Source organism: Kitasatospora sp. NPDC032121 (assembly GCF_055580145.1).
This window is the reverse complement of the sequence record NZ_JBVILX010000009.1, coordinates 248,587-290,902: the sequence shown is the minus strand read 5'-3', so window position 1 is coordinate 290,902 and position 42,316 is coordinate 248,587. Positions and strand designations below refer to the sequence as shown.

The 42,316-nt window shown below is 74.1% G+C and carries 36 protein-coding genes (1 of these 36 cut by a window edge); 14 read left to right on the top strand and 22 right to left on the bottom strand.

The genetic code is table 11. The features are described 5' to 3' along the window. Positions 1-367: 367 nt before the first annotated feature. A complete protein-coding gene (locus tag ACZ5OX_RS23520; protein ID WP_465632673.1) occupies positions 368-982 on the bottom strand; it encodes an acyl-CoA-like ligand-binding transcription factor in 615 nt (204 codons plus the stop codon). 204 nt (positions 983-1,186) lie between these two features. On the opposite strand from ACZ5OX_RS23520, the gene ACZ5OX_RS23515 reads away from it, so the two are divergent. After that, positions 1,187-1,588, top strand: coding sequence for a hypothetical protein (locus ACZ5OX_RS23515; protein ID WP_465632671.1), 402 nt, complete (start codon positions 1,187-1,189; stop codon positions 1,586-1,588). Positions 1,589-1,680: 92 nt separating this feature from the next. On the opposite strand, the gene qcrB is transcribed toward ACZ5OX_RS23515, so the two are convergent. Continuing rightward, positions 1,681-3,303, bottom strand: coding sequence for a cytochrome bc1 complex cytochrome b subunit (gene qcrB / locus ACZ5OX_RS23510; protein WP_465632738.1), 1,623 nt, complete (start codon positions 3,301-3,303; stop codon positions 1,681-1,683). 408 nt (positions 3,304-3,711) lie between these two features. On the opposite strand from qcrB, the gene ACZ5OX_RS23505 reads away from it, so the two are divergent. Then, on the top strand, positions 3,712-4,038 hold the full coding sequence (locus ACZ5OX_RS23505) for a hypothetical protein (RefSeq protein ID WP_465632669.1): 327 nt from the start codon (positions 3,712-3,714) through the stop codon (positions 4,036-4,038). Positions 4,039-4,125: 87 nt separating this feature from the next. Here the strand turns inward: ACZ5OX_RS23505 and ACZ5OX_RS23500 are convergent, their stop codons facing one another. Continuing rightward, the gene (locus ACZ5OX_RS23500) at positions 4,126-5,538 is read right to left on the bottom strand and encodes a HAMP domain-containing sensor histidine kinase (protein WP_465632668.1); all 1,413 of its coding nucleotides are present in this window, start codon (positions 5,536-5,538) and stop codon (positions 4,126-4,128) included. Then, the gene (locus ACZ5OX_RS23495; protein ID WP_392883525.1) at positions 5,535-6,215 is read right to left on the bottom strand and encodes a response regulator transcription factor; all 681 of its coding nucleotides are present in this window, start codon (positions 6,213-6,215) and stop codon (positions 5,535-5,537) included. The genes ACZ5OX_RS23500 and ACZ5OX_RS23495 overlap by 4 nt, the downstream gene beginning before the upstream one ends. Before the next feature lie 187 nt (positions 6,216-6,402). Here ACZ5OX_RS23495 and ACZ5OX_RS23490 point away from each other — a divergent pair, with 187 nt between their 5' ends. After that, on the top strand, positions 6,403-7,929 hold the full coding sequence (locus ACZ5OX_RS23490; protein WP_465632665.1) for a glutamate synthase subunit beta: 1,527 nt from the start codon (positions 6,403-6,405) through the stop codon (positions 7,927-7,929). 293 nt (positions 7,930-8,222) lie between these two features. Next, positions 8,223-8,750 carry a hypothetical protein gene (locus ACZ5OX_RS23485; RefSeq protein ID WP_465632663.1) on the top strand — a complete coding sequence of 176 codons (528 nt, stop codon included), beginning with the start codon at positions 8,223-8,225 and terminating at the stop codon, positions 8,748-8,750. 81 nt (positions 8,751-8,831) lie between these two features. Here ACZ5OX_RS23485 and ACZ5OX_RS23480 read toward each other — a convergent pair whose 3' ends face one another. Beyond that, the gene (locus tag ACZ5OX_RS23480; protein WP_465632662.1) at positions 8,832-10,163 is read right to left on the bottom strand and encodes an MFS transporter; all 1,332 of its coding nucleotides are present in this window, start codon (positions 10,161-10,163) and stop codon (positions 8,832-8,834) included. A gap of 126 nt (positions 10,164-10,289) precedes the next feature. Here ACZ5OX_RS23480 and ACZ5OX_RS23475 point away from each other — a divergent pair, with 126 nt between their 5' ends. Then, the gene (locus ACZ5OX_RS23475) at positions 10,290-10,922 is read left to right on the top strand and encodes a TetR/AcrR family transcriptional regulator C-terminal domain-containing protein (RefSeq protein ID WP_392918446.1); all 633 of its coding nucleotides are present in this window, start codon (positions 10,290-10,292) and stop codon (positions 10,920-10,922) included. Positions 10,923-10,947: 25 nt separating this feature from the next. Continuing rightward, positions 10,948-11,460: an isochorismatase family protein gene (locus ACZ5OX_RS23470; protein WP_465632659.1), complete on the top strand. Its 513-nt coding sequence runs from the start codon at positions 10,948-10,950 to the stop codon at positions 11,458-11,460. A gap of 146 nt (positions 11,461-11,606) precedes the next feature. On the opposite strand, the gene murQ is transcribed toward ACZ5OX_RS23470, so the two are convergent. Both murQ and ACZ5OX_RS23460 read right to left on the bottom strand, forming a co-directional pair. Then, positions 11,607-12,512 carry an N-acetylmuramic acid 6-phosphate etherase gene (murQ, locus tag ACZ5OX_RS23465; RefSeq protein WP_465632657.1) on the bottom strand — a complete coding sequence of 302 codons (906 nt, stop codon included), beginning with the start codon at positions 12,510-12,512 and terminating at the stop codon, positions 11,607-11,609. Between the two features lie 69 nt (positions 12,513-12,581). Next, a complete protein-coding gene (locus ACZ5OX_RS23460) occupies positions 12,582-13,262 on the bottom strand; it encodes a DUF6445 family protein (RefSeq protein WP_392883513.1) in 681 nt (226 codons plus the stop codon). Between the two features lie 38 nt (positions 13,263-13,300). Here ACZ5OX_RS23460 and ACZ5OX_RS23455 point away from each other — a divergent pair, with 38 nt between their 5' ends. Beyond that, entirely contained in the window at positions 13,301-14,119 is an 819-nt protein-coding gene (locus ACZ5OX_RS23455) for a hypothetical protein (protein WP_465632655.1), read from the top strand. 55 nt (positions 14,120-14,174) lie between these two features. On the opposite strand, the gene ACZ5OX_RS23450 is transcribed toward ACZ5OX_RS23455, so the two are convergent. Next, positions 14,175-14,822: a TetR/AcrR family transcriptional regulator gene (locus tag ACZ5OX_RS23450; protein WP_465632653.1), complete on the bottom strand. Its 648-nt coding sequence runs from the start codon at positions 14,820-14,822 to the stop codon at positions 14,175-14,177. A 160-nt stretch (positions 14,823-14,982) separates the two neighbouring features. On the opposite strand from ACZ5OX_RS23450, the gene ACZ5OX_RS23445 reads away from it, so the two are divergent. Both ACZ5OX_RS23445 and mca read left to right on the top strand, forming a co-directional pair. After that, positions 14,983-16,428 carry an MDR family MFS transporter gene (locus ACZ5OX_RS23445; RefSeq protein ID WP_465632651.1) on the top strand — a complete coding sequence of 482 codons (1,446 nt, stop codon included), beginning with the start codon at positions 14,983-14,985 and terminating at the stop codon, positions 16,426-16,428. Positions 16,429-16,487: 59 nt separating this feature from the next. Beyond that, positions 16,488-17,408, top strand: a complete 921-nt coding sequence (gene mca, locus ACZ5OX_RS23440; protein WP_465632650.1) for a mycothiol conjugate amidase Mca — start codon at positions 16,488-16,490, stop codon at positions 17,406-17,408. Between the two features lie 68 nt (positions 17,409-17,476). Here the strand turns inward: mca and ACZ5OX_RS23435 are convergent, their stop codons facing one another. Next, positions 17,477-18,967, bottom strand: a complete 1,491-nt coding sequence (locus ACZ5OX_RS23435; RefSeq protein WP_465632648.1) for an extracellular catalytic domain type 1 short-chain-length polyhydroxyalkanoate depolymerase — start codon at positions 18,965-18,967, stop codon at positions 17,477-17,479. A gap of 327 nt (positions 18,968-19,294) precedes the next feature. Here ACZ5OX_RS23435 and ACZ5OX_RS23430 point away from each other — a divergent pair, with 327 nt between their 5' ends. Then, entirely contained in the window at positions 19,295-19,843 is a 549-nt protein-coding gene (locus ACZ5OX_RS23430) for a PaaI family thioesterase (protein WP_465632646.1), read from the top strand. Positions 19,844-20,019: 176 nt separating this feature from the next. On the opposite strand, the gene ACZ5OX_RS23425 is transcribed toward ACZ5OX_RS23430, so the two are convergent. The 3 genes from ACZ5OX_RS23425 to ACZ5OX_RS23415 form a co-directional block, all read right to left on the bottom strand. Beyond that, positions 20,020-21,018, bottom strand: coding sequence for a YdcF family protein (locus ACZ5OX_RS23425; protein ID WP_465632645.1), 999 nt, complete (start codon positions 21,016-21,018; stop codon positions 20,020-20,022). 118 nt (positions 21,019-21,136) lie between these two features. Next, entirely contained in the window at positions 21,137-22,099 is a 963-nt protein-coding gene (gene pip / locus ACZ5OX_RS23420) for a prolyl aminopeptidase (RefSeq protein ID WP_465632643.1), read from the bottom strand. Positions 22,100-22,155: 56 nt separating this feature from the next. Next, complete coding sequence (locus ACZ5OX_RS23415; RefSeq protein ID WP_449790159.1) at positions 22,156-22,854, bottom strand: TetR/AcrR family transcriptional regulator; 699 nt, start codon at positions 22,852-22,854, stop codon at positions 22,156-22,158. A gap of 137 nt (positions 22,855-22,991) precedes the next feature. On the opposite strand from ACZ5OX_RS23415, the gene ACZ5OX_RS23410 reads away from it, so the two are divergent. Further along, positions 22,992-24,557, top strand: coding sequence for an MFS transporter (locus tag ACZ5OX_RS23410; protein ID WP_465632641.1), 1,566 nt, complete (start codon positions 22,992-22,994; stop codon positions 24,555-24,557). Between the two features lie 180 nt (positions 24,558-24,737). Here ACZ5OX_RS23410 and ACZ5OX_RS23405 read toward each other — a convergent pair whose 3' ends face one another. From ACZ5OX_RS23405 to ACZ5OX_RS23365, 9 genes are all read right to left on the bottom strand, one after another. Further along, positions 24,738-25,634 carry a lysophospholipid acyltransferase family protein gene (locus tag ACZ5OX_RS23405; RefSeq protein WP_465632639.1) on the bottom strand — a complete coding sequence of 299 codons (897 nt, stop codon included), beginning with the start codon at positions 25,632-25,634 and terminating at the stop codon, positions 24,738-24,740. Continuing rightward, positions 25,631-26,464: a GNAT family N-acetyltransferase gene (locus tag ACZ5OX_RS23400; protein WP_465632637.1), complete on the bottom strand. Its 834-nt coding sequence runs from the start codon at positions 26,462-26,464 to the stop codon at positions 25,631-25,633. Before ACZ5OX_RS23400 ends, ACZ5OX_RS23405 begins: the two co-directional genes overlap by 4 nt. A gap of 372 nt (positions 26,465-26,836) precedes the next feature. After that, a complete protein-coding gene (locus ACZ5OX_RS23395) occupies positions 26,837-28,216 on the bottom strand; it encodes a serine hydrolase domain-containing protein (RefSeq protein ID WP_465632635.1) in 1,380 nt (459 codons plus the stop codon). A 170-nt stretch (positions 28,217-28,386) separates the two neighbouring features. Next, the gene (locus ACZ5OX_RS23390; RefSeq protein WP_465632633.1) at positions 28,387-29,712 is read right to left on the bottom strand and encodes a M1 family metallopeptidase; all 1,326 of its coding nucleotides are present in this window, start codon (positions 29,710-29,712) and stop codon (positions 28,387-28,389) included. A gap of 46 nt (positions 29,713-29,758) precedes the next feature. Then, positions 29,759-33,781 (bottom strand): Pls/PosA family non-ribosomal peptide synthetase, encoded by a 4,023-nt coding sequence (locus tag ACZ5OX_RS23385; RefSeq protein ID WP_465632631.1) that lies wholly within the window; start codon positions 33,779-33,781, stop codon positions 29,759-29,761. Between the two features lie 390 nt (positions 33,782-34,171). After that, entirely contained in the window at positions 34,172-35,038 is an 867-nt protein-coding gene (locus ACZ5OX_RS23380; RefSeq protein WP_465632629.1) for an NmrA family NAD(P)-binding protein, read from the bottom strand. Continuing rightward, positions 35,035-35,523, bottom strand: a complete 489-nt coding sequence (locus tag ACZ5OX_RS23375; RefSeq protein WP_465632627.1) for a hypothetical protein — start codon at positions 35,521-35,523, stop codon at positions 35,035-35,037. The genes ACZ5OX_RS23380 and ACZ5OX_RS23375 overlap by 4 nt, the downstream gene beginning before the upstream one ends. Positions 35,524-35,694: 171 nt before the next feature. Further along, positions 35,695-36,216, bottom strand: a complete 522-nt coding sequence (locus tag ACZ5OX_RS23370; protein ID WP_465632625.1) for a MarR family winged helix-turn-helix transcriptional regulator — start codon at positions 36,214-36,216, stop codon at positions 35,695-35,697. Between the two features lie 57 nt (positions 36,217-36,273). Continuing rightward, positions 36,274-37,479, bottom strand: a complete 1,206-nt coding sequence (locus ACZ5OX_RS23365) for an FAD-dependent monooxygenase (RefSeq protein ID WP_465632623.1) — start codon at positions 37,477-37,479, stop codon at positions 36,274-36,276. 177 nt (positions 37,480-37,656) lie between these two features. Between ACZ5OX_RS23365 and ACZ5OX_RS23360 the strand changes: the two genes are divergently transcribed. Together ACZ5OX_RS23360 and ACZ5OX_RS23355 are read left to right on the top strand one after the other, a co-directional pair. Beyond that, a complete protein-coding gene (locus tag ACZ5OX_RS23360) occupies positions 37,657-38,262 on the top strand; it encodes a TetR/AcrR family transcriptional regulator (RefSeq protein WP_465632621.1) in 606 nt (201 codons plus the stop codon). Between the two features lie 316 nt (positions 38,263-38,578). After that, complete coding sequence (locus tag ACZ5OX_RS23355) at positions 38,579-40,198, top strand: alpha/beta hydrolase (RefSeq protein ID WP_465632619.1); 1,620 nt, start codon at positions 38,579-38,581, stop codon at positions 40,196-40,198. A 367-nt stretch (positions 40,199-40,565) separates the two neighbouring features. Here ACZ5OX_RS23355 and ACZ5OX_RS23350 read toward each other — a convergent pair whose 3' ends face one another. Continuing rightward, a complete protein-coding gene (locus ACZ5OX_RS23350; protein WP_465632617.1) occupies positions 40,566-41,297 on the bottom strand; it encodes an ABC transporter ATP-binding protein in 732 nt (243 codons plus the stop codon). Positions 41,298-41,714: 417 nt separating this feature from the next. Between ACZ5OX_RS23350 and ACZ5OX_RS23345 the strand changes: the two genes are divergently transcribed. Next, positions 41,715-42,316, top strand: the start of a protein-coding gene (locus ACZ5OX_RS23345) for an ABC transporter permease (protein ID WP_465632615.1). It continues 2,722 nt past the right edge of the window; 602 of the gene's 3,324 nt are visible here — the first part of the coding sequence; it begins with the start codon at positions 41,715-41,717; its stop codon lies beyond the right edge, outside the window.

The following is a 42,316-nucleotide window of genomic DNA, read 5'->3' as shown; positions in this document are numbered from 1 at the left end:
AGGGGGAAGCGGTTTGACCCCCCCCCCCCTTTCCCCCCCCTTCTTTGGCGCCCCCCCCCCCCCCCCCCGACCACCAGACATCCTTCCTTCTTCTCCCCCCCCCCCCCCCCCAGCCCCGTCCGCGCTCGGCGGCGAGGGGCCCGTGCTCAGGGGCCGGTGGCGCCGAACCAGGTGCGCAGCGGTCATGGCGGATGTCGCCGCCGGCCATCAGCGCGGCGATCCGGCCGAGGTTGTCGGGGTGTGCCGGCAGTTCGCCGAAGAGCCGGAGCACCTGGCCGACCAGGCCGTTGGCCTTCTGCTCGCCCGAGCGGTCCCGCGCCGCCGCCGACGACGTCGTCGTCGGTCATATCCTCGGATGCGGTGGGATTCATGCCTGTGACGGGTCCGGCAGTCCGGCCGCCAGTTGCCGCAGCGCCTCGGTGAACAGCGGCTGGAACGGCACCACCGGGTCGGCGGTCAGGTAGTGCTCGTTGGCGACCTGCAGTGCTGAGAGCGCGGCCGAGGCGACCAGCTTCGGGTAGAGGTCCCGGTCGGCGTCGGTCCCGGTCCGGGCGGCCACCGCCGCCGCCAACTCGGTCCGGACGGCCGCGCCGCCGCGGATCAGTTCGGCCTGGAGCGCGGGCTCGCGTAGAAGAAGCCGTACGGCGGCGGTCCACCGCGGGTCGGGCCCCTCCGGCGCGCCGACGTACGGTGCGACGAGCGAGTGGGTCAGCGCCTCCCACAGCGGTTCCTCCGTCGGGCGGCCCCGCAGCGCCTCGGCGGCCCGCAGGACCCGGTCGCGGTGCCGGGAGACGATCGCCTCGGCCTTGCTGGAGAAGTAGTTGTTGTAGGTGCGCGGGGACACCCCGGCCGCCGCTGCGATGTCCTCCACCCGGACGTTCTCCAGCCCCCGCTCCACCGCCAGGCGCAGGGCCGCCGAGCTGAGTGCCTCCCTCGTCGCGGCTTTCTTCCGTTCCCGTAGTCCGGGCTGACCGTTCGTCATGGGCGCCACCGTTCCGCAGAAGGTGCGCGCTGCGCAATAGTGCGCGGCACGCAAGTTTTTCCCGGCCGTACGGCCTGTGGCGAGCCGCCCGCCACCTGCGGTTTGTCGCTGGTAGTAGTTGCGTGGTCGCGGAGCGATCCGCGTCGGGAGCCCGACCCCGCAGGCTTTCCGGCGGGACGACTCGACAGGACTGGAGGAGCGGTCATGGGTGGCAGACAGCGTCCGCCGAGAGCGCGGACCCCTCGTCAGGGCAGGCCCGCCGGGGCCGGTGCCCGGGTGGACTCCCGGGCGGCGTTCGCCCGCATCGAGGGGTTCCTGGCGTGGGAGGCGGAGGTCGCGGCGGCCGAGCGGGACGCCCGCGCGTTCGCCGCGCAGTTCCCCTGGCTGCCGGCGGCGGAGCGGGAGAGCCTCGAACAGGCTTACACCGCCGACCGGTTGCGCTACGCCGAGGAGGTCGTCGACCGCGCGGTCGAGCGCTGCCGCCGGTTGGCCGCCCGGTACCGCGTCGAGTGCCGCCGGATCTGCGCCCGCTGGGCGGCGCTCTGCCTCTCCGTCACCGTGGCGGCGGCGCTGTTCGCCGTGGTCCCGGCCGTGTTGCGGGGCTGAGCGGGCCCTCGGCCCACGGGCCGGGGCGGACGACGAGGGCCCGCTGTGCCGTTGCCGGCGCAGCGGGCCCTTTCCGGTGTCCGGGGGAGGGGTCAGTGGTGGCCGTGGCCGCTGCTGATCTCCTCGCGCTCCTCGACGGTGGGCTTGGCGATCTGGCTGTGCCTGCCGTAGAAGCCGCGGGAGAACTTGACCCGGGTGCGGGTCCACAGCCCGGCCTTGCGGGGCACCCCGTTCTCGTCCACCTCGGGCGGCAGCTCGGACGGCTGCGGCTGGTCGTGCGAGGTGAGGGTGTAGAGCCGGCCGGGCGGCAGCGGGGCGTGCACCTCGACGAATTCGCCGTGCTGGAGCCGGTTGATGACGCCGGTCTCCCGGCCGTGGAGCACCTTCTCCCTGTCCCGCCGTTGCAGGCCCAGGCACCACCGCTTGGTGATCACGAAGACGACCACCGGCACGGTGAAGAAGCCGATCCGCACGGCGTAGGTGATCGCGTTGATCGAGAGGTGGAAGTGGGTGGCCAGCAGGTCGTTGCCGCCGCCGGCCAGCAGGAGCAGGTAGAGGCCGATCCAGGCCGCGCCGAAGGCGGTGCGGACCGGGGCGTTGCGCGGCCGGTCGGCGATGTGGTGCTCGCCCCGGTCCCCGGTGATCCAGGCCTCCAGGAACGGGTAGCACCAGATGACCAGCAGCACGAGCGGGAAGACCATCAGCGGGATGAACACCCCGAGGTTGAGGGTGTGGCCGCCCCAGACGCTGATCTCCCAGCCGGGCATCACGCGGATCAGGCCCTCGGAGAAGCCCATGTACCAGTCCGGCTGGGCGTCGGTGGAGACCTGGTCCGGGCGGTACGGGCCGTAGGCCCAGATCGGGTTGACCGTGGCGATCGCCGACATCACCGCGACCACGCCGAAGACCAGGAAGAAGAAACCGCCCGCCTTGGCCATGTAGACCGGCATCAGCGGCATGCCCACGACGTTCTGGTTGGTCCGGCCGGGCCCGGCGAACTGGGTGTGCTTGTGGTAGAAGACCAGGATCAGGTGCGCCGCGAGCAGGCCCACCATGATCCCGGGGATCAGCAGCACGTGGACGGTGAACAGCCGGGGGATGATGTCGGTGCCCGGGAACTCGCCGCCGAACATGAAGAACTGCAGGTACGACCCGACGATCGGGACGGCCAGGATGGCGCCCTCCATGAAGCGGATGCCCGTCCCGGAGAGCAGGTCGTCCGGCAGCGAGTAGCCCATGAAGCCGTCGAACATGCCGAGGATCAGCAGCAGCGCGCCGAAGATCCAGTTGATCTCGCGCGGCTTGCGGAACGCGCCCGTGAAGAAGACGCGCATCATGTGGGTCAGCATCGAGGCGACGAAGACGATCGCCGCCCAGTGGTGGATCTGGCGCATCAGCAGGCCGCCGCGCACGTCGAAGCTGATCCTCAGGGTCGAGGAGTAGGCCTCGGACATCGGGATGCCCCGGAGCGGGACGTACGTCCCGTCGTAGACGACCTCGCCCATGCTCGGCGTGAAGAACATGGTCAGCCAGACGCCGGTGAGGATGATGATGACGAAGGTGTAGAGCGCGATCTCGCCCAGCATGAAGGACCAGTGGTCGGGAAAGATCTTGCGCAGATTGGACTTGGCCAGGGAGTAGATGCCGAGCCGGCCGTCGGTCCAGTCGGCCAGCGCCTCGGCCCCGTTGGCGGGGTTGGCGCGCGTGGTGGTCACCGGTCCCGGCTGCGACTGCTGGTCGGTTCTCACGACGGGCTCCCCGGCGTCCTCGGCCTGCCGGGCTGGAGACCCGCCGGCGCGAACCCCGGCCGGCGAAGTGTTGTGATCATGGGACCTCTCGATACGGGCCCGCCGGCCGGACCGGCGCGCGGACCAGGTGTTCCGCTGGACTCGTTGCTCAGGGTGATGGAGCGCTTACTCTGTCATGCTGTCGGCAGGGGGCCGACTGTGCACGTCCATCGGCCCGTCCGGCCGCGCGTGTCGGGCCGGACGGGGGGCCCTGACGCCCGATCGGCTGGCCGCCGCTCGGCCCAACGGGTGCCGATGCTGCGGTCGAGTGCCACTGAAGCGTTTCGGCGCGCGCCGCGCCCGGGGGTCGCACGGTCCGGGGCCTACGCTGCGCCAATGGTGGATCACCGTGAACTCTTCGAGGACGTCACCGAGGCCCTGGCCCGCGCCGGGTTCGACCTCGGACCGGGTCCCTCACCGCTGTGGATCGACCGTCACCCCGAGGGTGTGGTGGTCGGCTGGACTCCGGGCGCGGAGCCGGGCGGGCCGCCCTCCCGGGAGGCGCTGGCGGCGCTGAGCGGCGCGGCCGCGGTCGTGCTGCGCGAGTGCGGATATCTCGTCGCCGGGACGGAGGGGGGCGATCTGCTGGTGCGCTACGCCGAACCGGTGACGGTCCCGGAGTCGTCCGAGCCGGAGCCCGTGCCGGAGCAGTGGTGGGGGTGAGCGGCGGCGGGCCCGGTGTCGTACGCACCGGGCCCGGTGATGCGCGTACCGGGGCCGGTGCTTCGGGCGCCCGGCCCGTACGTGCGCTCAGCCGTCGAGGGTGAAGCCGATCACCGCGCCGCCGCCGTCCCGGTTGGCGGCGAAGGCCGTCCCGCCGTGCGAGCGGGCCACCTCGTCGACGATGGCCAGGCCCAGCCCGGAACCGGGCAGACTGCGGGCGGCGGTGGCCCGGTAGAAGCGGTCGAAGACCCGGTCGAGGTCGGCCGCGTCGATGCCCGGGCCGCGGTCGCGCACCTCCACCCGCGGGCCGCGCACCACCACCTCGATCGGGCCGGTCCCGGCCGGGTCGAACTTGGCGGCGTTGTCCAGCAGGTTGCCCACCGCACGGGCCAGGGCGTCCGGCCGGGCGGTGACGACGGTCCCGTCCGCGTCCACCAGGACCTCGCGGCCGCTGCGCCGCCGGGCCTGGGCGGCGGCCTCCCGGACCAGGTCGGCGAGCATCACCTCGGTCGGCTGCTCGTCCGCCCTGCTGTCCGCCGCGAGCGCCACCAGTTCCTCCACCAGCTGGGTCAACTCCCGTGCCTCCTCGGCCAGATCGGCCATCAGGGCGGAGCGTTCGGCGGGCGGCAGCCGGTCCAGGCTGGGCAGCACCGAGAGGTTGGTGCGCAGGCTGGTCAGGGGGGTGCGCAGCTCGTGTCCGGCGTCCTGGGCCAGTCGGCGCTGGTTCTCCCTGGCGGTGGCCAGCCGGACCAGCATCCGGTCGAAGGCCCGGCCGAGGCGGCCCACCTCGTCCGTTCCGGCGGCGGGCACCGGGACGTCCAACCTCCCGCTGGCGGCGACCAGTTCGGCCGCGTCGGTGAGCCGGACCAGCCGGCCGGTGATCCGCCGCGCCAGCAGCCGGCCGGCCCCGCCGGCGAGCACCGTGACGACCGCCACCAGGGCCACCGTGCGGGTCCGCAGGGTGGCCAGCAGCTCCTCGGCGGGCCCGACCTGCTGGATGATCTGGACCGCGCCGCGCCGGCCGCCGAGCGAGACCACACCGACCCGGTAGCCCTCGTCGTGCTGGTGACGCAGCCCGATCGAGGTGCGGCCCGGCTGGTCGGCGTGGGCGAGTTCCTGGTCGGACGGGCTCGGTGGCAGGTCGAGCCGGGCGGTGCCGGGAAGCACCGCGCCGTCGGGGTCGAGCGACTGGGTGGTGACCCGGATCGGGCGGACCAGGTCGGCGCTCAGGCCGCTCGGTCCGGCGAAGTCGCCGGGGAAGAGGGCCTCGCGCTGGACCTGCCGGCCGACGGAGTCGACGGCGGCGCCGAAGTCGGCGGTCTCGTCGTCCCGGATCAGCCGGGCGGCGGCGTGGTAGCCGAGTGCGCCGATCAGCACCGCGACCAGCGCGGCGATCGCGGCGAAGGCCAGTGCGAGGGTGGTGCGCAGGCCGGGGCGCGGCAGGCGCGGCAGGCGTGGTGGGCGTGGTGGGCCGGGGAGGCGGCGGGCCGGGCCGGTCACGGCTCGCGCAGCGTGTAGCCGACGCCGCGGACGGTGTGGATCAGCGGTGCCAGGCCGGGGCGGTCGAGCTTGCGGCGCAGGTAGCCGATGAACACCGCGAGGTTCTTCGAACCGGGGCCGAAGTCGTAGCCCCAGATCCGCTCGTAGAGGGTGGCCTGGTCGAGGACGGCGCCGGCGTGCCGGGCGAGCAGTTCCAGCAGGTCGAACTCGGTGCGGGAGAGTTCGAGCTCCTGGGCGGCGCGCCAGGCGCGTCGGGCGGGCGGCTCGATCCGCAGGTCGGCGACGGTCAGCACCTCGCCGGTGGGCGCGGGCGGGTGGCGGCGCAGCAGGGCGCGCAGGCGGGCGAACAGCTCGTCCACGTCGAAGGGTTTGACCAGGTAGTCGTCGGCGCCGGCGTCGAGGCCGGCGATCCGGTCCGGCACCTCGACCCGGGCGGTGAGCATCAGCACGGGGGTGCGGTCGCCGGCCGCGCGCAGCCGTCTGCAGACCTCCAGGCCGTCCGGCTCGGGCATCATCACGTCGAGCACCAGGACGTCCGGGCGCTGCTCGGCGAGGACGGCCAGGGTCTGGGTGCCGTCGGCGGCGACCCGCACCCGGTAGCCCTCCAGCATCAGGGCCCGGGCGAGCGAGTCGCGGATGGCCCGGTCGTCCTCGGCGATCAGCACGGTGTGCGTCATGGCGGAGATTCTCCCTGGCGTGTCCACGACGGTTCGCGGCGGGGTCGGGGTGTCCGGGCCCGCTCCTGGCCGGTCCGCGACGGCCGCCGCTTTTCCGTGGTGCTTCGCGGGCGTACGGTGGCCGTACGGTGGCGCGCCGCCGGGTGGGTCGCCGGGTCCGAGTCGGCACGCCCTGCCGGAGGCCGCGATGGCAGACCGGATGGCCCCTTTCACCACCCCGCGCGCGGAGCGGGCGCGGCGGGACGCTCGGGAGCGACTGGGGGACTGGCACGAGGTGTACCGGCCGGGGGCTCTGCTGCCGGTGGTGGGCGGACAGGCGGGGCGGTGCATGGACTGCGGGCTGCCGTTCTGCCACAGCGCCTGTCCGCTGGGGAACCTGGTGCCGGAGTGGAACCGGCTGGTGGCGGAGTCGGGGACGGGTGAGGAACCGGGGGCGGGTGAGGAAGCAGGGGCGGGGGCGGCGGGAGCCGACTGGCGGGCGGCCGCGGCGCGGCTGCTGGCGACCAACAACTTCCCGGAGTTCACCGGCCGGCTCTGCCCCGCGCCCTGCGAGAGCGCCTGCGTCCTGGCCATCGACGGTGCCGCGGTGACGATCAAGAACGTGGAGCTGGCGATCGCCGACCGGGCCTGGGAGGCGGGCTGGGACGCGCCCCGGCTGCCCGAGCGGGCCGGTGGGCGGCGAGTCGCGGTGATCGGCTCCGGCCCGGCCGGGCTGGCCGCCGCCCAGCAGCTCACCAGGGCCGGGCACGCCACCACGGTGTACGAACGGGCCGACCGCGCGGGCGGACTGCTGCGGTACGGCATCCCGTCGTTCCGGCTGGAGAAGCACCGGTTGGAGCGCCGGCTGGACCAGCTGCGGGCCGAGGGCACGGCCTTCCGCACCGGGGTGTGGGTCGGCCGGGACGTCCCGGGCGAGGAGCTGCGGGCCGAGTACGACGCGGTGGTGGTCGCGGTGGGCGCGACGGCCTGCCGGGACCTGCCGGTGCCCGGGCGGGACCTGCCCGGGGTGCACCAGGCCATCGAGTACCTGACCTGGGCGAACCGGGTGGACGAGGGCGACTGCCTGGTCTCGCCGCTGTCCGCCGAGGGGCGGCACGTGGTGATCGTCGGCGGTGGGGACACGGCGGCCGACTGCCTGGGGACGGCGCTGCGCCAGCGGGCCGCCTCGGTCACCCAACTGGACATCAACCCGCGGCCGCCGCAGGGCCGGGCCTCCGGGCAGCCCTGGCCGGTGCACCCCAAGGTGTACCGGGAGACCACCTCGCACGAGGAGTCCGGCGCCGCGGCGGCCGGGCCCCGGGTGTTCGCGGCGGCCACCGTGGCCTTCGAACCCGGCCCGGACGGTCGGCTGGCCGCCGTCCGCATCGCCGAGGCCGAGCCCGCCGACCGCAGCCCGCGGGCGGGCACCGAGCGCAGGCTCCCGGCCCAGCTGGTGCTGCTCGCGCTGGGCTTCACCGGGCCGGAGCCGGACGGGCGGCTGTTCGCCCAACTCGGCCTCGCCACCGGTCCGGAGTCCACCCTGGTCAGGGACGACGGCTTCGCGACGGAGGCGGAGGGCGTGTTCGTCGCGGGGGACGCCGGGCGCGGGCAGTCGCTGATCGTCTGGGCGATCGCCGAGGGGCGGGCGGTGGCGGCGGCGGTGGACCGGTACCTGCGGGGGTGGACGGAGTTGCCGGCGCCGATCCGGGCCTCGGCGCGGGCGCTCACGGCGTGAGGCGGGCGGCGGCCCCGGCGGGGTGGTCGTGCGCTGAGGTGGTCGTGCGCCGAGGTGGTTGTGCACCGGTGATCGGTCCGTCGGCGCGGGCAGGGGAGCGGCAGGCGGTGGAGGCCGAACTCCCCGGCGACCGGCTCGAGGTGAGCCGACCGCAGGGCGTGGCGGTCGGTCAGCGGGCGGGTGCGCGACCGTCGGAGGAGCGCGGACGGGTGAGTCGGGTACGTACGGCCTTTGCTACGATCCGGCGACGTGGGTGTCAGGAGTCGGGCGTACGGGGGTCGGAAGACGTGGGCGTGAGTGAGCGCGAGTGGGCGGTGACGTCGGTCGAGGTCCGTTACACCCCGACGGCCGCCGACTTCCGGGAGGCCTTCGCCGTGCTGGCCCGGCACACGGCGCCCGGGCGCCGGTCGCGGAACGCCAGGCGCACGGTGTCCGCCGGTGCGGCGGCGGGTGCCGGGCTGCTCGCCCTGGTCGGCGGGGCGGCGCTGCTGCCGGCCGCGCTGCTGCTGGTGTGCGCACTGTGGGTGCTGTTCGCACCGAGCCGGAGGCACGCGCGCCGGGTGGTGCGGAGGGTGGCGGACAAGGGTGAGTTCCGGGTCCTGCTGGACGAGTGCGGGGTGGTCGTGAGCCACGAGGCTTCGGACACCCTGCTCGGCTGGCCGGAGCAGCGGTACTTCCTGGAGACGCGCGAGCTGTTCCTGCTGCTGGCCGGTGCGGAGGAGCCCGGGGTGGTGACCGTGCTGCCCAAGCGCGGGGTCGAGGACGTCCGGGCGTTGGAGCAGCTGATCGGCCGGCATGCCGAGGCGCTCGTCCTGGACTGAGCTCGTCCTGGACCGAGTTCCTCCGGGACTGAGCTCGTCCTGGACCGAGCGGCTGTTCGCCGGGTGGCGCGTACGGGCTTGTCACGGGGTCGGCTCCGGCAGGGCGGGTTCGGTGCGGTGCGCTCGCCGGTCGTAGCGCCAGAGGGCCGGGAGCGCGGCGGACAGCGCGGCCGAGCTGCCGAGGCAGAGCAGCCCGCCGGTGCGCAGGGCCGCCCGGATTCCCTGCCGGGCGGCGAGCCCGCCGGCCCGCAGGTCGCCCAGGGCCGGCCCGGCGGAGCCGATCAGCATCTCCAACCCGGCCGCACGGCCCCGGAGTTCGTCCGGAATGGACTGGTTCCAGATGGCGCTGCGGAAGGTGTCGCCGATCCAGTGCGCGCCGCCCGCGACGGTCAGGCAGAGCAGGACGGCCCACAGGCTGGGGGTGAACGCCGCCGCGGCCGTTGCCGCTCCGACCAGGGCGGCGGAGAGCAGCACCAGCCGGCCGTGCCGGTGCACCCGCTCCGCCCACCCGCCGGTCGCGGCCGCGATCAGGGCGCCGACCGCGCCGGCCGAGTAGAGCAGCCCGAGCGCCCAGGTGGCGTCCAGCTCCGCGGCCAGGAACGGGAAGAGCGCGGTGGGCAGGGCGAACACGGTGGCGACGAGATCGGCCAGGTACGTGCCGATCAGGTCGGGCCGTCGGGCCGCGTACCGGGCGCCGTCGAGGAACTCGGCGAGCCGCGGCGCCTCGGCGTCCCGCGCCGAGGGGACCGGCCGGACCTGGGCCAGCAGGGCGATCGAGAGCAGGAAGGTGCCGAGGTCGACCAGGTAGGCCGCGGGGACGCCGGCGGTGGCGATCAGCAGGCCGGCCGCCGCCGGGGCGGCCACGCCGCCGATGCTCCAGCGCAGCGAGAGCAGGGCGCCGGCCGCCACCAGCTGGTCCTGGGGCACCAGCCGGGGGACCATCGCCTCGACCGAGGGCTGCTGGACGCCCTGGAGTGCCGCCGCCAGTCCGGCGGCGACGTAGAGCAGCCAGACGGCGGGAGTGCCGAGCAGCGCGTTGACCAGCAGCAGGGCGCTGAGCGCGGCCAGTGCGACCTCGGTGACCAGTGCGACGGTGCGGCGGTCGGCACGGTCGGCGAGGACGCCGCCGTAGAGGCCGAACAGGACGGTGGGCACGAGCTCGACCGCGCCGACCGCGCCCACGGCCAGGGGTGAGCCGGTGAGGTCGGCGATCTGGAGCGGGATCGCCGTCATGGTGAAGATCGAGCCGAGCAGGGTGACCGTGCCGGAGGTCCAGGTCAGCCGGAAGTCCTTGGAGGATCGCCAGGGTGCGGTGTTCGGCAGCACTCGGGACCAGAAGCGGTCCGTTCCTGGGGTCGGGTCCGTTCCTGGGATCGGGTTCGGTCCGGAGGGCGGGTTCGGTCCGGAGGTCATGGGGGGTGGGATCCCTTCGCGGCCGTCGGCGTCGCGACGGTCGTCCTTATCGCTGATAAATTCCAGCTCGGGAACTTATCGGCGATAAGGTGGCCTGGCAAGCGGATAACCCGGGAGGTCGATCGGATGGCGCTGCAGCGCGACGAGGTGGTGCGCACGGCGCTGCGCCTGCTGAACGAGGAGGGCATCGACGGGCTGACCACCCGCCGGCTCGCCCGCGAACTCGGCGTCCAGTCACCGGCGTTGTACTGGCACTTCAAGAGCAAGCGGGAACTGCTCGACCTGATGGCGGAGGCGATGCTCGCCGAGGCCCTCCCGCCCGACCGCGAACCCGACCCGGCGCACTGGCCCGAGTGGATCGCCGCCGACGCCCGCGCCAAGCGGAACGCCCTGCTCGCCTACCGCGACGGCGCCCGGGTGCACGCCGGCACCCTGCCCACCGAGGATGAACTCCCGGCGGTCGAAGCCCAGTTGGGTGCCCTGTGCGGAGCCGGGCTGCGCCCGCGCACGGCGCTGCGGCTGCTGCTGACCGTCGACCGGTACATCATGGGCTGGGTCACGGAGGAGCAGGCCTGGCGGCAGGACGCCGCGGACCGTGAGCGGCCGCCGTTCCCCGACGAGGCGTTGCGCGAACTCCCGTTGCTGCGTGAGGCGGTCGACGTGCTGCGGATGACCGACCATGACGCCGACTTCGAGTACGGGCTGCGGGTGCTGATCGAGGGGTTCCGGGCGGAGATCGCGCGGGAGGCGGGAGCCTGACGTCCGATGGGCTAGCGTGACGCCCATGACCACCGTTGATCCTCGCAGCACGGCCCTGGTCCTGATCGACCTGATGGACCGGATCGTCTCCAATCCGCTCGCGCCGCGCACCGGTTCGGAGGTGGTGGAGGCCTCGCTGGAGCTGGCCCGGCGGTTCCGGGCGGTCGGCGCGCCCGTGGTCGCGGTGCGGGTCGAGCGGCCGAACGTCACCGAGCAGCCGCCCGGGAGCGGGCTGGTCGCGGAGGTCGCGGCGGCGGCCGACGAGGTCGTGGTGAAGCGCACCATCGGGGCCTTCCAGGGCACCGGCCTGGACGGGCTGCTCCGGGCGAGGGGTGTGGAGACCCTGGTGTTCACCGGGATCGCCACCAACCTCGGCGTGGAGTCGAGCGCCCGCGCGGCCGGCGACCACGGGTACCGGCTGGTGTTCGTCGAGGACGCGATGGCCGCGCTCACGGCGGAGGAGCACCGGGCGTCGGTGGAGCTGGACTTTCCGCGCCTCGGCGAGGTCGTCGCGGCGGCGGACGTGCGGGTGGGGTGAGTCGGCGGACGTGCGGGTGGGGTGAGGTCGCGGTCGGGCGTTAGCGGAGGGCGCTGCTACGGCCGGGCGTGGTGGGAGTGGCGCTGCTACGGCCGGGCGTGGCGGCCGGGGCGCTGCTAGGGCTGGGCGTGGCGGGAGGAGCGCTGCTACGGCCGGGCGTGGCGGAGGGCTTCACGCAGCCGTCCGTCCGAGGCCTTGAGCAGGCGGGCGGCGGTGGGGGCGTCCACGTCCGCGAGCAGGGACAGGATCGCGTCCTTGGCCCGGCCGCCGGTCGCGGTCAGGGCGCGGTCGATCGCGGCCTCGTCGGCACCGGTCGCCTCGGCGACGATCCGTCGGGCGCGGTCGCGTAGCTTGTCGTTGGTGGCGCGGAGGTCGACCATCAGATTTCCGTACGTCCGGCCGAGTCGGACCATCACGGCCGTGGACAGCAGGTTGAGCACCAGCTTCTGCGCCGTGCCCGCCTTGAGCCGGGTCGATCCGGCCAACACCTCGGGGCCGACCTCCACTTCGACGCCCAACTCGGCCGCCGCCGCGAGCGCCGACCCCCGGTTGCACGCCAGCCCGACGGTCAGCGCCCCGGCCGCCCGCGCCGCCCGGACGGCGGCCAGCGGGTAGGGCGTACGGCCCGAGGCGGAGATGCCGACCAGGGTGTCGGCGGGGGTGAGGGCGAGCGCGGCCACGTCGGCCTCGGCGAGGTCCGTGCGGTCCTCGGCGCCCTCGGCGGCCGCCGTGACCGCCGAACTCCCGCCCGCGACCAGACCGACGACCAGTGCCGGATCGGTGCCGAAGGTCGGCGGACACTCGACGGCGTCCAACACGCCGAGCCGCCCGGCCGTCCCCGCGCCGGCATAGACCAGCCGACCGCCACGTGCCATCCCGGCGGCCACGGCGTCGACCACGGCGGCGATCCGCTCCAGCTGCCCGGCGACGGCGACGGGCACCGTGCGGTCCTCGGCGTTCATCAGGCGGAGCAGCTCGACCGTGGGCAGCTGGTCGATCGCGGCCCAGTCGGGGCGGATGGTCTCGGTCGCGGGTACGGCGTCACGGCTCATGCCGATGTTCTTCCCCAGCCTCCGGCCGGGCGTACCCCCGTGCTTCGCCCGCTCATGCGGCGTGCGGGGTCAGGCCATCCAGAAAAAGACCGCCGTCATCCGCCGCTCGGCCAGCTCGGTGCCGTAGTAGCCGGTGGCACTGTGGATCAGGTTGGCGTGGTAGAGGAGCAGTTGGTTGTAGCGGTTGGGGACGCGGACGTCCTCGGTGAAGTGGTCGGCCGGCACCCGGCGGGTGCCGAGCGCCTCGACCAGGTTGTTGTGCGGGGCGTCGACCAGGTTGCCGCCGAGGCGCCCGCCGGGGAACTGCTGGCGGTAGAAGCTGGTGCCGGCGTCCTTGGGGGCGCCGGGGCTGAGGTAGAGGACGGCGGCGTAGCGGCAGAGCGCGCGGGAGTCGGTGTGCGGGCGGGACTCGGACTCGCCGGCGCCGACGACCTGGACGCAGTTGTGGTTGAGCGTGCCGCCGCCCGGGGTGCTCTGCACCCAGAGTCGGGAGGCGCCGGTGGCCTTGCGGACCAGCGACTCGACCCGGGCCAGCTCCTCGGGCTCCAGGCCCGGCATGGTGCGCAGTCCGGGCCAGGTCTCGGGGCGGTGGGGGTAGCCCTCCGTCCAGTCCCCGCGGGCCAGGCAGCGCTCGCGGACGGCGTCCGGGTCGGGCAGCACGTTGTCCAGGACCCAGTAGTCCCGGCCCCGGGTGGGCTTGCGGTAGGGCAGGACCGGCAGGGCGGTGGGCCTGATGGGCTGTGAGGGCATGGGCCGACGATAGAGGCGGCGATCGTCAACCTTCTGCCGTGAGCAGGTCAACCTTTCGTCAAGGGTGCGCCGACCTGGGGCGGTTGGCGTGGTGGTGCGTCTGGTACCGTGGCGCCGCCATTGATTTGAACGTGTTCAATGTGGGGGATCTCGTGGGGGTTGTCGTGGAGGCTTCGAGCGTGCGTCGGCCGGTGCCGCGGGCGGCCCGGATTCTGTCGGTGCTGGCGATGCTGTGCGCCGCACCGGTGCTGGTCTGGGTGTTCACGGCCCGCGGGTCGATCGCCGACGGTCCGCTGGTGTTCGGTGCACTGGTGACGACCGCACCCCTTTTCATACGGGGCGCGAAGGACTTCCGGACGGTCTGCCTGGTGGCCGGCTGGGGGGCGCTCGTGTTCGGGGTCCTGGGCTTCCTCTTCGGACTGTTCGTGCTGATGCCGGCCGGTGTGGTCCTCGTCGCGGCGGGAAGCCGGTCACGTCCCGATGCCGGCCGTCTGTCGCTGATGGTCGGTGGCCTGGTGGCGGCGGTGACCCTCGGTTTCGCGGGCTGGGCGTTCGGAGAGTACGTGGTCGCTCCGCACTTCCGGGAGCCGGACGCCTTCCTCGCCACCGTCCACGAGGGAAGTCCGCTCCTCGGGATCGGTCCGCATCCGGTGGACCTGCGGGCCGACGGCTTCGGTCACGGTGCCACGTTCGTCAGTCTGGGAGAGGTCGGCGGAGTACCCGGCGGCACCCTCACCGTCGTCTTCGACATCCGCACTCCCGCCGCCGAACTCGACCTCCTCCGGCAGAGGATCGCCGACCTGCCGGGCGTCGGCGACGTCAGGCTCTGCAGCCCTTCGAGCGGCAACTGCCGCTGACCGGACCGGACCGGACCGGTGCGGCGGCGGAGGTCCCGGCCCGCCGGGGCGAGCTTCAGGCCTCCCGCACGGCGAAGGCCCCGAGGGCGCCCTCCAGTCGGTCGTAGGCCCGGACCGCGGAGGGGCGCACCGCGGCGGCGATCGCCGACTGCTCCTCGCCTGCCAGGGTGCGGCGGAACACCTCGGCGAACACCGCCCGGTCGACGGCGGCGAGCAGCGCGGCGGCGACCCGGCACTCGAAGCCGACGGGTCTCTCGTGCACCGCCTCGCCCAGTGCCTCGGCGAGTGCCGTCTCGCCCTGCTCGTGCAGCTCGCGCAGTCGGGCGGCCAGTGCCGGGCTGTCGAAGACGGTGCGGGCGAAGTCGGGGCCGGAGAAGCCGAGCCGGGCGTCGTGCCGGTCGAGGCCGGCGAGGCAGTCGCGGCGCAGTGCGGCGAGCGCGGACTCGCCCGGCGCGCGCCCGGCGACGGTTCCGGCGAGCCGGGCGACGAGTTCCTCGTGCAGGTCGAAGAAGAGGTCCTCCTTGCGCGGGAAGTGGTTGGTGACGGTCATCTTGGCGACGCCCGCGGCGGCCGCGACCTCGGCGATGGTCGTACGGTCGAAGCCCCGCTCGATGAAGAGTCTGGTCGCGGCGTGCGAGATCGCCTCGCGGGTGCGGCGCTTGTTGAGCTCGCGCAGGTTCGGCGTGGTCCCGGATTCGGTCATGGGGGGAGCGTAGCGCAGTTCGCTGGGTCGAGCACAGAAATTTGATTTGACCCAATCGATGGGTCCGTCCTAAGTTTTCCTCGGGGCGGCCGGAGGGGCTGCCCGAGTGGGCGTCCGCGTTTCGGGGGCGGCTCGCTCGAGGGCGACCAGGGGAGGGCGCATGAGCACATCCGTCACCGCGAAGGGCCGGCCGGGAGGAGTTCGGGGGGAGGCGCCGGAGCCGATTCCGCCGGGCCTGTGGAAGATGGGCGGGGTGCTCGCGCTGGGGCCGGTGCTCGCGCTGTTGGACAGCACGATCGTCAACGTCGGCATCGACTCCGTCGGCCGTGATCTGCACAGCTCGATCGCGGCGGTGCAGTGGGTGGCCACGGGGTACCTGCTGGCGATCTCGCTGACCATGCCGCTCTCGGGCTGGGCCGCCGGTCGCTTCGGTGGCCGGCGGGCGTGGCTCGCCTCGGTCGTCCTGTTCGTGCTCGGATCGGCGCTGTGCGGCCTGGCCTGGTCGACGGGCAGTCTGATCGCCTTCCGGGTGCTGCAGGGGATCGGCGGCGGGATGATTCAACCGCTCGGCCAGGCGATCATCATACAAGCCGCAGGGCCGTCCAGGGTCGGGCGGGTGATGGGCACGCTGATGCTGCCGATCAGCCTGGCTCCGGTCCTGGGGCCGATCCTCGGCGGGCTGGTGCTGGAGCACTCCGACTGGCGGTGGATGTTCCTGCTGAACGTGCCGGTCGGGCTGGTGATCCTGCTGCTCGCCGCCCGCTGGCTGCCGGCTGACGAGGCGTCGGACGCTCCGAAGCCACAGCTGGACGTGACCGGTCTGGTGCTGCTCTCGCCCGGTCTGACCGGGCTGGTCTACGGGCTCGCGACGATCGGTGACGGTGCGACGGCCGGCAGGGTCGCCCTGGTGGCGGGCGTGGTGCTGGTGGCGCTCTACGGCCGGCACGCGCTGCGGGTGGGTCGCGGCGGTGTCCGGACGCCGCTGATCGACCTGCGGCTGTTCGCCCGGCGCGGCTTCGCCGTGGCGACGGCCAACAGCTTCCTCCAGGGCGCCGCGCTCTACAGCTCGATGTTCCTGGTACCGCTCTACTACCAGCAGGTGAAGCACGCCACCGCGGTGGAGGCCGGCCTGCTGCTGGCGCCGCAGGCCCTCGGCACGGCGGTCACGGCGATGCTCGCCGCCCGGATCACCGACCGCTTCGCGCCGCGTCCACTGATCATGATCGGCATCGCCTGCTCCCTGGTCGGCACGGTCGCGTTCACCCAGCTTGGCAGCGGCTCCGAACCGGCCGACTGGCTGATAGCCGGCTCGCTGGCACTGCGCGGCGCGGGCATGGGGATCATCGCGATCCCGGGCCTGGCGGTGGTGTACGGGAGCGTCGAGAAGGATCAGGTGCCCGCGGCGGCGGGTGCGGTCAACGTGCTGAACCGGGTGGGCGGGGCGCTCGGCACCGCCGTGCTGACGCTGGCGCTCCAGCAGGCGCAGGGCGGGCACCCGGGCCACCCGGGTGCGGCCTTCGGCGAGACCTTCTGGTGGGTGCTGGCCCTGTCCGCGCTCGCCATCGCCCCGGCGCTGCTCTACCCGAACACCCGCCGGGCCGACTGACCGTCGGCCGCGTCCCGATCACCGGCCGGTTCCCGGCCACCGAGACCCTGGAGGCACCCGTGTTCACCCGTCACCCCGACGGCCTGCGCCTGCTGAGCGTGCACGCGCACCCCGACGACGAGTCCAGCAAGGGCGCGGCCACCCTGGCCCGGTACGCGGCCGAGGGGGTGGACGTCCTGGTCGCCACCTGCACCGGCGGCGAGCGCGGCTCGGTGCTCAACCCGGTCATGGACCGGCCGGAGGTCCGGGCCGACCTCGCCCGCGTCCGGCGCGAGGAGATGGCGGCCGCCCGGGAGATCCTCGGTGTGCGCCAGCGGTTCCTCGGGTTCGTCGACTCCGGGATGCCCGGGCCGGACGAACCGCTCCCGGAGGGCTGCTTCGCGGCCGAGCCGGTGGAGCTCGCGGCGGCGCCGCTGGTCGCACTGATCCGGGAGTTCCGCCCACAGGTGGTGATCACCTACGACGAGACCGGCGGCTACCCGCACCCGGACCACGTGATGACCCACCGGGTCACCGTGGCGGCCGTCGAGGCCGCCGCCGGCCCGGAGCTCCACCCCGAGCTGGGCGAGCCCTGGCAGGTGTCCAAGCTCTACTACCACCTGGCGCTCTCCCGGGCCTGGTTCCAGGCCCTGCACGAGGGCATGACGGAACGGGGCGTGCCCTCGGAGATGGGGGAGCTGCTCGCCGGCTGGCCCGACACCCCGGCGGCCCTGGCCACCACCACCCGGATCGCGTGCGCCGAGCAGTTCGCCGTACGGGACGCGGCGCTGCTGGCGCACGCCACCCAGGTCCAGCCGGGCGTGGCCTTCATGGCCCACCCGCGGGACATCGAGCGCGAGGTCTGGCCGACCGAGGACTACCACCTGGCCCGGAGCCTGGTGCCGGAGGCCGGCGCGGCGCGCGGGGCGGCCCGGGCGGGCGGGATCGAGACCGACCTGTTCGCCGGGCTCAGGGTGGGGGCGGAAGCAGGAGCGGGATGAGCCTCATGGCGGGCGTGGCGAGGCGGGCCGTCGCGGCGTTGCTCGGTGGCGCGACGGTTGCCGCCCGTTCAGCACTGACCGTCGGCGATCACGTAGTAGCCCGGGCCGGTCTGCTTCAGGGTGTGGGTGACGAAGGTGTTCCAGAGCCCCATGCTCTGGCCCGAGCCGAGCGCGTAGGTCAGTCCACCGCTCTGGGTGGCGCGGCCGGCCAGGACCTGGTCGTAGTTGCTGGCGGTGAAGCACTGGGGCGTGCCGCCGCCCGGGGTGGTCGCCGTCACCGCCGCCGACCGGGCACCCGCCGCGCCGGACGCGTCGACCGCCGCCACGGTGTAGCTGTACGTGGTGCCGGCCGTGAGCCCGGTGTCGGTGAAGGCCGTACCGCTCGCGTTGCCGACCTGGGTGCCGTTGCGGAAGACCTGGTACGAGGCCGCGCCGCTGACGGCCTGCCAGCCGAGGGCGACCGACCCGGCGCCCGCGGTCGCGGTCAGGCCGGTCGGGGCCGGCAGCCCCGGGTCGGTGGGGCCGGAGCCGCCGTCCAGCCCCCAGAACCGCGCGGTGTGGTAGGAGGAGCAGATCGTGTCGAGGAAGTAGGCGCCGGTCGCCCCGCACTGGTCGGCCCCGGCCCCCGGGTGGACGGCCAGGCCGTGGCCCATCCCGCCGATCGTGAACAGGGCCACGGCGGGCATTCCGCTCGCGTCGGCGTAGAGCTCCTGGGTGGTGCCGCCGGGGAGGCTCCGGGTGCTGCTCGGCTGACGGCCGATGCCCTGGACGTTCGTCCACTGGTCCCGCAGCTCGGTCGCGTTCACCGGCCTGACCACGGTGTCGGCGGTGCCCTGCCAGATCGCCACCCGGGGCCACGGCCCGGTGTAACCCGGGTACGCGGACCGGGCCTTGTCGCCCCACTGGGCCGGGGTGAGCCCCTGGTCGGAGTTCTGGCAGCCGGAGGCGGCGGCCTGGCTGGTGGCGCAGTGGGCGGGCAGTCCGGAATCGATCGCGCCGCCGGCGAACACGTCGGGGTAGTCGGCCAACAGGTCGGCGGCCATCCCGCCGCCGGCCGAGAGCCCGGTGACGAACACCCGGTGGGCGTCCGAGCCGTACAGGGACTCGGCCTTGGTGACCATCTCGACCACCGACCTGGCCTCGCCGGCGCCCCGGGCGGCTTTGCTCGCGTCGAACCAACTGAAGCAGGAGAGGCTGTTGTTGGCGCTGCCGGTCTGCGGGAACACCACCGCGAAGCCGTACTGGTCGGCGAACTTGGTCCAGCCGGAGTTGCGGTAGTAGTCGGTGGCGCTCTGGACGCAGCCGTGCAGCGCGACCACCAGGGGCGCGCCGCTGGGCAGTCCGGCGGGCGTGTAGGTGTACATCGCGAGGTTTCCCGGGTTGGTGCCGAACCCGGTGACCTGCTGGAAGCTGCCGCTCGCGGCGGCGGGCGCGGGAGACGCGGCGGAGGCCGTCACGGGGGCCACGGCGGGGGAGGCCTCGGCCACGCCGGGGGCGGCGGTGCCGAGGGCGAGGGTGGCGGCGGTGAGCAGTGCCGCGGCGGTGGGGCGCAGTGGCATGGGGGCTCCTGGGTGGGGGAGGAGTGGGGGTCGGTCCCGTGCAGAGTGGCGTGCCCGGTGCCCAGGTGCCATGTGACGGTCATCCGGGGTCCGCCGCGCGGGCATGGGGCGGACCGCCATGGTCGCGCCGTCGTGCCGTCCCACCGTCCCACCGGCCCACCGGCCCACCGGCCCGCCGTCGCGCCGCCCTGCCGTCCCGCCGTCGTGCCGTCTCGCCGTCCCGCTGTCCACCGGTCCGGCGCGAGCCCTGGCAGCCGCCCGGGGTCCGTACCGGCCCCACGGCGGACGGCACTTGAAGCGAACGGTCGAAGCGGGCAGGTTGATCCCATGACCACCGATCAGACCGCCCACGAAGGCCCGCGGCCCGCGAACGGCCCGGAGCAGCGCACCCGGACGCACACCTGGACGCCCGGCCTGGCGATCACCGAGTACGCCCACCTGACCGGAGAGGAGATCCTGCTGGAGTGGATCGCCGGACGGATCCCGGAGCCTTCGATCTGCAGCACCATGGACTTCCACCTGACCGAGGTGAAGCCAGGGACGGCGGTGTTCCAGGGCGAGCCCGGAGACCACCTCTACAACCCGATGAACACCGTGCACGGCGGCTACCTCGCCACCCTGCTCGACTCGGCGCTCGGTTGCGCGGTGATGAGCAGGCTGCCGGCCGGGGTGGGCTACACCACCACCCAGCTCAACGTCCACATGCTGCGCCCGCTGTTCGCCGACTCGGGGCCGCTGCGCTGCGAGGGCGTGGTGCTGCACCTGGGCCGGACGATGGCCACGGCCGAGGCCAGGGTGGTGGGCGCGGAGAACGGCAAGCTCTACGCCCACGCCACCACCACCTGCGCGATCCTGACTCCCCGTCCGACCGCCTGACCGGGCCTCGTTCTCTCCGGGTCAGGCCTCGTCCCCACCGGAGCGGCCTCGTCCCCGGAGCGGCCTCGTCCCCGGAGCGGCCTCGTCCCCGGAGCGGGTGGGCCCCGGTCGCCTCGTCCCCGGGGCCCACCCGGCGGGACTCCGCAGGCGTGCCGAGCCAGGGGTCCCGTGGTGGTTCAGAGGGCCGCGAGCACCCCGCAGAGGGCGATGAAGCCGCAGATCCCGAAGTTGACCAGCTTGTGTGAGAGGAAGATCGCGGCGAACTCGCGGATGGTCGCGCTCGGCCAGTAGTACCGGGCGGTGGGTGAGCCGAAGACATGGCCGTTGACGCCGGTCTGACGGGCGAGCAGGGCGGCCCGGAAGGCGTGGAAGTTGTTGGTGACGACGACGCAGTGGTAGCCGGGCTTGGCCTGCTCCATGATGGCCTTGCTGAACAGCAGGTTCTCCTCGGTGGTGCGCGAGCGGTCCTCCCGCTCGATGTGCTCCTCGGGGAAGCCGCGCTCGACCAGGTAGTCGGCCATCGCGTGGGACTCCGGGAGCTTCTCGTCCGGCCCCTGGCCGCCCGAGGTGATCAGCACCGGCGGGTTGCCGCGGGCTGCCTGCTTCTCGTACACCTCACGGCCCCGGTTCAGCCGGCTGGCCAGCAGCGGTGGGACGCGCTCGCCGCCGATCAGCCCGGAGCCGAGCACGACCACGAAGTCCACGTCCCGGCGCGGTCGGTGGCGGCTGTACAGGAAGGCGTAGCCGACGAAGCAGGTGAACAGGAAGGAGACGTAGCCGACCACCAGGACGGCGGTGCCGGCCAGGGCGGCCAGCTGCCGGGAGTGGAAGACGAGGGCCGCGACCAGCAGTCCGATGACCGCGAGGATGCCCAGCCCGGCGAGCAGTGACAGCAGGTTGGCCGGCCGCCTGCCCTCCTTGCGGATCATGGTCAGGCCGTTGGCGAGCAGGAACCAGACCAGGGCCGCCGCGCCGAGGGCGGGGAGGAGGACGATGACCGCCGCCGCGAGCGTGATCACCATGCTGGGGGCCTTGCGGAGTTCGGCGAGCAGGGCGAGGGAGAGCAGGGAGACGGCGATGCCGAGCAGAACGGCATTGCTGAAGCGGCGGCGGTCGCGTAGTACCCCGATTCCGAACAACAGGAAGAACAGGGCGGCTGGGGCATAGGCGATCATGCGTCGTATGGTAGGGCTTACTCGGTCTGGACCATTCGCACGAACGGCCCAACCGTCCGGGGCGGCGCACGGCGGCTCGGCCGGAGCTCGCGGCGGCTCAGCCGAGGCGCGTGGCCGCTCAGGCGAAGCGCTCGATCGCCGCCAGGACCGCCTCCCCCATCCGCGGGCTTCCGGTGTGCCCGGCTTCGTCGATGACCGTCAGTCGGGCGTCCGGCCAGGCCTTGGCCAGCTGCCAGGCGGTGTCGAGCGGGCCGCCGAGGTCCAGCCTGCCGTGGATCAGCTCGCCGGGGATTCCGGCCAGCCGCCCGGCGTCGCGCAGCAGCCGGCCGTCCTCGAGGAAGGCCTGGTGCGAGAAGTAGTGCGCGGTGATCCGGGTGAAGGCCATCAGCGCGTCGGAGGGGCGGTCGGTGTACGCGTTCGGTTTGCCCAGCGTCTCGTGCGAGATGACCGCGTCCTCCCAGGTGGCCCAGGCGTTGGCGGCGGCCCGCCGGACCGACTCGTCGGTGCTGTCGAGCAGCCGGCTGTAGGCCGCGAGCAGTTCGGTGGTGTCCCCGTCGCGGTCGGCGGGCGGAAGGAAGTCCCGGAACGCCTCCCAGGGGCCGGGCAGGAAGCGGCCCACGCCCCGGTAGAGCCAGTCGGTCTCCTCGGGGCGGGTCATGGTGACCCCGCAGATCACGATCGCGGAGACCCGTTCCGGGTGGGCCTGGGCGTACGCGAGGATCAGCGTGGAGCCCCACGAGCCGCCGTACAGCAGCCACTTGTCGATGCCGAGGTGCTCGCGCAGCCGCTCCATGTCGGCGATCAGGTGCGCGGTGGTGTTGTGCTCCAGGCTGGTCGAGGGGTCGGCGGCGGACGGGAGGCTGAGCCCGCAGCCGCGCTGGTCGAACTGGACCAGGCGGTAGCGCTCCGGGTCGAAGTACCGCCGGGAGCCCGGGCTGTGGCCGGAGCCGGGCCCGCCGTGCACCACCACGGCCGGCCTGCCCGCCGGGTTCCCGGAGGTGTTCCAGTGGATCCGCTGCCCGTCGCCGACGTCCAACAGGCCTTGCGCGTACGGCTCGTAGAGGGGGTAGGGCTCGGCCACGGGTGACTCCTCCGTCGTCGTACGGGTGGGTCCGGCGAGCCTACCCCGGCGTCGGGTCAGCGCCGTTCCGGCGGCAGCAGGGCCGCGAGGCCGTCGAGGATCCGCTGGACGCCGAACTCGAAGCGGGCGTCCATGTTCGGGACGGTGAGGTCGTCGGCGAGGTCGACCAGGTTGGGGAAGGTCTCGGCGGGCAGGCCGCGGAACAGGTCTCCGGCGGCGTCGGCGATGTCCCGGCGGCTGCTGCCGAGGACCTCGGAGGCCGAGATCGGGGACTGCTCCTGGAGCACGAAGCCCTGGACGAAGGCGCCCAGCAGGTAGTTGGCCATGGCGGCGTCGGCGTCGGAGAAGCCGGCCGCGCGGAGCCGCTCCAGCTGGTCCTCCATCAGCCCGAGCAGGTTGGGCCCGGGGGCGAGCCGACCGGCGACGACCTTGGCCGCGTCCCGGGTGTCGAGCAGCAGTCGGCGGTAGCGCCGGCAGTACTCGTGGAACTGTTCGCGCCAGCCGCCCTCGCGCGGTGGGGGCTCGGCGCAGCCCATCACCGCGTCGGTGAGCAGGTCGAGCAGCTCCTGCTTGTTGCGGACGTGCCAGTACAGCGAGGCGGCCTTGACGCCGACCTCGGCGGCGACCTTGCGCATGGACAGTCCGGTCAGGCCGTCCCGTTCCAGCACCCGCAGTGCGGCCTGGGCGAGGGCCTCCCTGGTCACGGCGGGTGTCGTGCCGTCGGTTCCGGGTGTGTCGGTGTGGTTCTGCGGCATGGCTGTGCGGACGCCTCCGGCTGTGTGGTGGATTCCCGCGGTGGATTCTCGTTTGCAATCTAACACCGTTAGGTGCACTCTGTGGCTGCCACGTCGACCCCTAACACTGTTAGGGATTCATGACCGGGAGGGAATCCATGGACGAGTCGAGCGCCCGCCGCCGACGGCTCGCGCTGCTCACGCTCTGCGTCACCATGTTCATGTCCATGCTGGACAACGTCATCGTCAACAACGCCCTGCCCCGCATCGGCCGGGACCTGGACGCCGGAATCAGCGGCCTGCAGTGGGTCGCGGAGGGCTACAGCCTGGTCTACGCGGCCTTCGTGCTGACCGGCGGCGCGCTCGGCGACCGGTACGGCCGCACCCGCGTGTTCCGGCTCGGCCTCGCCCTCTTCACGCTCGGTTCGGCCGGGGCCGCGCTCGCCGGGACGATCGGCGTGCTGGTCGGCGCCCGGATGCTCCAGGGCGTCGGCGCCGCGCTGCTCACCCCCGGCAGCCTCGCCCTGCTGCGGCACGTCTTCACCGACGAGCAGGAGCGGGCCAAGGCCATCGCCACCTGGTCCGGGGTCTCCGCGCTCGGCCTCTCGGTCGGCCCGGTGGTCGGCGGCCCGATGGTCGAACACCTCGGCTGGGCCAGCGTGTTCTGGATCAACGTGCCGATCGGCGTCGCCGGACTGCTGCTGGCCGTCCGAGTGCTCCCGGACATCCCGCCGCGCGCCCGCCGGATCGACCTCGGCGGTCTCGCCCTGTCCGCCGCCGGACTGGGCCTGCTGGTCTACGCGCTGATCGAGGGCCCGAACCGGGGCTGGACCGATCCCCGGGTGCTCGGCTGCGGCGTGGCCGCCGTCGCGCTGCTGCTCGCCTTCCTGCTGCTCGAACTGCGCCTCGCCGAACCGATGCTGGAACTGCGGCTGTTCCGTGACGGGATGCTGGGCGGCGCGCTGCTCAGCGGGTTCATGGTCAGCTTCGGGATGTTCGGCGCGCTGTTCTTCCTGCCGCTGATGATGCAGGGCACCCTCGGCTGGTCCCCGGCCGCCGCGGGCTACGCCGGGCTGCCGATGACCGCGATGCTGGTGGTCGCCGCGCCGCTCTCCGGCCGGCTGACCGCCCGCCACGGGCCGCGGCCGCCGCTGGTGCTCGGCCTCGTCCTCTGCGCGGCCGGCCTCGGCGGACTGTCGCTGTACGGCGACCACGCCCGCTACCCCGAGTACCTGTGGACGCTGTTCGCGATGGGCCTCGGGATGGGGCTCCCCTTCACCCCGGTGTCGATCGGGGTGATGCAGCGGGTCGCCCCGGCGCAGACCGGGATGGCCTCGGCGACCATCAACACCCTGCGCGAACTCGGCGGCGTGCTGGGGATCGCGGTGCTGGGCGCCGTCCTGACCAACCGGCTGACCGACTCCCTGACGGCCGCGCTGCACCGGCTCGGCGTCCCACCGGAGGCCGTCGGCCCGGTCGCGAACGCCCCCACCGGTGCGGTGCACGGCGGTGGCGGCGCGGCGGCGGCCCTGCCGGGGCCGCTCCAGGAGGCGGTGGACGGCGCCTTCGTCGACGGCATCCACCTCGCCGCGCGCTGCGGGGCGCTCGCGCTCCTGGCCACAGCCGTCCTGGTCGCCGTCCTGCTCGGCCGGGCCCGTCCGATCGCGCCGTCGGAAGCCGTCCGTCCGCGACCGGCGGAGCCGGCCGGGGCCCGCTCCGCCTGACCTGCCGCCACGCCTTGCCGCCGCGACCTGCCACCGCGCCTTGCCGCCACGCCTTGCCGCCGCGACCTGCCACCGCGCCTTGCCGCCGCGACCTGCCACCGCGCCTTGCCGCCGCGACCTGTCGCCGCGACCGGCGACCGGAACCGGCCGACCACGACCGGCGGTCTCACCGGCGTCCCGTCAGCGGATGCCCTCGATCGCCGCCTGTGCCCTGCGGGCCAGCTCGCGCCGGGCGCCCGCCCGGCCGGGCTGCGGGCCGGGAGGCGGTATCGGCGGCAGGAAGGTCACGTCGGCGACCAGCCCGCGGGCCGCGACCACCCGGGCGAGCGAGGTGAGCAGCCCGTCGTCCCCGATGAACGCGGGCACACTGGTCGGCCGCCCGTCCGCCAGCCGGTAGCGGATCGTCACCGGCTGGACGTCGGCCCCCGCCTCCACCGCCGCCTGGAACAGCGCGGGCCGGAACCGGCCGCTCTCCCGCCCGCACCAGGTCGACCCCTCCGGGAAGACGATCACCGGCTGCCCGGAGCGCAGCACCCCGGCCACCGCCGCCACGGTGTCCGGCAGCGTCCGCAGCCGGTCGCGGTCCAGGAAGACGGTGCCGCAGCGGGCGATCAGCGGGCCGAGCACCGGCCACTGCCGGACCTCGGTCTTGGCCAGCGACCGGCCCGGCTGCCCGGCGGCGAGCAACGGTATGTCCAGCCAGGACACGTGGTTGGCCACCACGAGCACCCCGCCGCCCGAGCCGGGAGCCGACCCGCCGAGACCAGGTCCACCCGAGCCAGGCCCACCCGAGCCAGGCCCACCCGAGCCGGGCCCGCCGGAACCCGGTCCGCCGGGCCCGGCGAGGTGGACGGTCACCCCGAGGCTGCGCAGCACGACCCGCGCCCAGAACCGGACCAGCCGGATCCGGGCGCCGTACGGGACCAGCCGGGCCGGCGGGATGAGCACGATCCCCGCCAGCAGCGCCGCCAGACAGGCCGCCAGCCGCAGCGCCCGCCGGGGGTGGGACACCTCCGGCGAGGCGTCGGCCAGGCAGGTCTCGGGCCGGCAGGTCGCGGTGGGCAGCCAGGCGCTCATGACGAGGTGCCCGAGGCGGGTATGCCGGACAGGAAGTGCCGCAGGTAGCGCGGGTCGGTGCGCTCCAGCGACAGCAGCACGTACAGGTCGGCGCAGTCGAAGTCCGGGTCGTACGCGGGCTCGCCGCAGACCCAGGCGCCCAGTCGCAGGTAGCCGCGGAGCAGGGCCGGCAGCGCGCCCCGCTCGGCGCGCGCCACCCCGGTGGCGTCCCAGCGCCGGTGCGGGGTGACCCGGTACTCCTCGGGCGCCAGGTACTTGGCGCTGACGGTGTCCCAGACGCGGGCCGCGGTGGCGCCGCCGTCCGCCAGCTCGATCGAGCAGCAGCCGCCGACCCAGGTGTTGCCGGTGTCGGCCAGGTAGCGCGCGATGCCGCCCCACATCAGGTTGATGACGGCGCCGTTGCCCCGGTGGTCCGGGTGGATGCAGGAACGCCCGAGTTCGACCAGGCCCGGGCGGACCGGCGCGAGCGCGGAGAGGTCGAACTCGCCGTCGGAGTACAGCCGGCCGGCCCGGCGGGCGGCCTCGGGCCGCAGCAGCCGGTAGGTGCCGATGACGGTGCCCTGCTCGCCCTCGCGGACCAGCAGGTGGTCGCAGTACTCGTCGAACGGGTCGACGTCCAGGCCGGCGACCGGGCTGTGCAGCACGGCGCCGAGCTCGGCGCCGAAGACCTGGTGGCGCAACCGCTGGGCGGCGCGCACGTCGTCCTCGTCGCGGGCGAGGGAGACGGTGTACGTGGCCGGGGCGGCGGGCTGGGGGCGAGGCGCGGGGACCGCCGGGGCGTCGTGGGTGGTGGCGACTGCGGACGGAGCGTACGTGGGGACGGTGGTCATGGCGGACCCTCCAGGGCAGCACGATCGGCGGTGCCGTGGATCGCCAGGGCACCGTCCCGGTCCGCAGGCGGTTGGGCATGGACGCGAACCGGTCCCCGTATGTCTCTCCGAATCGGTTGGCATTTATGTTGCGGCCCGGCGGAGCGCAGATGTGCACCTGTTGAATGGGAACACCCGTGGCCCGGTGGTCACTTGACCGGCATCGGGCGCTCGCCTGCCGGGGGTGGACAACACCTGCCGCGGGGGCGTACGACCGCACCGTACGCCCCCGCTGTCACGCCTCCGCCGTCACACCTCCGTCGTCACGCCCGGCCGTGACGGCCGGCCTCACGTCGTCGGCATGCCGTGGCCGTCACGGTCGCGACGCGCGGCTCAGAACACCCGCCAGCCCTCCGGGTCGACCCCGCCCGGGACGGCGCCGGCCGGGCCGTACGGCTCGCGGGTGTAGACGAAGGAGCCGACGTCGAGGTGGCTGACGGTGCCGTCGGGGTGGCGGACCACCCGCAGGGTCTCGCCCGCGTAGTAGTTCTCGACACCCGTCCAGGTGCCGTCCGCCTCGGGCCGGAAGCGCGAGCCCCGGCCGGCGCCGGTGAGCGGGGTGAGCTCCAGGACCCGGCCGGGCCGCAGTCGCAGGGCGGCCGGCATGGCGCCCCAGTACCAGGGGCCGGTGAGCTCCAGCAGCTCCGTGTCCACCTCGGCCAGCGGGCGCCACGGCTGGGGCAGCCGGGGTTCGAGTTCGGCCGTGAGCGCGATCAGCTGGGCGGCCAGCGCCGCGGCGCTGGCACCGCTGGTCACGTTGGAGAGGGCGTACGCGGCCAGGCCGTCGGACTCGCTGATCCACAGGCCCGCCGTGAAGCCGGGCATCGAGCCGGTGTGCCCGTACAGCAACCGGCCCTCGTGGCGGCGCAGTTGCAGACCGAGGCCGTAGCCGCCGGTCCACTCGGCGTCGTCCGGGGCGACGGCCGGGCGGCGCATTTCGGCGACGGTGTCGGCGGACAGCACCTTGTCGTCGCCGGCCGACAGGAAGGCCGCCCAGCGGGCCAGGTCGGCGATGGTGGACCAGAGCTGGCCGGCCGGGCCCATCAGTCCGGTGTCGGTGAGCGGCTCGGGCAGCAGGACGTCGGCCCAGGGGTGGACGGCGAAGCCCCCGGCGTGCGGGTGCTCGGGCAGCAGTGTGGTGCGCTCCATCCCGAGCGGCGCGAGCACCTCGCGGCGCAGCACCTCGCCCCAGGGCTCGCCGCGGAGCTTCGCCACCAGCGCGCCGAGCAGCGCGTAGCCGGGGTTGGAGTAGTGGTACACCCGCCCGGCCGGGTGCTTCAGCGGCCGCTCGGCCTCCAGGATGTCGTCGAGGCCGGGCCGCAGGGTGCCGTCGGTCCGCTCCCACCAGGGGCCCGGGGTCTCCGCGGCCAGGCCCGAGGAGTGCGAGAGCAGTTGGGCGATGGTCGCGTCGTCGGCGGGGGTGCCGGGCAGGTGGCGGGAGAGCGGCTCGGCGAGGTCGAGCAGGCCCTCGTCGCGCAGCCGGAGCACCAGCACGGCGACGAAGGTCTTGGTGAGCGAGCCGATCCGGTACTGGACGTCGGGGGTCGGCGCGTGTCCGTCGACCATGCTGCGGGCGCCGCTCCACACCGGCCGTCCGTCGCGCAGCACCCCGGCGACCATCGAGGGTGTGCGCCCCTCGGCCTGGGCGACGGCGAGCCGGTGCAGCAGCGCGCGGCGGGTGGCGGGCAGCAGCTCGGGGGGCAGGTCGGTCATGTGGGCTTCTGGACTCATCGACATGTGTACGGACAGTAGTCCAGCCCGGACGCGGGGCCGAGCGGATTACCCCGGCATGCCCGGCTCCGGCCCCGTTCCACCCACCCCGAGCCCCCTCCCGATCCACGCGCCCCGATCGGCCGCCCCACCGCCCCGATCGGCCGGGACGGTCAGTCCGGCAGCGGCGGCAGTTCCGGCCGCTCCAGCCAGGCCTCGAAGAGCGGGCCGAGCGGGGCGGTGGTGTACCGGGCGGCGTGGGCGCGCAGGTCGTCGGTGGAGACCACGCCGTGCCGGTTGGCGCTCGTCCAGTCCCGCAGCATCGCGAAGAACGCGTCGTCGCCGAGCACCCGCCGCAGCGCGTGCACCACCAGTCCGCCGCGCTGGTACAGCCGGTCGTCGAACATCAGCTTCCGGCTCGGGTCGCCGAGCCGCAGGTCCTGCGGCAGCCCGGCCAGCAGCCGGTGCGCGGCGGCGGCGTGCACGGCCGCGCCCGGGCCGCCGGCGTGCTCGGACCAGAGCCACTCCGCGTACTTGGCGAAGCCCTCGTTGAGCCAGATGTGCCGCCAGTCGGCGATGGTGACGCTGTTGCCGAACCACTGGTGGGCCAGCTCGTGGGCGATCAGCCGCTCACGCTCCCAGCCGCCGCCGAGGTGGTTGGTGCCGAAGGTGGCGACGCCCTGCGCCTCCACCGGGACGTCCAGCTCCTCGTCGGCGACGACCACCGCGTACTCGCCGAACGGGTACGGGCCGAAGACCTCGCCGAAGTAGGCCGCCATCTCCGGCTGCCGGGCGAAGTCCCGGGCGAAGGCGGTGGCCAGCCGCTCCGGCACGTAGCCGGTCTGCGGCACCGCCGGGCGCACCGCCAGCGGCACCGGCCGGTAGTGCCCGATCGACACCGTCACCAGGTACGTCGGGGTGGGCGCGCTCTGCTCGTACACCCAGGTGGTGCTGGACGCCTTGGTGGTGCGGGTCAGCAGCCGGCCGCTCGCCACCACGGTGAACGGGGACGCCGTGGTGATCGCGATCTGGTACGTCGCCTTGTCGGCGGGCCGGTCGTTGCACGGGAACCAGGACGGCGCGCCGACCGGCTGGCTCGCCACCAGCGCGCCCTCGGTCAGCTCCTCCCAGCCCAGGCCGCCCCACGGGCTGCGCACCGGGCGCGGGTTGCCGGTGTAGTGCACCTCGACGGTGAACGCCGCGCCCGGCGCGAGCGCCTTGGCGGGACGGATCCGCAGCTTGCCGCCGCGGTGGGTGTAGCGGGCGGCCCGGCCGTCGACCAGCACCCGGCCGATCCGGAACTCGGCCAGGTCGAGCGCGAACTCCGCCAGTGCCGCGTCCGCGACCGCGCTCAGCCGGGCCGAGCCGGCCAGCCGGTTGGGCCCGGGCCGGTAGTCCAGCGCCAGCTCGTAGCGGTGCACCCGGTAGCGGTGGTCGCCGCTGGTCGGGAAGTACGGGTCCGGGGCACCGGCGGCCGCCGGGACGTGCTTGGGCTTCACGGGGGCGTGCGCTTCCTGCGGGCCGGGACGGGGGACGGGGAAGTGGTCACGGCGCGGTCTGCCACGCCTCGATCGGGTTGCCCAGCCACCGCGTGTCGGCGGGGACGGACTCGGCGCGCATCACCAGCGAGGCCGGGCCCAGCGTGCTGCGCGCGCCCACCGTGCTGCCGGGCAGCACGATGCCGCCCGGGCCCAGGGTGGCGCCCTCGCGGAGGACCACAGTATCCATCCGCATGATCCGGTCGTGGAAGAGGTGCGTCTGCACCACGCAGCCCCGGTTGACGGTGACCCCGTCACCCAGGGTGACCAGGTCCGCCTCGGGCAGCCAGTAGCTCTCGCACCAGACCCCGTGCCCGACGTGCGCGCCGAGCGAGCGCAGCCACAGGTTCAGCACCGGGGTGCCGGGCACCGCACCGACCAGCCACGGCACCGCCAGCATCTCCACGAAGGTGTCCGCCAGCTCGTTGCGCCACACGAAGCCGCTCCACAGCGGGTGCTCCACCGCCCGGAACCGCCCGACCAGCAGCCACTTGGCCGCCACCGCGACCACGCAGGCCAGCACACCGGCCGCCAGCAGCACCAGGCCCGACAGCAGCGCGGCGGTCAGCGGCGAGCCGGCCGCCAGCCAGGACAGCGCCGCCACGGTCAGCATGCCCAGCGCCCCCGAGGCCAGCACCGGCACCAGCCGGCCCACCTCGACCAGCCCGCGCGCCCACAGCAGCCGGGCCGGCGGCTCGTACGTCAGGCTCTGGTCGGCCTGGTCCGCCGAGCGCGGCAGCCGCATCGGCGGCATGCCCAGGTACGAACCGCCCTTCTTCGCCTTCGCCGGCGTCGCGGACAGCACGCCCACCAGGCCGCGCTTGGGCACCGAGCGGCCCGGCGCGGTCATCCCCGAGTTCCCGAGGAACGCCCGCTCGCCGACCTTCGCCTCGCCGAGCCGCACCCAGCCGCCGCCCAGCTCGTACGGGGCGATCAGGGTGTCGTCGGCCAGGAACGCGCCGTCGCCGACCGTGGTCAGACTGGGCAGCGCCAGCACCGTGGACACCTCCGCGCCACGGCCGACCCGCATCCCGAGGGCGCGCAGCCACAGCGGCGTGACCAGCCCGGCGTAGAGCGGGAACAGCACCTCGCGGGCCCGGTCCATCAGCTGGGTGACGGTCCACGCCTGCCAGCCGACCCGGCCGTGCAGCGGGTGCGTCCCGGGGTCCAGGGCGGTGCTCAGCAGCCGGACCAGTGCCACCAGCTGCGCCGCGTACACCGCGCCGAACGCCAGCGTGGCGGGCAGCAGCCCGAGCAGCGCGCCGCCGAGCGCCGGGCCGAGGGCCGCGCCCTGGTCGACGAACCGGGACAGCACGGCCAGCGCGGCGAGTGCGGGCAGCACCGGGAGCAGGCTGAGCACGGCACCGCTGGCGCCGTACAGCGACGCCCAGCCGGCCCGGCGGGCCGGGCGCTCCTTGGGCCAGGCGCGCTCGGCGCGGCCCAGCTTGACGGCGGGCGCGCCGCCCCAGCGCTGGCCGGTCGGCACCTGGCCGGTGACGCTGGAGCCGGCCGCCACCTGGGCGCGCTTGCCGACCCGGGCACCGGGCAGCAGCGTCGAGCGGGTGCCGACCACGGCACCGGAACCGATCTTGACCTGGCCGATCAGCAGCCGGTCGCCGTCCAGCCAGTAGCCGCACAGGTCGACCTCGGCCTCGACCGCGCAGCCGCGGCCCAGCTTCAGCATCCCGGTGACGGGCGGCAGCGAGTGCAGGTCCACCTCGGGCGCGACCTTGGCGCCCAGCGCCCGGGCGTAGCGCACCAGCCAGGCGCCGGACAGCGAGTCCGCGCCGCTCAGCTCGGCGAGCCGCTCGGCGGTCCACAGCCGTAGGTGGACGGAGCCGCCGCGCGGGTGGCTGCCCGGGCGCAGGCCGCGCAGCAGCAGCCGGGCCCCGCCGGCCGCGATGGCCAGCCGCCCCGGCGGGGTGTACAGCGCGAGCGCGCCCGCGCCGACCCACCACCAGGAGGCGGTGGGCGCCCACGGGTAGTCGCCGAGGTGGGTGAGCAGGTTCCCGGCGGCCAGCAGGGCGACCGTCCAGCGCAGGCCGACCACGGTGAACAGCGGGATCAGCAGGAGCAGCTGGAGCAGCTTGGCCCTGGTCGGGACCAGGGCGATCGTCCTGGCCTCGGCGCTGTCGCCGGCGGTGCGCTCCAGGTGCCGCGCGAGCTTGCGCAGCGTCGGGTTCTGGTAGATGTCCAGGACGGCCGCGCTCGGGTAGCGGGTGCGCAGCAGGGTGGTCAGCCGGGCGGCGGCCAGGCTGCCGCCGCCGATCGCGAAGAAGTCGTCGCGCGGGCCGCCGACCTTGATGCCCAGGATCTCCGCCCACTGCTCGGCCAGCCAGGCCTCGGTGCCGTACAGCTCCTCGCCCGGGCCGGCGGTCTCCAGCTCGGGCAGCGGCCAGGGCAGGGCGTTGCGGTCGACCTTGCCGGAGGTCCTGGTGGGCAGGGTCTCGACGGTCGCCAGCAGCGGCACGAGGGCGGCGGGCAGCTCGGCGCGCAGCCGCTCGACGGCCTGCTCGCGGTCGAAGCCGTCCTGGACCACCAGGTAGCCGACCAGCAACTGGTTGCCGCCGCGCGCGGTCCGTACGGCGGCCGCCGCGCCCGCCACGCCGGGCAGGGCCTGCAGGGCCGCGTCGACCTCGCCCAGCTCGATCCGGCGGCCGCCCAGCTTGATCTGCTCGTCGGTGCGGCCGAGGAACAGCAGGCCGGCCGGGTCGGCCTGGACCAGGTCGCCACTGCGGTAGGCGCGCTCCCAGCCCAGCGAGGGCAGCGGGGCGTACTTCTCGGCGTCCTTCTCCGGGTCGAGGTAGCGCGCCAGGCCCACTCCGCCGATCACCAGCTGCCCGGTGCCGCCGGGGGCGACCGGCACACCGGCCTCGTCCACCACGGCGAGGTCCCAGCCGTCCAGCGGCAGGCCGATCCGCACCGGGCCGTCGCCGGTCAGCAGGGCGGCGCAGGCGACGACGGTGGCCTCGGTGGGGCCGTAGGTGTTCCACACCTCGCGGCCCTCGGTGACCAGGCGCTGCACCAGCTCGGGCGGGCAGGCCTCGCCGCCGAAGATCAGCAGCCGCACCTCGTTGAGTGCCTCGGCCGGCCACAGCGCGGCCAGGGTCGGGACGGTGGAGACCACGGTGATCTCCTGCTCGGCCAGCCAGGGGCCGAGGTCGGCGCCGCTGCGCACCTGGGAGCGGGGGACCGGCACCAGGCAGGCGCCGTGCCGCCAGGCCAGCCACATCTCCTCGCAGGAGGCGTCGAAGGCCACCGAGAGGCCGGCCATCACCCGGTCGCCGGGGCCGATCGGCTCCTCCTGGAGGAAGAGCGCGGCCTCGGCGTCCACGAAGGCGGCGGCGTTGTGGTGGGTGACGGCCACGCCCTTGGGCTTGCCGGTCGACCCGGAGGTGAAGATGATCCAGGCGTCGTCGGCCGGGGTGGGGCGGCGCTCCAGCGCGGGCGCGCGCTCACCGGTGGTCGCCAGGCCGTGCCCGGCGCCGAGCACGGCGGCGACGGCGGCCTCGCCGAAGACCAGCTCGGCGCGCTCGTCCGGGTCCTCGGCGTCCACCGGGACGTAGGCGGCCCCGGCGGCGAGCACCGCGAGGATCGAGACGTAGAGGTCGTTGGTGCCGGAGGGGACGCGCACGCCGACCCGGTCGCCGGGGCCGATCCCGGCGGCGGCCAGCCGGCGGCGCAGCCGCTCGACCTCGGCGGCCAGCGCGCGGTAGCTGAGCACGGTGTGCCCGTCGTCCAGGGCGGGCTCGTCGGGGTGGGCGCGCACGGTGGCGTCCAGCACGTCGACCAGGGTGCGCGGGGCGGCGGCGGGGCGGCCGGGGAACAGGGCGAGCGCCTGCTCGGGCTGGGCGGGCGCGGCCTGAGGGGCCTGCGGGGCCTGAGGGGCCTGAGGGGCCTGCGGGGCCTGAGGGGCCGGTTCCTGCGGGGCCGGTTCCTGCGCCGTCGGCTGCTGTGGGGCCGGTTCCTTCGCCGTCGGTTCCTGCGGTGGCGTGGCGTACTGCTCCGGGTGGCTCGGTTCAGCTGTCATGGCAGCCGTTCGCTCCTCGTCCTCGCCCCGTTCCGACCGATGCCCGGCCCCTGGGGCGGTGGGAACACCACCTGACCGGGTGATCCCACTCCGGGGCCGGAGCGGACAACCCGACCGATGGTAGCCCTGGCACGGTGGCCGGGCCGGATCGGAAACTCGGGCCAACTGGCGTCGGAACGACCGAATCTGATGACTCATCAGCTGATAACTGAGCCTTCTTGTCATTGATGTGACGCTACGTCAGTCGAATTGACGGATCGTCAGGTCGATTTTTCGACCGTGATCCACACCACAGCGAATGCTGCTCCCTTCGGGTGGCGGCAGCGGCGGGTCGGGCTCTTCCGGGCCGGAAACCCCGGGTTCGGCCCGGCCCGCCACCGTGCCCGACGGTCAGCGGAACCGGTGCAGGTTCTCGCCGAGGAAGGCTTCCAGGGTACGCGGAGCGTGTCCGGCGAGGCGGAGGAAGGTGTCGTCCGGCGTCTCCTTGCGGACCACCGCGAGCTGCTGGATCTCCACCACGTGGGTGGCCAGCCAGTCCGGCATCCCGGCCCGGCCGACCAGGTGGGTGTGCAGCTCGGACGGGCTCAGGTCGAGGTAGCGGACCGGCCGCCCGAGCAGCTCGCCCAGCAGTGCGGCGAGCTCGGGGTGGCTGTAGGCCCGTCCGCCGGTGAGCGGATAGGTGCCGCCCGCCAGCTCGGGGCGGGTGAGCACCTCGGCGGCGGCCTCCCCGATGTCCCGGACGTCCACGTAGTTGCACCGCGCCTGCCCCATCGCGCCGTGCACCACCCCGGCGGCGGCGATGCCGGGCGCCAGGAGCAGCAGCTTCTGCATGAACGCGTACGGCCGCAGGACGGTGGTGGTGATGCCGGAGGACTGCAGTCGCTCCTCGATCAGGTGGTGGCCGCGGGACACGGCGACGGGGGAGCCCGGCTCCGCGGCGGGTGCGGAGACCTTGACGACGTGCTCCACGCCGCAGTCGACCGCCGCCTCGATCGCGTTCAGCTCGTACTGGACCTGCTGCGGGCCGTTGGCCATGGTGAGGAAGAGGTGGTGCGCCCCGCGGAAGGCCGTGCGCAGGGAGTCGGGGTCGGCGGCATCGGCCGGGAGGACGGCGGTCCGGGCGAGCGTGCGCTCGTCGAGGGTGGCGGCCAGTCGGGCGGGGTCGCGGCTGAGGGCGCGGCTCGGTGCGCCGAGGGCGGCGAGGCTGCGCAGGGTGGCGCCGCCGGTGGCGCCGGCGGCGCCCATGATGACGATCATGATGTCTGCCTTTCGGGTCGGGGTGTGGCGGGGAGTCGGTGCTGTGCTGTACGGGTCGGGCGGCTGCCGCGCCAGCGCCAGGTGGTGATGGTGGCGGCGATCGCCGAGGAGACCGGCAGGTCGATCGGCAGTCGCTTCGGCCACGGACTGTCGGCGAGCGCCGGGAGCTGCGGCAGCCAGCGGGCGGCGGCGAGGCCGACCGCCAGGCCGAGCGCGGCGGCGGCCAGGCCGAGGGCGGCGGCCGCGAGCACGCGCGGGGTCCGGGCGGGCCGGGTGCGGACGGGGCGGCGGCGCAGCGTGGCGCCGAGGGTGGCGGCCACCAGTGCGGAGGTGCCGCCGATGGTGGTGAGCGCGGCGGCCACCAGCTGCGGTTGGCCGGTGACGGCTCCGCCGGCCCCGGCGGTGACGGCGGGCATGGCGTAGGCGACCAGGACCTCGCGCCACAGGACGAAGGGCGGGGGAGCGCCGGGGGCCTTCTTGCTCATGGGTCGGTTCTTCCTTTCGCTTGTGCGTAGCTGCGGCCGGCTGTGGCAGCTGTGGCCGGCCGTGCTCGGCAGCCATGGTTAGGTGCCTAAGTATTTGGCGATGATTAGGCACCTAACCATTGGGGCCGAAGAGAGGCGGGCCGCCGGATTGCGGCCCGCCCCGGGGTCGGGTCAGTCCTCGGTGAGTGCGTCCATGCCCGCGACCACCCGGGCCAGCAGGTCCAGGAAGGTGCCGCGCTCCTCGACGGTCAGGCCTCCGACCAGCGCCTGCATCCGGGCGAAGTGCTCGGGTGCCAGCTCCCGCAGGCGGTCGGCGCCGCGCGCGGTGAGGATCACCACGTTGCCGCGGCCGTCCTCGGTGGAGGGCCGCCGGGCCACCAGGCCCTCCCGCTCCAGGCCGTCGACCAGGCCGGTCACGGTCGCCCGGGAGACGCCCAGGCTCGCCGCGAGCTGGGAGGGGGACTTCTCGCCGCCGTGGTCCTCCAGGTCCGCCAGCAGTCGGTAGCGTCCGGTGGAGAGGCCGAAGCGGCCGAAGTGCACCTCGCCGGCCTGGCCGAGACGGGCGCCCGCCGCCATCAGCCGGGCCGCGACCAGGATCGCCTGCGGATCGGCCGTGAGGCCGTAGCGGGCGATCTGGCGGCGCGCCTGGTCGAGGCTGGGGGCGGCCGGGCCGCTCTCAGGGTGCTGGGTCACGAGAAGTAATATGGTGCCTAACCTGATTGCCGGTCAAGTGCGGCCTCGGGCTCGTGCCTAGGCGGCACGGGGAGCGATCCGAGGCGGCGTCCAGTCGGCGTGCCGCAGGACGGTCCGGACCATCGCGCCGGGCGGGGTGAGCCGGATCGCGGCGTTGCGCAGGCCGACCGCCAGGGGGTGGGCGAGCTGCTGGCCCATCCGGCCGGCCCGGCGGGCGTCGCGGGCCACGGTCTGGCTGCGCGGGCGGCGGACCGCGTCGTACCGGGTGAGCGCGCCCTCGACCGTCCGGGTCTCGGTGAGCGCCGCCGCCAGGGTCACCGCGTCCTCCAGGGCCTGACAGGCGCCCTGGCCGAGGTGGGGCGTCATGGCGTGCGCCGCGTCGCCGAGCAGGGCGATCCGGCCCGAGACGTAGGACGGCAGCGGGGTGGCCAGCTCGTTGACGTCGTGGTGCAGGACCGCCTCCGGCCGGGTCGCGGCCAGCAGTGCGGGAATCGGCTCGTGCCAGCGCGCGAAGCGGCGGCGGACCTCGGTCAACGGGTCCGGGTAGCGGACCCCGGCCGGGGCGTTCAGGACCGCGTGCCACTCGGCGGTACCGTCCGGGAAGGCGATGTGGCCGAACTCCGCGCCGTGGCCCCAGGTCAGCTCGAAGTCCGCCTTCAGGCCGTCGATCGGGCGCTCGGTGATCGCGCGCAGCACCGTCGAGCCGCTGTAGGCCGGCCCGGGGTGGTCGGGGAAGAGGTGGCGGCGGAGGCGGCTGTTGATGCCGTCGGCCGCCACCAGGAGGTCTGCCTCCAGGTGGCCCGCCTCCAGATGGCCCGCCTCCGGGGTGGTGCCGCCGAGGTCGACCCGGACCCGGAACGGCTGGGTGGTGTCCACCCCGGTCACCTCGGCGCCGACGACGAGGGACTCGGCGGGCAGCGCCTCGCGCAGGACGCGGTGCAGGGCCGCGCGGGGGATCCCGACGATCGGGGCGCCCAGCTCGCGTTCCAGCGCCGCGCCGTCCATGGCGGCGAGCCTGCGGCCGTCCGGGGTCCGGGTGCCGCCGGTGTACTGGCGGCGGGCGGCCGCCTCGACCGCCTCGCCGACTCCGAGGGCGGCGAGCGCGCGCATCCCGTTGGCGGCCAGGGAGATGCCGGCCCCCGCGTCGTCCAGGACGGCCGCCCGCTCGACCACGGTCACGTCCCACCCCGCCAGCCGGAGCCCGATCGCGGCCGCCAGCCCGCCGATGCCGCCCCCGACCACCACCGCGCTGTTGTTGCTCATGCCCGGTCCCTCCTGTGTCGCCTCACTGCTTTTCTACAGCTGTAGAAGGAGCGTACTACGGGGCCGTCGGCGGGCGAGCGGGGGTGTGCCGGGCTGGGCTCGGCGGTCGGGGGCCGTGGGTCGGTTCCGGCCCGACGGGGTGCGCGACGGGCGCGGCGGGCCCGGTAGAAAGGGGGGATGCGGCGAAACGAGGACGAGAAGCGGGACGATGCGGGGCGGCCGGACCGGCGGACGGTGTTGGCCGACGCCGCGATCGGGGTGCTGGCGGACCTCGGCGTGCGCGGACTCACCCACCGGGCGGTCGACGCGGCGGCCGGGCTGCCGGTCGGAACCACCTCGGCCTACCTGCGGACCAGGCAGGCGCTGCTCACCGCGCTGGTACGGCGGCTGGTGGAGCTGGACCAGGGCGAGCTGCACACCATGGGGGAGCGGGTTCCGGTCCGGTCGGAGGCGGAACTGGCCGAGGGGATCGCCGAGTTGATGCGGCAAAGATTGTCCGGCGACGGTCGGCGGCGCTCGCTCGCCCGGTACGCCTGCGCGGTGGAGAGCGTGCGCGACCCCGAGCTGCGCGAGATCCTCGTTCCGCGCGAGAACGCCGGGCGCGCCGCCGTCCGCGCCTTCCTCGCCGCTCGGGGCGTGAGTGACCCCGACGGGCGGACCACCACGCTGCTGGCCTGCGTCGACGGCCTGGTCTTCGAGCACCTGGTGGGCGGCGGCGGGCCCGGTGCCGACGCGATCCAGGGGCTGGTGGCGGCCGCGGTGCGGGGAGCGCCCGCGAGCTGAGTGCCGGGCGGTATCGGCGCGGCTCGACCGTGAACTCCCGGACGGCCACACAAAAATGGTGCTCCCGGGGGGCGGGGCGCGCGGGGAATCGTCCAGGGCGGCCCGGCCTGCCTTCGTCGACCCCGGACGGTCGACGGCCGATCGGCGACTCGGGATGACCTGGCATCAAGTCAATCAACCGTCAAGTTGGTTCATTCACAGAATGTTTCGTGATGTGGCGCCTCTCGATTAGATGAATTACGCCGCCCGCAGGTCTTCCCACGGAGATCTCCGGCTGACAGGCTGGGGCCGCCCTTTTCAGTACCGAGGAGGTTCCTTGTCCCGCATATCCACGTTGGCCGGAGCGGTCACCTGCGCCCTCGCACTTGTCACCGGCACCGCCGTCGCCGCGTCGGCCGCGCCCTTCGACCAGGCCCCCGGCCTGGCCGAGGCGAAGGTCGACCCCGTCGCCTGGACGCCGTGCAACCCCGACCCGAGCAAGCCGGACCCCGGCATCTACGACTGCGCCGTCTACCCCGTGCCGCTGGACTACGACAACCCCTCGGGTGAGAAGGTCGGCATCGCCATGATGCGGCGGCGGGCGAGCGACCCGTCGAAGCGGATCGGTTCGCTGTTCCTCAACCCCGGTGGCCCGGGCGGCAGTGGCTACCTGTGGGCGACGACCTCCCGCTTCGGCGCCGAGGTGCAGTCCAAGTTCGACCTGGTCGGCTTCGACCCGCGCGGCGTGGCCCGGAGCAACCCGCTCAAGTGCTTCAAGACCCAGGAGGACGCCGACGCGGTCACCAACCGCATGATCGGCGTGCCCGTCACCAAGGCCGAGATCGACGAGACGCTGGACGCGGACCAGGACTACAGCGACGCGTGCAGCAAGAACGCCGGCCCGCTGATCGAGCACATGTCGACCATCAACGTGGTGCGCGACCTCGACCGGATGCGCCGCGCCGTCGGTGACTCCCAGCTCACCTTCGCCGGGTTCTCCTACGGCACCCTGATCGGGTCGACGTACGCCAACATGTACCCGAACAAGGTCCGCGCGATCATCGTCGACGGCAACGTCGACCCGAACCTGCGCCTGCACAACGGCATGGAGTACGACCGCCAGCGGGCGAACGGCTTCGAGATCGCCCTGGACGAGTTCCTCAAGCGTTGCCAGGCCGCCGGCGCCCCGCGCTGCGCCTTCGGCGACGGCGACACCAGGGCCAAGTTCGACCAGCTCCGGGACCACCTGCGGACCAGCCCGATCACGCTGCCGGGCGGCGCCAAGGTGACGCTGAGCAGCTTCACCGGCGAGGTGGCCAGCGCCCTGTACTCGCAGGCCAAGCTGGCCCCGCTGGCCAAGTCGCTCCAGGCGACCTACCAGCAGTTCCAGAAGCCGGCCGCGGCCGCGCTGCTGGCCCCGCAGGCGAACGTCTCGGACGAGGACGCCAAGCTGCTCTCGGTGGAGGTCCCGCGGACGGCGCTGCGGGAGGCCCCGGTGGACTCCGAGTACACCGCGGACGACTCCTACCTGGCCGTCAACTGCCAGGACAAGCCGTACCCCTCCAACGACCGGGTGTTCGCGACCGCGGCCAAGGCGTGGGAGAAGGACATGCCGACCTTCGGCCGCTACCAGGCCTTCGACGCGCCGGCGTGCGCGAGCTGGCCGGCCCCGGCCCGGGACGCCGAGCGCTTCTCCGGCCCGTGGAACAAGAAGACCTCCAACACCGTGATGGTGATCGGCAACCTCTACGACCCGGCCACCCAGTACAAGTTCGCCCAGCGGATGCAGCAGGAGCTGGGCAACGCCGTGCTGGTCAGTGTCGACTCGATCGAGCACTGCGCCGTGGGCCGCAGCAAGGCGCTGAACCAGCTCGTCACCCGCTACCTGGTGGACGGCACCGCGCCGGCCGCCGGCCAGCTGCTGAAGCCGGACGCGGAGATCTTCCCGGCGGTCTGACGGAACGGCCCCCGGTGACCGTGGGGGCGGCTTGACGGTCGTGGTGGTCGGCGGTGCTGCCGGCCACCACGACCTTGCTTTTCCGGCGATTTCCCGGAGGGCGCGGAAGGCCCGCAGAATGCGGTGGTGGATCGTCATCGAACCTCCGGCGGAGCGGATTCCCGTGAGTCGTCGATGACCGTAGCCCATGCCACTGACAATGGGGTTCCGCTGCGGTGTCGAAGGCCAAGACCGCGATCGACCAGTAGGAATGACGTTCGGTCGCACCGAATTTCCATCGATCCGGCCGGGCGTGAGGATCGCACCCCGCATCCCCACGCCCGTGCCCGTGGCCCCGTGACCCGCCGGGGCCGAACTGCCCGCTCCGCTAGGCGGCCTGCTCCGCCCCCTCCTCGACGACCCGTCCGTCCCGGACCTCGATCACCCGGTCGGCGAGCCCCATCAGCGTCGGGTCGTGGGTGGCGACCAGCACCGTGACGCCCTCGCTGCGCACCACCGCGCGCAGCAGCTCCATGATCGCGCGGCCGGTCTCCGAGTCCAGCTGCCCGGTCGGCTCGTCGGCGATGATCAGGCTGGGCTCGTTGGCCAGCGCGCGGGCGATGGCGACGCGCTGCTGCTGGCCGCCGGAGAGTTCGCCGGGGCGCTGGTTGGCGTGGTCGGCCAGGCCGACCAGCGCGAGCAGGGTGTGCGCGCGCTCCTCGCGTTCGGCGGCGGGGGTCTTGCGCAGCCGCATGGGCACGCCGACGTTCTCGGCGGCGGTGAGCATCGGTATCAGCCCGAAGGACTGGAAGACGAAGCCGATCCGCTCCCGCCGCAGGGCGAGCCGGCCGTCCTCGTCCAGCCCGGCGAGGTCGATGCCGTCCAGCGCGATGCTGCCGCCGGTCGGTGTGTCCAGGCCGCCGACCAGATTGAGCAGGGTGGTCTTGCCGGAGCCCGACCGGCCCTTGAGCGCGGTGAGTTCGCCGCGGCCGACGGTGAACGAGACGCCCCGCAGGGCGTGCACGGCCCGCTCGCCGGTGCCGAAGCTCCGGCGGAGGTCGGTCACGGCCACCATCGGCTGGGTGGCGGTGTCGGCGGTGGCGGCCTGGTGGTGCGTCATGCGGCGTCCCCCTGTGGGAGTGGCGGCCCGGTCGCGCCCGGGTCCCGTCCGGTTCTACGGATATGACTGTTCCGGCGTTCACGTTCCGGGCGGCAAATCCGGGAAGCCGGTGTTCCGGGCCGAAGGAGCGCGCCGAGGCCGGATTTGTGAAGTGTGCATGGCATTCATCCGGGGGCATCCCCGGCCGGGATGCTACCAATGAACGGAATTTGCTCACCTCAAACTTGATTCGCGCAAGTCCCTTCCGTTCCTGGATCGAATCTGACAGCATCGTCCGCTATCCGGCGACCCATTGCCGGTGGTCAATGCGCCGGTGTGCTCGCGAAGTGTCCATCTGTGGCCGATTTGTACTCGGACCGGATCGATGGGCGGAGCCCGGAGGTGCAACCGGGGATGTGAATCCGGGGGAGGAACTTGATGCTCGGCTTCGTCGTGCGCCGACTGCGCGGGCGACTGCCGTTGGCTGCCGCCGTCCTGCTGGCGGTGCTGATCACCACGTCCGTGCTGACCGCCTTGGTGGCCTTCAACAGCAGCGTCGGTGAGGCAGGCCTGCGGCAGGCGCTCCAGGGACCCGGTCACGCCCGGACGACGGTGGCGGTCACCGGTGAGCACGGCCTGGACCAGCGGGCGAAGGACGAGGCGGCGCTCGCCGCCTACCGGCAGAAGCTCTTCGGTGACCTGCCCGTGCACACCGACAGCGTGACGCGCAGCCGCTCCTACAGCCTGCCGGCGAACGGCACCCCGGCGAACGGCACCCCGGCGAACAGCTCGGTGGCGAGCGGCGCCGCACCGAGCGGCACCGCCTCCGGCGCCCCCGGCGCCCAGCTCGACCTCACGGTCCTCGCCGACCTCGACCGCGGCCGGGTCCAACTGCTGGCCGGCACCTGGCCGGGCGCCGCGACCGGCCCGGTCCGGTCCACCGCGCCGGAGGTCGCCGTCCCACAGAGCCTGCTGCACCGGTTCGGCCTGGCCGAGCAGGCCCTGCCCGCCGAGGTCCGGCTCGTCGACCGGGCCGACAG

Coding starts and splice junctions, on each gene's coding strand:
- ACZ5OX_RS23515 (WP_465632671.1), top strand. CDS start 1,187: ATGGGTGGCAGACAGCGTCCGCCGAGAGCGCGGACCCCTCGTCAGGGC.
- ACZ5OX_RS23480 (WP_465632662.1), bottom strand. CDS start 10,163: ATGACCTCCGGACCGAACCCGCCCTCCGGACCGAACCCGATCCCAGGA.
- ACZ5OX_RS23520 (WP_465632673.1), bottom strand. CDS start 982: ATGACGAACGGTCAGCCCGGACTACGGGAACGGAAGAAAGCCGCGACG.
- murQ (WP_465632657.1), bottom strand. CDS start 12,512: ATGAGCCGTGACGCCGTACCCGCGACCGAGACCATCCGCCCCGACTGG.
- ACZ5OX_RS23360 (WP_465632621.1), top strand. CDS start 37,657: ATGCGGCGAAACGAGGACGAGAAGCGGGACGATGCGGGGCGGCCGGAC.
- ACZ5OX_RS23375 (WP_465632627.1), bottom strand. CDS start 35,523: ATGAGCAAGAAGGCCCCCGGCGCTCCCCCGCCCTTCGTCCTGTGGCGC.
- ACZ5OX_RS23505 (WP_465632669.1), top strand. CDS start 3,712: ATGGTGGATCACCGTGAACTCTTCGAGGACGTCACCGAGGCCCTGGCC.
- ACZ5OX_RS23470 (WP_465632659.1), top strand. CDS start 10,948: ATGACCACCGTTGATCCTCGCAGCACGGCCCTGGTCCTGATCGACCTG.
- ACZ5OX_RS23495 (WP_392883525.1), bottom strand. CDS start 6,215: ATGACGCACACCGTGCTGATCGCCGAGGACGACCGGGCCATCCGCGAC.
- ACZ5OX_RS23450 (WP_465632653.1), bottom strand. CDS start 14,822: ATGACCGAATCCGGGACCACGCCGAACCTGCGCGAGCTCAACAAGCGC.
- ACZ5OX_RS23445 (WP_465632651.1), top strand. CDS start 14,983: ATGAGCACATCCGTCACCGCGAAGGGCCGGCCGGGAGGAGTTCGGGGG.
- ACZ5OX_RS23430 (WP_465632646.1), top strand. CDS start 19,295: ATGACCACCGATCAGACCGCCCACGAAGGCCCGCGGCCCGCGAACGGC.
- ACZ5OX_RS23435 (WP_465632648.1), bottom strand. CDS start 18,967: ATGCCACTGCGCCCCACCGCCGCGGCACTGCTCACCGCCGCCACCCTC.
- ACZ5OX_RS23395 (WP_465632635.1), bottom strand. CDS start 28,216: ATGACCGACCTGCCCCCCGAGCTGCTGCCCGCCACCCGCCGCGCGCTG.
- ACZ5OX_RS23490 (WP_465632665.1), top strand. CDS start 6,403: ATGGCAGACCGGATGGCCCCTTTCACCACCCCGCGCGCGGAGCGGGCG.
- ACZ5OX_RS23475 (WP_392918446.1), top strand. CDS start 10,290: ATGGCGCTGCAGCGCGACGAGGTGGTGCGCACGGCGCTGCGCCTGCTG.
- ACZ5OX_RS23400 (WP_465632637.1), bottom strand. CDS start 26,464: ATGACCACCGTCCCCACGTACGCTCCGTCCGCAGTCGCCACCACCCAC.
- ACZ5OX_RS23460 (WP_392883513.1), bottom strand. CDS start 13,262: ATGCCCTCACAGCCCATCAGGCCCACCGCCCTGCCGGTCCTGCCCTAC.
- ACZ5OX_RS23365 (WP_465632623.1), bottom strand. CDS start 37,479: ATGAGCAACAACAGCGCGGTGGTGGTCGGGGGCGGCATCGGCGGGCTG.
- ACZ5OX_RS23405 (WP_465632639.1), bottom strand. CDS start 25,634: ATGAGCGCCTGGCTGCCCACCGCGACCTGCCGGCCCGAGACCTGCCTG.
- ACZ5OX_RS23415 (WP_449790159.1), bottom strand. CDS start 22,854: ATGCCGCAGAACCACACCGACACACCCGGAACCGACGGCACGACACCC.
- ACZ5OX_RS23385 (WP_465632631.1), bottom strand. CDS start 33,781: ATGACAGCTGAACCGAGCCACCCGGAGCAGTACGCCACGCCACCGCAG.
- ACZ5OX_RS23425 (WP_465632645.1), bottom strand. CDS start 21,018: ATGATCGCCTATGCCCCAGCCGCCCTGTTCTTCCTGTTGTTCGGAATC.
- ACZ5OX_RS23380 (WP_465632629.1), bottom strand. CDS start 35,038: ATGATCGTCATCATGGGCGCCGCCGGCGCCACCGGCGGCGCCACCCTG.
- ACZ5OX_RS23350 (WP_465632617.1), bottom strand. CDS start 41,297: ATGACGCACCACCAGGCCGCCACCGCCGACACCGCCACCCAGCCGATG.
- ACZ5OX_RS23410 (WP_465632641.1), top strand. CDS start 22,992: ATGGACGAGTCGAGCGCCCGCCGCCGACGGCTCGCGCTGCTCACGCTC.